Source organism: Aeromonas sp., assembly GCF_051657805.1.
GTDB lineage: Bacteria > Pseudomonadota > Gammaproteobacteria > Enterobacterales > Aeromonadaceae > Aeromonas.
Window position 1 is genome coordinate 288,357 of sequence record NZ_JBOFLJ010000021.1, and the last position, 57,235, is coordinate 345,591.

A 57,235-nucleotide genomic window follows, 5' to 3' on the forward strand; every position below is an offset into this window, starting at 1 on the left:
GGGAAGTCAGCCAGCAGATAGAGCAGCTCAACCAGCAATCTCGCAGCATAGAGTCCATCATCTCCACCATCAGCGGCATCGCGGATCAGACCAACCTGCTGGCCCTCAATGCCGCCATCGAGGCGGCCCGGGCCGGCGAACAGGGGCGCGGCTTCGCGGTGGTGGCGGACGAGGTGCGGCAACTGGCGGCGCGCACCTCCAGCTCCACCAGCGAGATCGTCTCCGTCATCAAGCATAACTCGGACATCACCTCCCGCATCACCGCGACCGTCTCCATCGTCTCGGACAAGGCGGTGGCGGGGCAGGATCAGGCCAACATCATCTCCGGGGTCATCAAGGAGATCATCGAGGACGCCAACTCGGTCTCGGACACCGTCAAGAGCCTCTCCATCTAGGGCGCCAACCCATCAAACAACACGGGGCCCCTGGCCCCGTGTTGTTTTGTCCAATGCCTCGGGTCAATCCTCCCCCGAGAGATAGTGCCTGGCCTCCTCGTCGGCCTGCAGCAGGGCCGCGTCCCACAGCTCGGCGATGCAGAGCCCCTCCTCCCCCACGGCCTCCTCCTCCAGCGCCTCCAGCGCTCTGGCGTCGGTCAGGGTGAAGGGGTGGTGGCCGAGCAGCGCCTGCGCCTTGGCCAATAACCTCATCTCGCTCATAAGCCCGCTCCTCGACAGTGTCTGCCCAGACTGTAGTCCATACAGGGGCGTTCAAGGACCTGCGGTGGCAACCGGCTCCCGGGGGCGCCTCGCCGGCAGCTGGCCCACGGCGATGCCGGTCAGCACGGCGGTGCAGGCAACCCATTGCAGGGAGCTTAGGGTTTCCCCTAGCAGCAGGTAGGCGAGCAGCAGGGTGAATACCGGAATGAGATTCACATAGGCCGCCGCCAGGGTCACCCGTACCTGGGTCACCGACCAGTTGTAGAGCAGGTAAGCCCCTAGGGTCACGAAGGCGCCGAGGAAGACGATGACCGCCATGTCCTGCCAGGCCCAGGTTGCGGGCCAGGGGGAGGAGAAGGCGAAGGGGGCGAAGAAGAGGGTGCCGACGAAGGCCTGCAGCGCGGTGAGCGTCATCACCCCGTAACGGCTGGAGAGCTTCTTGAACACCACGGAATAAGTGGCGGCGCAGAGCATGGCGCCCATCTCCAGGCTGTTGCCAAGCAGGGCATTGGGCGCGAACTCATCCGCCCCCTCCCCCAGCCCCAGCAGGGCGATGCCGAAGATGGCGATGCCAAAGCCCAGCAGCTGACGCCGGCTCACCCGCTCCTTGAGCAGTACGAAGGCCACCAGGGCCACCATCAGGGGCAGGAGGGCGCACACCATGCCCGCCTGACCGGCGCTGGTGTAGCGCAGGGCGTTTACCTCCAGCAGGAAGTAGAGGCAGGGTTCGAGCGCCCCCATCAGGGCCAGCCAGCGCCAGTCCCCCTTCCGATAGTGAAAGTTGCCGAGCTGGCGGTAACAGAGCAGCCAGCAACAGGCGGCCACCAGCATCCGCATGAACAGCACCTGGCCGAAGGACCAGACCTCCAGCACGTGCTTGAGGGCGATAAAGGAGCTGGACCAGAGCAACATCGCCAGGGTCAGGGTAAAAATCGGTAAAGGGCGCACCACTTCCTCCATGAATATTGGCCATTCGAATAATAACCATGCCGCCTTGCGGTTGTTTAAAGGCACCTAAAATCAGATAATACGGCCGCCTTCATACCGGATACCCCATCGTCAATGACTGAGTACCTGCTTTTACTGGTCGGCACCGTGCTGATCAACAACTTCGTGCTGGTGAAGTTTCTCGGCCTCTGCCCCTTCATGGGGGTCTCTGGCAAGCTGGAAACCGCCATCGGCATGGGACTGGCCACCACCTTCGTGATGACGCTGGCCAGCGCCTGCTCCTATCTGATGGAGCACTATATCCTTATCCCGCTGAATATCGCCTATCTGCGCACCCTGGGCTTCATCCTGGTGATCGCCGTGGTGGTGCAGTTCACCGAGATGGTGATCCGCAAGAGCAGCCCGACCCTCTATCGCCTGCTCGGCATCTTCCTGCCCCTCATTACCACCAACTGCGCCGTGCTCGGCGTGGCCCTGCTCAGCATCAACGAGCACCACAACTTCATGCAGAGCATCATTTACGGCTTCGGGGCCGCCTGCGGTTTCTCCCTGGTGTTGATCCTGTTCGCCGCCATGCGTGAGCGCCTGGTCGCCGCCGACGTGCCGGCCCCATTTCGCGGCGTCTCCATCGCCATGGTCACCGCAGGCCTGATGTCGCTTGCCTTCATGGGCTTTACCGGCCTCATCAAGATATAGCGCTATGACTCATATACTCTTTGCCATTCTGGTGCTGGCCCTGCTGGCCCTGGCCTTCGGCATCATCCTGGGCTTCGCCGCCGTCAAGTTTCATGTGGAAGCCGATCCCATCGTCGATCAGCTCGACGCCCTGCTGCCCCAGACCCAGTGCGGCCAGTGCGGCTATCCGGGCTGCAAACCCTATGCAGAGGCGCTGGCGAACGGCGATCAAATCAACAAATGTGTGCCCGGTGGCGATGCCACCATGCGTAAGATTGCCGACCTCATGGGGGTCGAACCCCTGCCCCTTGGGGGGGGGGACGAGGCCGCCGTGCCCGTCAAGAAGGTCGCCTTCATCCACGAGGACATGTGCATTGGTTGCACCAAGTGCATCCAGGCCTGCCCGGTCGACGCCATCCTGGGTGCGACCAAGGCGATGCACACCGTCATCGCCAACGAGTGCACGGGTTGCGATCTCTGCGTCGACCCCTGCCCGACCGACTGTATCGAAATGATCCCGGTTCCGACCACGGTCGATAACTGGAAATGGGATCTGGCCAAGGTCACCATTCCGGTCAAGATAGTGGAGTAACCATGCATTCCTTGCTCGAACGTATCAAAGCCGGCTCCCTCTGGGATTTTCACGGCGGCATCCATCCTCCCGAGAACAAGCACCAGTCCAGCCTGACCCCTGTGGTGCAGGCGGGCCTGCCCCCCCAGCTCATCATACCGGTGCGCCAGCACGCGGGCCCCGCCGGCGATCTGCTGGTCCAGGTGGGTGACAGGGTCAAGAAGGGCCAGCCCCTGACCCGCTATGACAAGGGCCGCATCGTGCCGGTGCACGCCTCCACCTCGGGCACCGTCACCGCCATCGAACCCCATACGGTGGCGCACCCCTCTGGCCTTGACGATCTCTGCGTGCTGCTCACCCCGGATGGGGAAGATGCCTGGGGGCCGCGCGACGGCCGCCCCGATTACTGGAACCTGGAGCGGGGCGAACTGCTCGAACGCATCCAGCAGGCCGGCATCGCGGGCCTCGGCGGCGCCGTCTTCCCGACCCACAGCAAGCTCGACGGCCGCGGCCAGCTCACCGAAATCCTGATCGTCAACGGCCTGGAGTGCGAGCCCTACATCACCACGGATGACAGGTTGATGCAGGAGTATGCGGACGAGATCCTGGACGGTATCCGGGTGCTCAAGCATCTGCTCAAGCCAAAGCTCACCCTGATCGGGGTGGAAGACAACAAGCCCGCCGCCATCGCCGCATTGACCCGTCACGCCACAGACGAGGACGTGCTGGTCAAGTCGGTGCCCACCAAGTACCCGTCCGGCGGTGCCAAGCAGACCATAGAGCTGCTCACCGGTCGTCAGGTGCCCAAGGGCGGGCGCGCGGTGGACATGGGCATCATGGTGCTCAACGTCGCCACCGTCTTCGCCATCAAGCGCGCCATCATCGACGGCGAGCCCCTGATCGAGCGCATCGTCACCCTCACCGGCGATGCCTTCAAGAAACCGGGCAACGCCTGGGTGCGCCTCGGCACCCCGGTACGCTGGCTGCTGCAACGCTTCGAGCTGCAGCCGGAGGCGGATCAGCGGGTCATCATGGGGGGGCCCATGATGGGCTTCACCCTGCCCCACGCCATGGTGCCCGTGGTCAAGGCCACCAACTGCCTGCTCTCCCCGACCCGGGCCGAGCTGCCGCCCCCCGGCCCGGAACAGGCCTGCATCCGTTGCAGCGCCTGCGCCGACGCCTGTCCCGCCAACCTGCTGCCCCAGGAGCTCTACTGGTATAGCCGGGTCAAGGAGTACGACAAGGCCGAGGGGCTCAACCTGTTCGACTGCATCGAGTGCGGCGCCTGCGCCTGGGTCTGCCCGAGCGAGATCCCCCTGGTGCAGTACTACAAGATTGCCAAGGACGACATCCGTGAGACCCGTGCCGAGCACGAGAAGGCCGAGCGCGCCAAACAGCGCTTCGAGGCCAAGCAGGCCCGCTTCGAGCGAGACAAGGCCGCTCGCGAGGCACGCCACGCCGAGGCGGCCGCCCAGCGCCGTCAGGCCATGACCAAGGCGGGCGGTGAAGATCCGGTCGCCGCCGCCCTGGCTCGCCTCAAGGCCAAGCAGGAGGCGGCCGACGGCGCCGCCCCATCGGATTTCCGACCGGACAATGCTGACATGGCCGCGGCCCGGGAGGCGCGCAAACAGGAGGCGCTGGCCCGCCGCGCCGCCAAAGCTGCCGAAGCAGCAGAAGTCGTGACCGTGGAAGCCCAGCAAGACGCCGCCGAGGTCGATCCCAAGAAGGCTGCCATCGCGGCCGCCCTGGCCCGCGCCAAGGCCAAGAAGGCGACCCAGATAGCGGAAACGGAGGCCGAGACGGCAAGCGCTGAGATAGCGCCCGCTGCGGATACACCTGCCACTGACGTCGATCCCAAGAAGGCTGCCATCGCGGCCGCCATCGCCCGCGCCAAGGCCAAGAAGGTGGCCCAGGTAGCGGAAACGGAGGCCGATACGGCAAGCGCTGAGATAGCGCCCGCTGCGGAGACAGCCACCGAGGTCGATCCCAAGAAGGCGGCCATCGCCGCCGCCATCGCCCGCGCCAAGGCCAAGAAGGCGGCCCAGGCGGTGGAGACGGAGGCCGAGACGGTAAGCGCTGAGATAGCGCCCGTAGCGGATGCACCTGCCACTGAAGTCGATCCCAAGAAGGCAGCCATCGCCGCCGCCATCGCCCGTGCCAAGGCCAAGAAAGCGGCACAGGCGGCGGAGACGGAGGCCGAAACAGCCAGCACCGAGATAGCGCCCGCAGCGGATACCCCCACCCCCGAGGTCGATCCCAAGAAGGCGGCCATCGCGGCCGCCATCGCTCGCGCCAAGGCCAAAAAATTGGCGGCCGAAGCTGCCGCTCAGGGCCAGCCCGAGTCAGACCCACTTTCAGACAAGAGCCATTGATCCATGTTCAATATCGCGACTGCGCCCTTTGCCCATAACCGCAAGCAGACCCAGACCCTGATGTTGCTGGTGATCCTGGCCTGCCTGCCCGGCTTCCTGGCGCAAACCTGGTTCTTCGGCTGGGGCACCCTGGTCCAGATCCTGCTCGCGCTGGTGACGGCGCTGGCCTCTGAGGCCCTGGTGCTGAGACTCCGTGGCCGTCCCGTCAAGCCGGCCCTGCTGGACGGCAGCGCGGCCCTCACCGCCGTGCTGATCGGGCTCTCCCTGCCTCCCCTGCTGCCCTGGTGGATGCTGGTGCTGGCCACGGCCTTTGCCATCATCATCGCCAAGCACCTCTATGGCGGTCTCGGCCAGAACCTGTTCAACCCGGCCATGGTGGCCTATGTGCTGCTGCTGGTATCCTTCCCGGTGCAGATGACCAGCTGGTTGCCACCGTCCAGCATCGCCGCCTATGACATCGGCTTCGGGGATGCGGTCTCGGTGATCTTCACCGGCTTCAGCCTCGACGGCTACAGCATGATGCAGCTCAAGCAAGGGGTGGATGGCCTGACCATGGCGACCCCCCTCGACACCTTCAAGACGGGGCTGACCCAGGGGCTCACGGCCACCGAGGTGATGACCCACAAGGTCTTCGAGGGCTGGGGCGGTATCGGCTGGAGCTGGGTCAACCTCGGCTATCTGCTGGGGGGCCTGTTCCTGCTGCAGCAGAAGGTGATCAACTGGCGCATCCCGGTAGCCGTGCTGGGGGCCCTGCTGCTCTCCGCCACTCTGGGCTATCTGGCAACCCCGGACGCCACCGCCACCCCCATGCTGCACCTGTTCAGCGGCGCCACCATGCTGGGGGCCTTCTTCATCGCCACGGATCCGGTGAGCGCCAGCACCACGGCGCGGGGCCGCCTCATCTATGGGGCCATGATAGGGGCCCTGGTCTACCTCATTCGTCGCTTCGGCGGCTACCCGGATGCCTTCGCCTTCGCGGTCTTGCTCGCCAACCTGTGCGTGCCCCTCATCGACAGCCTGACTCGGCCCAAGGTCTACGGAGCGCGCCGCAAATGATCCAACATCTTATCTCTCCAACCCGTGCCCTGGGGGCTTTCTCATGTTAAAGAGCATGCGCAAGAACGGTGTCACCCTGGCCCTGTTCGCCCTCGCCTGCACCGCCATGGTGGTGCTGACCAACGAGCTCACCAAGGATCGCATCGCCCACCAGCAACAGCTCGACAAGCTGCGCATCCTCTCGGCCCTGCTGCCGGAGGGAAGCTATGACAACGATCTGGTGGCCAGCTGCAAGCTGGTCACCAGCCGTGAATACCTCGGCAGCGATCAGCCCATGCCCCTCTACAGCGCGACGCTCAAGGGCGAGCCCTCCGGCTATGCGCTCGAGACCATAGCCCCCGACGGCTACAGCGGCGCCATTCGCATGGTGGTCGGTACCGACGCCAAGGGCGCCGTCAGCGCGGTGCGCGTGCTGGCCCACAAGGAGACCCCGGGCCTCGGGGACAAGATCGAGCTGAAAAAATCCAACTGGATCGACAGCTTCGTCGGCCGTACCCTCAATGCAGACAACGACGCGACCTGGGCGGTGAAGAAGGACGGGGGCGAGTTCGACGCCTTCACCGGTGCCACCATCACGCCCCGCGCCGTGGTCAAGGCGGTGAAGAACCTGCTGCGCCTGCAACAGGAACACCCCGAGATACTGCGGGATGCCCCCTCCTGCGACGCAGCCCCATGATGCCGGAGCCAACCATGCAAGAGACAATGCAAGAGTCCATGGAACAGGTGGACGCGATCGACACGGCTCCCCCGGCCGAGGGTAATGCCCGCCGCGAGGAGCTCAAGGAGCTGATGCTGCAGGGGCTGTGGAAGAACAACCCCTCCCTGGTGCAGGTGTTGGGGCTCTGCCCGACCCTGGCTGTCTCCTCCACCTTCACCAATGCCCTGGGTCTGGGGTTGGCGACCCTGGTGGTGCTGGTGAGTTCCAACCTCGCCGTCTCCCTGGTGCGCAACCTGGTGCCCAAGGATATCCGCATCCCCATCTACGTGATGATCATCGCCGCCCTGGTGACCAGCGTGCAGCTCTTGATGAACGCCTACACCTATGGCCTCTACCAGTCCCTCGGCATCTTCATCGCGCTCATCGTCACCAACTGCGTCATCATAGGCCGGGCCGAGGCCTACGCCTCCAAGAACCCGCCTCTGCTGGCGGCGATCGATGGTTTCATGATGGGGCTCGGCTTCACACTGGTGCTGCTGGTGCTGGGGGGTCTGCGGGAGATCATCGGCATGGGCACCCTGTTCGACGGCGCGGATCTGCTGCTGGGTGACTGGGCCAGGTCCCTGCGCATCGAGCTGTTCCACGCCGATGCCAGCCTGCTGCTGGCCATCCTGCCACCCGGGGGCTTCATCGGGCTGGGGCTGCTCATCGCCGCCAAGAATGCCATCAACGATCGCCTGGGCCGCAAGCAGGCCGCCGACAAGGCCCACTGCGCCGTGCCCGCCCCCGGCGCCCGTGCCACCCAGCTCTAGGGCTTTGCCCGCGCTAGCGTAGAGTGCCAAGACAGACACAGAGAATCGATGAATAACCAAAAACGCAGAGAAATTCTGGAGCGGCTGCGGGAGCACAACCCGCACCCCACCACCGAGCTTCATTTCGACTCGCCCTTCGAGCTACTGATCGCCGTCCTGCTGTCGGCCCAGGCCACCGATGTGAGCGTCAACAAGGCCACCGCCCTGCTCTATCCGGTGGCCAATACCCCGGCCGCCATGCTGGCCCTCGGGGTGGACGGGGTGAAGCAGTACATCAAGACCATAGGCCTGTTCAACACCAAGGCCGAGAACGTCATCAAGACCTGCGCCATCCTGCTGGAGCGCCACGGTGGCGAGGTGCCGGAGGATCGCGAGGCGCTGGAAGCCCTGCCGGGTGTGGGTCGCAAGACCGCCAACGTGGTGCTCAACACCGCCTTCGGCTGGCCCACCATCGCCGTCGACACCCACATCTTCCGGGTATCGAACCGCACCGGCTTCGCGGTAGGCAAGAACGTGGATCAGGTGGAGGAGAAGCTGCTCAAGGTGGTCCCCGCCGAGTTCAAGCTGGATGTGCACCACTGGCTGATCCTGCACGGGCGCTACACCTGCCTGGCGCGCAAGCCCCGCTGCGGCTCCTGCATCATCGAAGACCTGTGCGAGTACAAAGAAAAGGTCTATCCAGAGAGCTAGTTAAAGCGATCTCTGTTAATAGAGCAAAAAATACCTACCATTTACTCTGCGTATTCACATAAAAACAGTGTAAATCACCAACTTGGAGAGGCAAGCAATGAGAATTCTGCATACGATGTTACGCGTCGGCGATCTGCAACGCTCCATCGACTTCTACACCCGGGTGCTCGGCATGAAGCTGCTGCGCAAGAGCGAGAACAGCGAGTACAAGTACACCCTGGCCTTCGTCGGTTACGGCGACGAGAAGGATGAAGCCGTCATCGAGCTGACCTACAACTGGGGCGTCAGCGAGTACGAGCTGGGCTCCGCCTACGGCCACATCGCCCTGGAAGCGGACGACATCTATGGCACCTGTGAGGCCCTGCGTGCCGCCGGCGCCAAGATCACCCGCGAGCCGGGTCCGGTCAAGGGTGGCACTACCGTCATCGCCTTCGTGGAAGATCCCGACGGTTACAAGATTGAACTGATCGCCAAGAAGGATGCGGGTGCAGGCCTCGGCCATAGCGTCTGATCCGACTGCTTGCGAGCAATAAAAAACGGGGCCATTGGCCCCGTTTTTTATCTGCCTTGCTCCCCGGTGCGCCCTGTATCGGGGCACACCGCGTCTAGGCAATCAATCGATGCCAGGCATCAGGCCAGGCGGAAGCGCCCTATGGTCTGACGCAGACCGGCCGCCAACTGGCTCAGCTCCAGGCAGGCGCGGGCGGTATGATCCGCGCCGCTGGCTACCTCGTTGGAGGATTCGTTGATCCGTTCCACGTTGCGGCCAAGCTCATCGGAGACCGCATCCTGCTCACCGCAGGCGCTGGCGATCTGAATGGCCATGTCGGCGATCTGCCCCACCGCCACCTCGATCTGCTGGATGCCGGTGCTGGTCTGCTCGCTCTGGTTCACGCACTGGCGGATCATCTCGCAGCTCTGGCCGGTTACCTCTTTCGCCTGGTTGGCGCGGGCCTGCAGGGTCTCGATGATGGAGACTATCTCGCCGGTAGAGGCCTGGGTGCGGCCCGCCAGGGTACGTACCTCGTCCGCCACCACCGCAAAGCCTCGACCCTGCTCACCGGCCCGGGCGGCCTCGATAGCGGCGTTCAGCGCCAGCAGGTTGGTCTGATCGGCGATGCCGCGAATGACGTCCACCACCACGTTGATCTGGGCGGACTCCCGCTCCAGCTCGGCCACCAGGGAGCCGGCCTGCTCCATCTCCTCGGCCACCCGGGTGATGGCCACCAGGGCCCCTTGCACCTCCTGATTGCCCTGTCTGGCCAGGGCATTGGCGGAGCTGGCGGACTCTGACGCCACCTCGGTATTGCCCGCCACGTCAGCCACTGTGGCCTTCATCTGGGCCATGGCGGTCGCCACCATGGCGATCTCCTGCTGCTGGCTCTGGATCCCTTGCGCCGACTGCTCGGAGACGGCGCTCACCTCCTCGATGGCGGCGCCGAGCTGGGTCACGGCGGCCACCACTTCTTCAATCAAGCCGCGCAGGTTGTCCTGCATCTTGAGGGAGGCCTTGGCCAGCATGCCGAGCTCGTCCTGGCCAATGTGCTGGCGATCCAGCTGATGGGTCAGATCGCCGGCGGCGATGGCATTGGCCTGGGCCACCACGGCGTGCAGTGGCAGGCAGATCTGGCGGGTCAGGAACCAGGTCATGAACCCCATGAACAGCAGCAGGGCACCGATGCTCAGGGTGGCGGAGGTGGTCACCATGTTGACGCTGCCGAGCAGGCTGCCCCGGTTCTCCTGCACGAAGCCGAGGTTCACGTCCACCAGGCCATTGACCGAGCGCTCCAGCTCCGTGTAGGCGGCGTTGGACTGGAACAGCGCCACCTTGGCCTCTGCCATGGCCCCCCGGGCCAGCAAGTTGTCGATCTGGTTGACCTGGCTCAGGTACTGCAGCCAGTGCTGCTTGGCGCGGTTGAACACCTGGCGCTCATTGTCTGCCCCCACCGTCGCCTCGTAGGCGCTCAGTGCACGCTCGACCTTGCCGATGCTCTCCTGAATGCGGCCACGGCGGGCCTGCAGATCCGCCGCGTCGTCGATCATCAGCAGGGCAAACTGGGCGCGGCGCACGTAGGAGACGTCATAGAGCAGGTTCTCCACCGAGATGACGCTGGGCAGGGTGGAATCGGTGAAGTTCAGAACCCGATCCTTGATACCGCGTAGTTCGCTCGCGAGAAAGAGACCGAATATCACATTGATGGCGGCAATGACCGCGAAGACCACGGCAATCTTCTTGCCGATGGAGAGATTTTTATAAGACATCTTGGTTGGTGATCCTCGACTGCTGACAAAGCAGGTGCACTGTGGCGATCACGTCCCTGTAAACGATGGCCCGAAACGTCCTGACGGGAGATAAAAAAGCGCGAGCGACAAGGGAAGCGGTCGTTCGCAGGGGGCGCACCTTATCACAAGACCCCCATGACCCTCATCGCCTTTCGTCGCAGCAGGCCGAATTCACTCGGCCCCTGCGCCCGTCACAGCATCGACCATCTGTCGCCAAACTTGAGCCGATTGTCACAATCGCCCCGCCGCCGTGGACAAAGGGAGCGGCCGGCGATGTAATGGAAGCCTCGTTTCTGCCATCGTCTCAAGGTCTCGTCCATGGATAACGCATCCCCTCTTTCCCTCTCCTGGAGCGCCCAGCTGCGCGATCAGATCCAGGCCCGCCCCCTCACCGCCCTCGGCCTGCTCATCGCTCTGGTAGCCGTCCTGCTGCTCCTGCTGCAGAGCCTCGTCATGCTGCTGGCGGGGGACATCAGCCCGGGCGCCCGCTATGGCCTCATCGGCGGGGTCGCCGGGTTTGCCGCCACGGCCCTGGGGGCCCTGCCAGCCCTGTTCTTGCGCTCGGTGCCCCAGCGGGTGGAAGATGGCATGCTGGGCTTTGCCGCCGGCATGATGCTGGCCGCCAGCGCCTTCTCCCTGTTGCTGCCAGGGCTCGAGGCCGCCGAGGGGATCACGGGGGACAGTTTTCTCGCCGCCGCCGTGGTGGTGACCGGCATGACCCTCGGCGTCTTGCTGATGCTGGGGCTGGATCAGTTCACTCCCCACGAACACGACAAGACGGGCCCCTGCGGTCCCGGCCACGAGAGCTGCTCCCGGGTCTGGTTGTTCGTCTTCGCCATCGCGCTCCACAACCTGCCGGAGGGCATGGCCATCGGGGTCAGCTTCTCTCAAGGTGACATGGCGGTCGGCCTGCCGCTCACCACCGCCATCGCCCTGCAGGATATTCCGGAAGGCTTGGCGGTGGCGCTCGCCATGTGCGCCGCCGGTTTTCGCCCCTCCCTGGCCGTGCTGGTGGCCATCGGCAGCGGCCTGCTCGAACCCCTGGGCGCCCTGCTCGGGGTGGGGCTTGCCAGCGGCATGGCCATCGCCTACCCCATTGGCCTGGGGCTCGCCGCCGGCGCCATGCTATTCGTGGTCTCCCACGAGGTGATCCCGGAGACCCACCGCAATGGTCACCAGACCTATGCCACCCTCGGTTTGATGGCTGGCTTTGCCCTGATGATGACGCTGGATACCGCCCTGGGTTGATAAGGCGCTGATAACTAACCTAATATCTAGCCACCACACAGCCCCCATACCCGGGGGCTATGACTTTCCAGGGAGTGGATGGGATGAGGGTCAGGATGGCCGGGCTGCTGTGCCTGCTGCTGATGGGCAGCGAGGCCGGTGCCACCGAAGAGTACCGCACCGCGGCCCAGCCCGACTCGGCGCCCAAGTATCAGACCCTATCCGATGGGCGGATCGGCGGCATCTGCGTCGACCTGTTTCGGCTGATGGAGCGGGAGCAACCCGCCCTGCGCATCCTGGGGGATCAGGCCTTTCTCCCCCTGCGGCGACTGGAGAAGAAGGTGCTCCACGGCCAGCTGGATTTCATCTGCGGCGTGGGAGACAGCCCGGCGCGGCGCAACAACTTCATCTACATCACCCCCTCCATCTTCACGGTTCGCTATCACCTGGCGGTGCGCCGGGACGATACCGTCGAGATCCGGGGCTGGGAGGATGTGCGGGCGCTGGGTCGGGAAGGCGTCATCCTCATCAATCACGGCAGCGGCGCCATCGCGCGGTTGCAGGCCATCGGCGGCCTGCTCGTCGACAGCGGCGGGATCAACAGTGAGGCCAATTACGACAAGCTGCTGATGAAGCGGGGACGTTTCTTCTATTACCGCTCCCCGGGTTTTGAAGCCGACCTTCGCCAGCACCGGCTGGATGACCAGATCCGTCTGCTCCCCAGAGTGATGGAGGAGACCCCCTTCTACATCTTGTTCCACCGCCAGATCTCCCCCGAGCGGCTCAAGCTGTTTGGCGACACCCTGCAACGGCTCGCCAGCCGGGGGGAACTGGTAGCTCTGGCCGGGCGCTACGATTGATTTTTCCGCAATCACCCCATGGCGCCGCACAATGCTCGGCGCCATCCACAACATTTGTTATCATCCGCGCCAGGCAAGACGGCCCCGGGGCCGTCCATCGTCGTGAAGACACGAGACAAACGAGGTAGATGATGAAAGTAGGTATTATCGGCGCCATGGAGCAGGAAGTCGCCCTGCTGCGCAGTCAGCTCAGCGAACCCCGCACCCTGCAACTGGGTGGCTGTGAGTTCTATCAGGGGCGGCTCGCCGGTAAAGAGGTGATCCTGACCCGCTCCGGCATCGGCAAGGTCGCCGCCAGCGTGGCCACCAGCCTGCTGCTGGAGAAGTTTGCCCCGGATTGCGTCATCAACACCGGCTCCGCCGGCGGCTTCGACCAGGAGCTGCACATCGGCGATGTGGTGATCGCGAGCGAGATGCGCTTCCACGACGTGGACGTGACTGCCTTCGGCTACGAGATGGGTCAGATGGCCCAGCAGCCTGCCGCCTTCCCCTGCGACGAGAAGCTGATCGCGCTGGCCGAGTCCTGCATCGGCGAACAAGGCAAGCACCAGACCAAGGTCGGCCTCATCTGCACCGGCGATCAGTTTATGTGCAAGCCGGAAGCGATTGCGAAAGCCCGCGCCGACTTCCCGCAGATGCTGGCGGTGGAGATGGAAGGGGCCGCCATCGGCCAGGTTTGCCACATGTTCAAGGTACCCTACCTGGTGGTGCGCGCCATGTCTGACATCGCCGGCAAGGAGCAGGTGGAATCCTTCGATGCCTTCATCGAAGTGGCGGGTCAGCACTCCGCCGAGATGATCATCTCGCTGCTCGGCAAGCTGTGATCGACGCATCCCCCTGGGAACCCCTGACCGCCGCGTTGCTCTCGACGACGGCGGCCATTATGCTGGGATCCGCCCTGCTGGAAGCCCTGCTGCCCTGGCCTGCCCGTTACAGGCCTGGGGCCGTGCTACCGCTGCTGGTGCGGCTGGGCCACCGGGTCTATCGCCCCGACGGCTCCCCCCGCCAACAATTCCAGGCCGGCATGCTGGCCCTGCTGGTGGTCTGGCTGCCCTGCGCCGCCGGGCTCTGGGCGGTGCGCAACCTCTCCCTGTCCGAACCCCTGTTCGACCTCTTGTTCCTGCTGCTGATGCTCGAATCCCGCCCCCTGCGCGAACTCGCCAGGGCGACCCGCGCCCTGGCAAGCCAGGAGACCCTGGTGGTGGCCCGGCTGCAGGCCGCCCCCTGGCTCAAGCGCGAGACGGGCGCCTTGTCCGTCATGGGGCTGACCAAGGCGGTGAGCGAGACCTCGGCCCTGCGCCTCGTCGGCCAGTGGGCCGGCCCCCTGCTGGGCTTCGCCCTGGCCGGGGTGCAAGGAGCCCTGCTCTGGCGCCTCGCCCAGCTGATGAACCAGGCCTGGAGCCCGAAACAGAGAGAGTTTGCACACTTCGGCCGCGCCGCAACCGCCCTCTATCAGGGGCTCTGCGCCCCCACCATCCTGCTGCTGGCACTGCCCCTGTGCATGAGCCAGTTGCGGCAGCTTGGCAATCGACTGCGACTGGCCCTGCACTGGCCCTATCCCGCCATGGGCTGCCTGCTCGCCCTGGCGGCCAGAGCCACAAAGGCCCGCCTGGGCGGCCCCCGTTACTACCAGGGGCAGCTGGTACGCTTCCCCGTGCTCGGAGACGGCGCCGAGCCGGATGCCGGGCTGCCGCTACGGCTGCTCAACCGTCTGCAGCTGATCGGCTGGGGATGGATGGGGTTGGCACTCCTGCTCACCACCCTGGAGCTTGCCCGTGCTTAATCGACTCACACTGCGATCCCTGTGCGCCCTGCTGATCCTGATCGGCTGGCCACAGATCGGCTGGAGCCAGCCCCCCCAGCGCATCATCAGCCTCACCCCTCACCTCACCGAGCTGTTGTTCGACATCGGCGCCGGGGATCGCATCGTCGCCACCGACGATGCCTCGGACTTTCCGCCAGAGGTGGAAACCCGGTCCCAGGTGGCCAACTACCGCAGCATCAACCTGGAGGCCCTGCTGGCCCAGAAACCGGATCTGGTGGTGGCCTGGCACTCAGCCCAGTCCCGCATGCTGGCCCCGGTGGCGCAGCTCGGTATCCCCATCTTCTACTCCGAGCCCACCGACTTCGCCTCCCTGGCAGACGAGATGCGCCGCCTCGGCACCCTGCTCGGACTGGAACAAGAGGCCAATGCCAAGGCCGATGCCTATATGGCGCGGCTCAATGCTATCAAGAGCCGCTATGGCAAGCCCAAGCCCGTCTCCGTGTTCTATCAGCTCTGGTACCCGCCGCTGACCAGCGTCAGCGGCTCGGCCTGGCCGGCTCAGGCCATCGAGCTGTGCGGCGCCACCAATGTCGCGGCCGGTGCCAGGACTCCCTACCCCCAGATAGGGCTGGAGCAGGTGATCAAGGCCAACCCGAGCCTCATCCTGGCCGGCAGTCAAGATCCCGCCGTGCTGACCCATTGGCAGCAGTGGTCCATGCTGGACGCCGTCAAACATGGGCAGTTAAGACTCATCAACCCGGATGAGCTGCACCGCTTCACCCCCCGCGCCCTCAACGCGGTGGAGCAGGTGTGCAAGGCGATCGCTCAGGCCAGCACCGTCCACTGACCCTTGCCTCGTTGTGGACACCCGAGCGGCAACGGAAGATGGCACAAAATATGCTTTTAATTTTGTCAGACACACACCTTCATAATGGGACAGCGACATGTTCAACGGAAAAACGATCCTAGTCACCGGCGGCACCGGCTCCTTCGGCAAGAAATTTATCGAGACCGTCCTCTCCCGCTACCAGCCAAGCCGGCTGATCGTCTACTCCCGCGATGAACTCAAGCAGTTCGAGATGCAACAGCGCTTCAACCACCCTTGCATGCGGTACTTCATCGGGGATGTGCGGGATGCTGAGCGCCTCAACATGGCCATGCACGGGGTGGACTTCGTGGTCCATGCCGCCGCCCTCAAGCAGGTGCCGGCTGCCGAATACAACCCCATGGAGTGCATCAAGACCAACGTCGGGGGGGCGGAGAGCGTCATCAAGGCGGCCCTCAGCAACGGGGTCGAGAAGGTGATCGCCCTCTCCACCGACAAGGCGGCCAACCCGGTCAACCTCTATGGCGCCACCAAGCTCTGCTCCGACAAGCTGTTTGTCGCCGCCAATAATATGGCGGGTAACAACCCCACCATCTTCTCCGTCGTCCGTTATGGCAACGTGGTGGGCTCTCGCGGCTCCGTCGTCCCCTTCTTCGACAAATTGATCAGGGAAGGTGCAAGCCACCTGCCCATTACTCATGCGGAGATGACCCGCTTCTGGCTCAACCTGCAGCAAGGGGTCGACTTCGTGCTGACAAACTTCCAGCGCATGAAGGGGGGGGAACTCTTTATTCCCAAGATCCCGTCCGTGCGCATCACGGATCTCGCCAGCGCCATGGCCCCCGATCTGCCTCAGGAGATCATCGGCATTCGTCCCGGTGAGAAGCTGCACGAGGTGATGTGCCCGGCCGACGACTCCTATCACACCTTCGAGTTCAAGGACTATTACGTCATCTCCCCCAGCATCAGTTTCAGCAGTCGCAACAATGACTTTGCGACCAATGCCCTGGGAGAAACCGCTACCCTGGTCGAGCCCGGTTTTGAATACAATTCCCTAAACAATCAGCACTTCCTGTCGATAGACGAGCTACAGAAGATGAATCAGCAGGTGCTAATCGAATGATCCCCTACGGACGCCAATCCATCACAGATGATGATATCGATGCCGTCGTCGCCGTCCTGAAATCGGACTATCTGACACAAGGTCAGATGGTCCCCGCCTTCGAGCAGGGGCTTGCCGATTACTGTCAGGTGCCTCATGTGGTGGCCTGCAACAATGGCACCACGGCCCTGCACCTCGCCTGCGCCGTCCTGGATCTCGGGCCCGGAGACTGGGTCTGGGTCTCCGCCATCAGCTTCGTCGCCTCCGCCAACTGCGCCCGTTACTGCGGCGCCCAGGTGGATTTCATCGACGTGGAGCCCGATACCGGCAATCTGTGCGTGACGGCACTGCGCGCCAAACTGCAAGCCGTCCAGGGCACGGCTGCCCTGCCCAAGGCGCTGGTCGCCGTGCATCTGGCGGGTCAGCCCTGTGATCTGGAGGAGATAGGCGCCCTGTGCCAACAATATGGCGTTCGCCTCATCGAGGATGCCTGCCATGCCCTGGGTTCCCACTATCAGGGAGTGTCCATCGGCAGTTGCGCCCACAGTGACATGACGGTTTTCAGCTTCCATCCAGTGAAACCTATCACCACGGGAGAAGGTGGCGCCGTCACTACCCGGAATGACGAGCTGGCGGCCAAGCTGAGGCTCTATCGCAGTCACGGCATCACCCGGGATCCCGAACTGATGCACAGTCCGAGCCCAGGCGGCTGGTACTACGAGCAACAGGTGCTGGGCTTCAACTATCGCCTGACCGACATCCAGGCCGCGCTGGGTCTGAGTCAGATGCGTCGTTTGCCCCACTTCATCGACCAGCGCCAGCAACTGGCAGCCCGCTATGACGAACTGCTGACCCGGCTACCGGTGCAACCCCTGCGTCAATGTGATGATCGTCACTCCGGCTACCACCTCTACGTGATCCGGGTAGTCGACCGCGACCAGGTATTTGCCCGCCTGCGAGACGCTGGCATCGGGGTGAATGTGCACTACATGCCCATCCCGGTCCAACCCTACTACCGTGAGCTGGGCCATGACCCTGCGGCTTACCCGGGGGCTCAGGCCTATTACCAGCAGGCCATCAGTCTGCCCCTGTTCCCCACGCTGTCGCTGGCGGAGCAGGACAGGGTCATCCAGGCTCTGGAGTCGGCGCTATGCGCCTAGCCCTTGGCACAGTGCAGTTTGGCCTTGATTACGGTATAAGTAACCGGGCAGGCCAAGTCGCGGATGGCGAACTCGACGCCATCCTGGCCCTGGCCCGTCGCCTCAAGATCGATACGCTGGACACGGCCCAGGCCTATGGCAATGCCGAGGCACGACTCGGCAGCCAGCAGACCGCCGACTTCAATCTGGTCAGCAAGCTGGCTCCGGGTATCACGACCGCCGGGGTAGCAACCGCAGTTGAAGAGAGCTTGAACAGGCTCGCTCGCCCCACCTTGGACGGCCTGTTGCTACATCGCAGCCAGGATGCCAGCCCAACGCTGTTCGAACGGATCAAGGATCTGCAACAGCAAGGCAAGGTGGGCAAGACGGGGGTTTCCGTCTACTCACCCCAGGAGCTCGATCTCTGGCTCGAACAGGGCTATCCCCTGCAACTGGTGCAGTTGCCCGCCAACTTGCTGGATCAGCGCTTCCTGCGCTCGGGCTGGCTCGATCGGTTGCAGGATATGGGCTGCGAAATCCACGTACGCTCCCTCTTCCTGCAAGGGCTGCTGCTGATGCAGCCGGCGCTGCGCCCTGACTATTTCAAGACCTTCGCCGGCCCGCTGACGCGGCTGGACAGTGCCCATCCCCACCTCAGCCCCCTTGACAAGGCGCTGTCACTGATTGCGGCCCTGCCCCAGGTCAGCCGCTTCGTGGTGGGGGTCTGCCATGCCCACGAGCTGGCGGCCATAGGCGCAGCCCATGGCCATCTGCATCCCTGGCAAGACGACGAGCTCGCCACCCTGGCCTGTGACGAACCCGACCTCATCAACCCGGCCAAATGGACATCATCATGATCCTCGGGATCCTGCAAGCCAGAGCCAGCTCCAGCCGGCTGCCCGGCAAGGTGCTCAGACCCCTTTTGGGCGAACCCATGCTCGCACGCCAGATTGAACGGCTCACACGAGCCAAGCGGCTGGACCAGCTGATGGTCGCCACCAGCGTTCAGGAAGAAGATGACGCCATCGCCCTGCTCTGTGAGCGGCTCGGAGTGCCCTGTTTTCGTGGTTCTCTGGACGACGTGCTGGCGCGCTTCCACCTGGCCGCCCAACGCTTTTCGCCCACCCATGTCGTCAGGCTCACCGGCGACTGCCCGTTGGCAGATCCCGCCCTCATCGACGAGCTCATCCATTTTCATCTGACCGGCGGCTACGACTACAGCAGCAACTGCTGGAACCCCAGCTACCCGGATGGCCTGGATGCCGAGATCCTGAGCGCCGCCACCCTGGAGCTGCTGGCCGAGCGGGCCCATAGCCAGGTTCAGCGTGAACACGTCACCTACTACATTCGTCAGCACGCAGACCAGTTCAAGGTCGGGAAATTGGCACGCCAGTCGAGCCTGTCTCATCTGCGCTGGACGGTAGATGAGCCCGCTGACTTTGAGCTGGTTGAGCAGATCTACCGCCGCCTCTACCCGGCCAAACCCGCCTTCACCACGGACGATATCCTCGCCTTGCTGGCACGGGAGCCGCAACTGGCGACCCTGAACACCCAACATCAACGCAATGAGGGGCTGGCAAGCTCGCTGGCCAAGGAGAACCACTCATGACCTCACGCTATCAGCATTCACTGGCGCTCTCCGCCCGGGCCGAGCAGAGCATCCCCCTCGGCTCCCAAACCTTCTCCAAGAGCCGCCTCTGCTTCCCCTACGGTGCGGCGCCGCTGTTTATCGAACGGGGAGAAGGGGCAACGGTCTGGGACGTGGATGGCAACCAGTACCTGGACTTTGCCAGCGGCCTGCTGGCCATCAGCCTCGGCTACTGTGACCCCGATGTGAATCAGGCCGTGATGGAACAGCTCAATCTGGGCTCCATCTTCTCCTTGCCCCACAGGTTGGAGAGCGAGGTGGCCGAGCAGCTTATAGAGCTCATTCCCTGCGCCGAGATGGTGCGCTTTGGCAAGAACGGCACAGACGCCACCTCCGCCTGTATTCGCCTCTCCCGCGCCGTCACCGGCCGCGAGCGGGTCGCAGTCTGCGGTTACCACGGCTGGCAGGACTGGTACATAGGCTCTACCACCCGCCACCTGGGGGTGCCAGAGTGCGTGCGCGAGCTCACCCATCGCTTCGATTACAACAATCTGGGTTCCCTACGGACCCAGTTTGAGGCTCACCCGGGTGAATTTGCCGCCGTCATCCTGGAGCCGATGAACGTCGCCTGGCCCACTCCTGAATTTTTGCCCGGCCTGCGCCAGCTGTGCGATGAACACGGCGCCCTGCTCATCTTCGATGAGACCATCACGGGTTTTCGCTTCCACCTGGGCGGTGCCCAAACCCTGTTTGGCGTCACCCCGGATCTCGCCGCCTTCGGCAAGGGGATGGCCAACGGCTTCCCCATCTCCGCCGTGGTGGGGCGCCGACAGCACATGCAGCGCATGGAGGATATCTTCTTCTCTGGCACCTTTGGCGGCGATGCCATCGCCCTGGCGGCCGCCAACGCCGTGATCAAGAAGATGCGCCGGCTGGATGTGCCCACCCGCCTGGCCGAGCGAGGTCAACACCTGCTCAGCGAACTCGATGCCCTGCTCAACACGCTGGATGCGCCGAGCTGGCTGCAGAGCGCTGGCCACCCGAGCTGGAGCTTCCTGCTCATCGGCGACTCGGCCAACCACTCCAGCTGGCTGCTCAAGAGTTACTTCATCCAGGAGCTGTGCAAACGGGGGATCCTGAGCCTCGGCAGTCACAACATCAACCTGGCGCACAGCGAGGCCGATATTGCCCGCCTGCTCGCAGTCTATGCCGAGGTGCTGCCTGCGCTGATCCGCCTGGATGCCGAGGGCGCCATCCATCAGGCCCTGGATGGCGAACCCATCCAACCCGTGTTCAAGGTGCGCTGAGTGCTGCCACTCTGGATCTTCACCGAAGGAGACAAAACTCGGGGGCTCGGCCATCTCAGCCGCTGCAGCGCCTATGCCTTGGCTTGGCAACAGCAGGGGGGCGCAGTCCATTGGATGGTGGACGGAGATGCGCTCGCCAAGGACCGACTCTCAAGGGCGACGGTCTACTGGGGAGCCTGGCAACATCAGCACTTCTCCCCCCGGCCGGCGGTCGCCATCGTCGACTCCTATTCGGCGAGCCTCACAACCTTGGAGAGCATTTCGGCCGGTTTCGAGCGGGTCATTTACCTCGATGACACCGAGCGTCTGCCCTACCCTGCGGGATTGGTGATCCATGCAAGCCCTGGTGCGCTGGGACATCCGCAAGGCGCTGCCTGCTGGCAGTGGGGGCCAGCTTGGCAACCGCTGCGCCCCCCATTCTGGTCTGTGCCTCCCCGCACTGAGGTCTCTGCTCATATCGAGCGCATCCTGATCATCATGGGGGGAACCGATATCCGCGATCTGACCCCGAGGCTGGTGGCCTGGTTGCACAGTCAATATCCCGACATTGAGTTGGAGGTTGTCACCGCCGCGCCGGATCCCCGTCTCTCCCATTGTCATCAGCACCACGGACTCGATGCCGAGCAGATGGTCGGACTCATGTCCTGCAGCGATCTCGCCATCAGCAGCGCCGGCCAGGTTACCTATGAGCTGGCCCGCTGCGGCCTGCCCGGGATCCTGATCGGGGTCGCCGACAATCAGGCCGAACAACTCGCTGGCTGGTGTGGTCCAGACGGTTTTATCCGTGGGGGTTGGTGGCACGAGGAGGCGCTGTTTGCCCAACTGACAAAAGGTATGGCGCTACTCGGCAGCCAGGATGAGCGGGCCAGACGGGCGAGCAGCTTGCAAGCACGGATGCGCGGCAATGGCACCCTGGAGGCCCTTGCATGGCTCAATCAGCCCTAATGCTGCAGCAGTGCTTCAAGCTCGGGGGGCTGACACTCATCCCCTTCGCCGACCTGGACGAACAGCAAGTGATGACCGTCTGGCAGATGCGCAACCACCCGGATGTCGCCCACTGGATGAGTTCGGGGGGGGAAATCCCCTTCGATACGCACCTGACCTTCATGGCGCGCCAGCGGCAGGAGACCCGCAACTTCAACTACCTCTGCCAGGATGCCCTTGGTCCTGCCGGGGTCGTCTCCCTGCACCGGCTAGACTGGCACAATCGCCTCGCCTGGCTCGGCATCTACCGCAACCCCTCGCGACGCGGGGAACGACTGGGAACGCCACTGCTGGCCGCCATCCAGCAACTAGCGTTCGATGTGGCCCGGCTGCACAGCCTCAAGCTGGAAGTGGCCACCGACAACGAGCGGGCTGTCCAGGCCTATCAAAGAGCCGGTTTTCGCCACGAGGGCGCCTGGCGGGAAGCCGTCTATCGCCAGGATCAACAACGTTTTATCGATCTCCTGCTCATGGGGATCACCGAACAGGAGTGGAAACACCCATGACCCAAGCCATGGCTCAGGCCATCAATCCGAAGCGATGTTTCGTCATCGCCGAGCTGTCGGCCAATCACGGCCACTCCCTGGAGACGGCGCTGGCGACCGTACGCGCCGCCAAGGCTTGCGGCGCTGACGCCATCAAGATCCAGACCTATACCGCCAACACCATCACCCTCGACTGCGACAACGAATATTTCCAGATAAAGCAGGGGACCATCTGGGATGGCACCACGCTCCACAAGCTGTATCAGCAGGCCTATACCCCCTGGGAGTGGCATGCCGCCATCCAGGCTGAGGCACAAAAAGAAGGGTTGGTCTTCTTCTCCACCCCCTTCGACTTCAGCGCGGTCGACTTCCTGGAAAGCCTCGAGGTTCCGCTCTACAAGATCGCCTCGTTCGAGATCACCGACATACCGCTGATCGAATATGCTGCCAGCAAGGGCAAGCCGATGATCATCTCCACCGGCATCGCAACCCTCGCCGACATCGACGCGGCCGTGCAGGCCTGTCGGCGCATGGGTAACCAGGACATCACCCTGCTCAAGTGCACCTCCTCCTATCCGGCCCCGGCCGAGGAAGCAAACCTGCTCACCATCCCTAACCTGGCGCAGACCTTCGGGGTCAAGGCCGGGCTGTCGGATCACACCCTGGGCCATGCCGTCGCCATCGCAGCCACCGCCCTCGGCGCCAAAGTGATCGAGAAACACTTCATTTTGGATCGCGCTATCGGTGGGCCTGATGCCTCTTTCTCAATGATACCGAGCGAGTTCGGCTCAATGGTCGAAGGCATACGGCAAGCGGAGGCCGCTCTGGGATGTATTAGTTATGAAATGACAGACAAAACCCTTGCCAATAGAAAATTTGCACGTTCTCTTTTTGTTTGTCAGGATATTTCAACTGGTGAAATTTTAACATCATCAAATATTCGTTCTGTTCGTCCATCAGATGGACTACCGCCAGTTGAACTTCCTCGGGTATTAGGACGTAGAGCCAAAAAATCAATACCTGCTGGTACACCGCTAAGTTGGGAACTATTGATATGATGTTATCATTAGGCAAAAGTGCTGAGATTTAGTATCAAAAATATGCAAACAAAGGCTATTCAGCATTACGAAGAATAGCCTTTTCATACAGAGATATTACCTAAAAAGCGTATGAAAGAATAAATACCCCCACCAAAGCCACGCTTAAAATAGCTTATGTTACATTCTTTTTCAGATGGTATACGCCCTAGGGAGTCTAGCACTCCACTATAAAAACTCTCCCCCATACAAAACGTCTTACACCCTAAGTTTTTCGCATGCAAAATACCACGCCAGATAGGGTAATGAGATAATGGATAATTAAATAAATCTCGATCATACACACCTACTGAATAATAAGCCCGCTCACCTGATGCCGCAAATAGTGACATCCCAACAAGGTTATTATCTAAATAACTAGAAATGAGATAATTTTCTCCTGTTAAAACAAGTTTCATCTGTGCCCGCCACGTTGAATGACTACGAGTACGGCGGCCTGCCACAGTAATATGAAACTGTTCGAAAGCGTCAAAATCCCCTTCAGTTATATTATCCTTATTCAATATGGCGCAATTAAGATTGCGTTCCCCCCACTTTATATTCTGACGAAAAACCTTCCGCATATCTCCTAGCATCGATAAATCACTTGTTATGTTTATTATTTGCTCAGGAAAAATGCGTGGGGTGACCCCCATCTGTAGCAATGTTTTCGCAAAGAAGCTCATTTCACCAGTAGGCTCTTGAAAATCAATGATATCGCCATCTTTCCATAAACTATACAAATGATTTTGAGCTACCTGTTCAGCTCGAAGCTGCTTATCTCCTTGCCCTCGACAGATAATCCTAACTGGCTGGCCATACCAGCTATAGTGGGACACGCCATCACTAATATGGCGAGTAAGCAGACAAAGAACTTCACCACCTGGATAAATCACACCGAATGAAAGGTCAGAAAAATCAAAACCATAATAACCTTTGAAATACTCAATATGCCCTGGCGTTGCTAGGCCACCAAATTCAAGAAGCCGTTTGTAAACATGCTCCTTAAATATTTCGCTAGATAAGGTCTCAATTTTCATTTTTGGGCGCTAATTGCTAAATATTCTATTTTATTGTCATCCTTTGAATAATTTCTCGTAATCACTTCAATCTCCAGAGAGCTAAAGTCTTTATATAAAAATTTTGCAACTGAAGCATCCAGGAATGAAGTCAAGCCATTACCAGACAATGGATATCCAGTAGGTATATCAGTGATGGATATATCATCATACCAGTCCAAGTCAGAACTCAGGTAAACAGAGGAACCCTTTCCAAGGTGATATGAAAATAACCGTCCAGCAGGCTTCAGACAGCGATATATTTCAGCAATGGCTTTTTTATGCTGTAAAAAATTTAAATGCTGCATTGATACAACGTCGACGATAGCATCGAAATAATTATTAGGATATGGAAGTTCTGTCATATCCCCCACATCAAGATGAGCCTGTACATTCCACGATTCAATTACCTGTTTGCAAAGTTCGATACCGATTGGCGACAAATCCAAGCCCCAGACATCAAATCCTTCTCTAGCCAACATCCACATATTGGCTCCACTGCCACAACCCAACTCTAAAATTCGGCACTCACTCCTTTCTTCTTGAGTAAGTGGAAAAAAATTAGCCGCCATGAAACCAATTAAACTCTCATTAGGATATCGCCGTTGTGATGCAATACCTCGTTCCAGATAAAGTTTGTTAAAACTATTGTCATCACAATTTATCATCTAAATATATCCCCTGAGATATTATTGTTAGCTTGCATCTTGAGCATGTAAAATTAAGCTAATAATATAAGGCAATCACTACTAAATAGTTAAAGTAGCTGAAACCATCAGACTTATTTTCTAAATAAATCCACTACGTCATTATCTATCATATCAACACTGTCAAGTGCCATTGGATACATCTCTCTAGCTGTTTTCAAGAAATCCAACCAATAATTTATCGCAGGTTTCATGAGATCAAGCGTCTCATCCTCTCCTTCAAACGAATATAGGATAGAGCTCAACAAGGTGAAAATATAATTCATAGAACCTATCATGAATTGTGTTATATGCATCTGTTGCGTTTTCGCAATCAGATTAAGATAACTAAAATTCAAAAGCATCAGTTGAGTAATTTCGTTTCTAGACGAGAAATCCTGCTGCCACTCATCAAGCATTTTATCGGTGAAATGATTAAAAAACTCTACATCCAATAAAGGATATAAGTCCTGCTTTGATACAGATAGAGGAGCACAAAGGCGATTGATGATGTCATCTAAGATCGTTGATTTATCGACAGATTTTAATAGACCAATCTCGTTGCTAGGGAAGGGTCTTGCTCCCATTATTTTAGCACCATCACTACAGTTAAAGCATTGAACATCACTATTAACTGCTAATACTTGCTCAATAACACGACGGGAAGTGTCAAACATAGCATCACTGATTACAAAACCACCGAAATTACCTTCTCGCTGTAGTTTGCTGTCACCACACACTATGTCAGTCAGTATTTTAGCACTTTCTTCATTATTATAATAGGCACTGAATTTTGAATGATGATGATGTTTATTTTTATATCCATTATCCAAACCAAATAGATAGATTTTTTTAAATCCTATAGATACAGGTGCACTAACGCCTATATTCCCCACCATAGGATTAACTCCACCCAAAGCAGTGAACTTTCTTAGTTCAGGGAAATTATTATGATATAGCAGAACACCAGGTTCAGAACGCTTAAAAAGCAAAGCTGAACGCTCGAATAGCGTAGCGCAATACGGATGAATAACATCCGTACTTAAGAACAAAATGTCCTTCAAATAGCCAGGATCATCCATGCTAACTAAGAAATCATACACGCTTTTGGTGCGTTCCGTTGCGACATAAATATCAGGCTTTATCCCCACCTTATGTAATGCAGTAATTGCACTCCCACAGGCTATTAATATAGCACCATTTTTATTTTTATTTATAGTGGCAATTGACTCATCTAATGATGGTCCATTGCCAATAATAAATACTGGGACTCGCTGATGCTCTACTGATATCTTTATGTTTTCTTTTAAAAATGGTACGCCACGCTCGATATTACTTGCAGTATGAGAGAGAGCAATTAGGTTATCATCATAAAAACCCCATCCCATCACCAAGAGATAATACTCTTGCTGCACTTTATCTATCAATTTTTTAATTCTTTCGTTCTGATATCCCCACATGATGAAGGCATTTGCAATCAGGAAGGAGCCTCGACTATGAATGGCCGAGGCAAAATCTTTCACAATAGTGTCTTCATCCTGCCCTAACAGAATGTGGAGCCCAAGGTTCTCCTGATGTAAATGGGCCAGCAATGGTGCCCAATCGAAACAATACAGAGAGGCATAGAAGAGATCCAGGTCCGGTTCGAACAGAAACAAGGTGCCTATCTTGCACTGCTCATAGAGATAACCGAGGTGATAACCTAACCCGACTCCGAACACCAGGGCACTCGGTACCTCATGGGGCACCCGGGTCAACATCTTTTCTCGCAATGAAATATCATCGAGATAGGCATTGAGCTTGTTGAGATACTCCACATGCATGAAGCCAAGGGGATTGGCCTCCTGGCTGAAGGAGAATTTGGATAATGCCCCCTTCTCCATGAACTCTTTCACCAGAGTTTCGCAGATAAGATAAGGTTCTTTGCCGTAGACGGCGACCTCATCATCTAACCATGACAAATTGGGCTGGCCATTCTCGTTACAGAAGAACCGGAACGGACGCTGAGGTTGGTAAGTTTCATACATATCCGCAATATGGGGGATATATTGGCGAAACGCCGCCATATTCTGTTCGAAGCGTAGCGGTAACGCCACCGCCATGGCCGCTTCCTGCTCGGCTTGTTGTTGAAGTCGCAGTGCCTCTTGTTCGGCCTTGACCAGGGCAGCATCCATATTGACGGACATTAGAACTCCTTGCTGTTCACACGATAAGCTCGCCCAGCCTTGTTGGCTCTCCCAACCTGGGTCAGCTGTTTGAAAATGGTTTGATGATGACTGGTAGCCAGGGCGGTCATGCTGGCTTCTTGAGTGGCAAGTGTATTTGCTAGAGTGGCAACGCCCTGCCGCTGCGCCGGATCCTCCTTGGCTAGCTGTACAAGACTCGCTATCAAGGCAAGTCGTTCATCCATGCAGAGCAGTGCCTCATCATATTGCTGCTGTTGCAGCAACGCCTCCATCTGATGGGCATTTTCCGTCAATGCCTCATCGAGGAAAACGAGTGTGACGCTCACAGCGCCCCCAGCTGTTGTCTCATCTGATAGCCTTGCTGTTTTTCTGCCTCTGGCAGTTGATCCCAACCAGATTTGATGGTCACCATCAGACCCATGACCTCCTCGAGCGGCGCTATATCTCGTGCCAGACTGGCATCCCAGATACGCTCATCCATATACGCGTAGAGTCCATAAAGATCTTCTGCCATGGCCCCCTGACTCATATCGAGAGCATCCTGCAACCCATGCAGCAACCCTTGCGCCTTGGAGATGGCAACCGATTTTGCTTCCATATCGCTGCGCTCGATGGCGCCCTTGGCCTGGGCCAGGCGCTCGAGAAAGCCTTGCATCATAAGCTGAATGACACGATGAGGATCGGCAACCGTCAAATCAGCCGCGATGCTGGTTGCCTTGTATGCCTTCAGATGACGGTTGTACATGATATGAGTCCTCGTAATATCGCGATTAATCAATTCTTATTGTTTATTTGCAGAGACGTCAGGGCGGATGCAGAGTTATTCATCTTGACCAACAGGGCATCCAGGCTGCCGTATTGAGCACGCAAAGACGCCTCATACTTGGCCAATTGCGCCGTGGCAGTCGCCGACTTCTGAGTGAGAGCCCGTAGATCCGAGTTCAACACATCTTCTCGCTGGGACAGCATGCCGCCACTCTTGGTGTACTCCTTCAGACCCTTGTTCAAGGTGGATGCCAAACCATCATCCCCACCAAAGAGCGCCACGACCTGATCGAAATTCTTGTCGATAGCCTCGCTAAACTTCGTCTTGTCCAGAGACAGCTTGCCCTTGTTATCCATCTTCATGCCGATCTCGAAGACGGTGGAATAGGTGCCACTGTTCTTGGAGGGGCTGACCAGCAGGTTACTCATGAAAGAGCTGATGGCACGGGTAGTCGCGTCTCCGGCCAGGGCACCCCCGTCATCCTGCTTTACCCCGCCAACGAAGGAGCTTCGCTTGTCCAGGGCGTTCATCTTGTCTTGCAGGGTGTTGTAGCCATCGACAAACTGCTGGACCAGTTCCTGAATAGAGGTCTTGTCGGTGGTGATATCCACCTTGTTGGACTTTCGCGCTCCTGCCACGCCGCTGTCCTTGTCCGCATCCGAGAGGCGCAGTACGGTTATCTTGAGATCCTGAACGGAGTCGTCAAAGGTATTGGTATCGCTCTTGAGAACGTTGCCATCCACATTGATCTCGGCGCTGCTGGCAGCACGTTTCTGGCTCATCACACTACCGGATGTCCTCGCATCGAAAACCTCGAGCTCAGGGGTGCTACCGGTGATAGTCAGATCCTTGCCATCCCCCGAAATACCGGAGTCAATCATCAGCTTGGCCTTGCCATCCGCCGTGTTGACTATGTTGACACTGAGACCGAAGTTATCCCCGTTGCTGTTGATACTCTTGCGGATGTCTTGCAGGGTATAGCCTGCCTTTACGTCCACCTTGAACGTCTTGTCGCCGGCCTTGAACGTCAGCTGACCATCCTGAGTCACCATGGGAGTGGTAGAACTATCGAAAACCCCCTCCTGACGGCTCGTCTCTGCCAACTTATTGACGGTGATGTTGTATTGGCCGTTGGAGGCGCCAGTCTTGCTCTCCACCTTCAGGATGGGGTCATCTTTGCTTTGGGTGATGTTGATGGCTCGTTTGTTGAAAGCCCCCGGGGCACTCAACTTGTCGAGTATATCGGTGAAGGCCGAGATGGAGGACTTGAGTTGGCCTATGCCAGACAAGGTGATCTGGGTGCTGTTTTGCTTGGTAATGATCGGCTGTTGCAGCTGGGCTTTTTTAGCCTCTACACTAGCCGCTATCACATTTTCAAGCTGGAGCCCTGAACCCGCCCCTGCAGAGGTAATTGCCATCACGTCCTCCTGTCTATCAACTTAGAAAATAGGGTTACACCTGACCATCGAACAGCAGCCCGGAAAGGCTGACCCCACTGCTGCTCGTCTGATCCAGCGATTGTAACCGCTTGCTTATCAACAACATTTCTTCACTTGGGATCTGGCGAATGACCTGTTTGGTATCCGCATCTATCACCTTGATCACGGGTTGATCGAACTCAGGAACCAGGCTGAAATTGATGGTCCATCCTTTCAGCTTGCTCAGGCTGTCCAATCTTTCCTGCAATTCTTGGGCCTCTTTTTCAATCAAGGCCTGCTCTTTACGTAATTCCGAGTCCTTGGCATGCGCGGGCTTCTCCTGCAACACCTTGGCTGTCGATTCGACACCCGTCTGTTCGACCTGAGTTTCTCCTCCAGTGATTGGCGAAGAAACAGACATGGCGGCCCGGGGGCCGCCATGTTGAGTTAGCGTCGAAGTAACAGAAGGCAAGGCTATCGATTCAGTGGCCATCTGCTGCTCCTCATGTCAATGTTTGACGGTTTAACCGCTTAGCCCAACAGCGACAGGGCTGACTGCGGACGCTGGTTGGCCTGGGCCAGGATGCTGGAAGCCGCCTGCTGCAGGATGTTCTGTTTAGTCATGTTGGCGGTCTCGGTCGCAAAATCCGCATCACGGATACGGGAGCGCGCGGCACTCACGTTTTCGGAGATGTTGGCCTGGTTGCGAATGGTCGAGTCCAGACGGTTCTGCACCGCACCCAGCTCGGCACGCTTGCCATCAACAACACCCAGCATGGCATCCGCAGCAGCTAAAACCGCCTGAGCCCCACTTTGGCTACTAATACTGATTCCACCCGCACTACCGCTAGTAAAAATGGTATCCACTGCAATAGCGGTCCCGATGGCGGTACCAACGTTGACAGTGGTTCCTGCTGCCGTAGCAATACCGGAGATACTGAAGCCGCCAGCTTGAGACAAACTAAAACCAATGGTCTGGTTAGCGTCAGCTCCGACTTGGAATACGCCACTGTAGTTACCATCCAGCAATTTGGTACCCGCGAAGGTGGTGTCTTTGGAGATACGGTTGATCTCGGAACCCAGCTGATCCACTTCTTTCTGTAGGGCTTCACGGTCCTTGTCGGAGTTGGAGCCGTTGGCAGACTGCTGAGCCAGGGTACGCATACGCTGCAGCATGCCGGTCACTTCGTCCATGGCCCCTTCGGCGGTCTGCGCCAGGGAGATGCCATCGTTGGCGTTGCGGTTGCCCTGATCCAGACCGTTGACCTGAGAGGTCAGACGGTTGGAGATCTGCAGACCGGCCGCATCATCCTTGGCGCTGTTGATGCGCAGACCGGATGCCAGACGGGTGTACGAGGTATCCAACGACTTGGTGGTGTTCATCAAGTTACGCTGGGCGTTCAGTGATGAAGTGTTGGTATTGATAAACATGGCCATAAAAAATTTCTCCTGATGAACAAGAAACTGCGGGCTCTGCTGGTATGTACACAGTCAGGATCCCACCGTTCAGATGGACAGATTGAACGGTCTGTACCATCTGGCGGATCCGCTGTTTGAACAGACATCGGACCCGCAGTTGCGCAAATGTTGGATTTCCGAACACCCCTCAATTTGCTTCATATCCTGTAACGGCAGCCACAACAGAAGCTTTAGGAAATTTATTGCCGCTCTCATCAGCAAGGAGGCAACTCCCCGCCCCCCCCCTTTAACCACAAAAGGGTCACTTGAATATGGAAAGACGGCTAAGTCATGACCCTTTATCGTCAATAGAAAGTGGTATAAAGAATGCCTGTAGAGATGGATAACCACTATTATGGCGTCCATAAAAAAGCCGACTATGGTCGGCCAAAGAAGAACTTATGCTCAGGAGAATAGCCCCAAGAAAGACAGAGTGAACAGTCTGCCAATCCCTTGGGGCTCGTATCAAAACAAGGGAGTCTCTCTTTCGATAGCACAAGGCGTAAATCCGAACACCCCGTTGTTCCATCTTTCTGACCAAGGAGGTCTGAACAACCGCCCTTTTCTTTTTACTTAACCCAGCAGTGAGAGGGCCGATTGCGGGCGCTGATTAGCCTGGGCCAAGATGCTGGAGGCCGCCTGCTGCAGGATGTTCTGCTTGGTCATGTTGGCGGTCTCGGTCGCAAAATCTGCATCACGGATACGGGAGCGCGCGGCACTGACGTTCTCGGAGATGTTGGACTGGTTACGAATGGTCGAGTCCAGACGGTTCTGGACCGCCCCCAACTCCGCACGCTTGCTATCGACAACCCCCAGCATGGCATCAACAGCTCCCAGCACTTCTTGGGCTTGGGACTGAGTACCTATGTTGATCCCGTTTGCTCCACCGCCAGTGAAAATGGCCGTGACATCAATAGCAGTACCAATGGAGGTACCCATATTGACGCTAGACCCAGCTGCGGCAGCAATCCCCGAGATACTGAAACCACCGCTCTGGGCCAAACTAAAGCCAATGGTTTGGTTAGCATCTGCCCCGACTTGGAAAGTTCCACTATAAGTTCCATCCAGCAATTTAGTTCCGGCAAACGTCGTATCTTTAGAAATTCGGTTAACTTCTGCACCTAGCTGATCCACTTCTTTCTGCAGGGCCTCACGATCCTTGACAGAGTTGGAGCCGTTAGCGGATTGCTGCGCCAGGGTACGCATACGCTGCAGCATGCCTGTTACTTCATCCATGGCCCCTTCGGCGGTTTGCGCCAAGGAGATACCATCGTTGGCGTTGCGGTTGCCTTGATCCAGACCGTTGACCTGAGAAGTCAGACGGTTGGAAATCTGCAGACCGGCCGCATCGTCCTTGGCACTGTTGATGCGCAGACCGGATGCCAGACGGGTGTACGAGGTATCCAACGACTTGGTGGTGTTCATCAAATTACGCTGGGCGTTCAGTGATGAAGTGTTGGTATTGATAAACATGGCCATAAAAGATTTCTCCTGATGAACAAGAAACTGCGGGCTCTGCTGGTATGTACGCAATCAGGCTCCCACCGTTCAGACGGACAGATTGAACGGTCTGTGCCATCTGGCGGATCCGCTGTTTGAACAAACATCGGACCCGCAGTCGCGCAAATGTTGGATTTCCGAACACCCCTCAATTTGCTTCATACTCTGTAACGGCAGCCCCACCAGAAGCTTTAAAGAATTTATTACCGCGCTCATCGACACAGAGGTTGCCGCGGGTTCACCAGGAAATACCGTGCCCCATCTCCCCTATCTCAAACAGAAGCTCCTGCATTAGCATCACATCGCCTCGTAACTGGCACAGTTCATGCTTAGCTTTGTTGGGTGTCGATTTTTCGACGCCCATAAAAAAGGCCGACAATGTCGGCCAAAGAAGAGCTTACGCTCAGGAGAACAACCTCGAGGGTGACAGAGTGAACGATCTGCGTAACACTCGAGGGGTATACCAATAAGAGAATTTCTCTTTCGATAGGACAAGGCGTAAATCCGAACACCCCATTGTTCCATCTTCTTACCAGGGCGGCCTGAACAACCGCCCTTTTCTTTTTCTTGAATTCCCGATTAGTTCTGCAGCAAAGAGAGCGCTGACTGCGGACGCTGATTGGCCTGGGCCAGGATGCTGGAGGCTGCCTGTTGCAGGATATTCTGCTTGGTCATGTTGGCAGTTTCGGTCGCGAAATCTGCATCACGAATACGGGAGCGCGCAGCCGAGACGTTTTCGGAGATGTTGGACTGGTTGCGAATGGTGGAATCCAACCGGTTTTGCACCGCACCCAACTCGGCACGTTTGCTATCAACCACAGTCAACATGGCATCAACTGCTCCCAACACTTCCTGTGCTTGCGACTGAGTACCAATATTGATTCCACTTGCGGCTCCACCTGTAAAGATGGCAGTAACATCAATAGCCGTCCCGATGGCCGTTCCCATATCCACATTTGTCCCCGCAGCTTTTGCAATCCCCGAGATACTAAAGCCCATCGTCTGAGCCAAGCTAAAGCCGATAGTCTGGTTGGCATCGGCACCGACCTGGAAGGTACCGCTAAAGGTACCATCCAACAGCTTGGTGCCCGCGAAGGTGGTCGCGGTGGAGATACGGTTGATCTCGGCGCCCAGCTGATCCACTTCTTTTTGCAGAGCTTCACGATCCTTGGCGGAGTTGGAGCCGTTGGCAGATTGCTGAGCCAAAGTACGCATGCGTTGCAGCATGCCGGTCACTTCGTCCATGGCGCCTTCAGCGGTCTGCGCCAGGGAGATGCCGTCGTTGGCGTTGCGGTTGCCCTGATCCAGACCGTTGACCTGGGAGGTCAGACGGTTGGAGATCTGCAGACCGGCCGCATCGTCCTTGGCGCTGTTGATGCGCAGGCCAGATGCCAGACGAGTGTAGGAGGTATCCAGGGATTTTGTGCTGTTCATCATGTTACGCTGGGCGTTGAGCGATGAAACGTTGGTATTGATATACAGACTCATGATTTTTCTCCTAAGCTATTAAATTTTATCTTTAATTCACTCAGGCTTTATTTTCGTCTGTGCCTGATATGTTTAAGTTAACGGCGCGTTTTGATGATGCTTTAGTGTTTTTTACAGCCTTTGGTGCTGTTATCGCCGCCTGACTTATATATCGGCCCCTCTTGCCGGGTCTTGAGAAAAATGTTGGAATTTTTTTGCCGATGGAGCGCTCCACTCAGGCTCCATCCCCTCTCGGCTCAGGGACCAAGCCAGGCTTGCCACTAGCCCCCCTGGCCACAAGGCCCCGGAAACTTGGCCTGGCTCCCACTTTTGCACGCCAGTATTGCTCGTCCACACGGCTTGCCCCTAAAATCGCCGCCCCATCATTTATCGGACCTGAGTTGTTCCCCATGCAGACGCTAGTTGAGCAGATTGTTTACATCAGCGACATGTTTGGTACCGCAGTATTCGCGTTTTCCGGGGTCCTGGTCGCGGGTCGCCTGCGGATGGATGGCTTCGGCGTCATGGTATTGGCGGCGGTGACCGCCATCGGCGGCGGCACCATCCGCGACATGATCCTGGGCGCCACCCCGGTATTCTGGGTACGCGACCCCCTCTATATCTGGGTGGTCATCGCCACGGCGCTGATCGGCATGTGGATGGTCAAGCTGCCAAGGCGCATGCCCTGGTATGTGTTGCCGGTAGCGGACGCCTTCGGCTTGGCCCTGTTCACCGTGATCGGGGCCCAGAAGGCGCTGAATTTTGGCACCTCGGGACTGATAGCCGTGCTCATGGGCACCATGACAGGGGTCGCCGGCGGCATGATCCGAGACGTCTTGGCCCGGGAGGTGCCCATGGTGCTGCAAAAGGAGATCTATGCCACCGCCTGCATCCTCGGCGGCATCCTCTATACCCTGGCCCTCGAAGTCGATATGGACAGGGTGACCGCCATGCTCATCTGCATGACGGCCGTGTTCGGTCTGCGAGTGGCAGCCATTTACTGGCACCTGTCACTGCCCACCTTCTCGCTGCAACGCAACTGACCCACGCTCCGGCGGGGGAGATCCCGCCCCGGCCGGAGCAAGATTGAACCAAGCCCGCTTTTCTGTTGTCATAAAGGGGTCGTTTCAATCCGGACTATCTCATGCAAAAACTTGGGTTCATGACCACCCTGATACTGATGACGGTGGCGGCAAATGCCGGAGCACAGGCTCTGTTTGGGCGCCTGGCATCGACCCCGGTGCAGCAGTTCAACCAGCAGATCCGCCAGGCCAGCAGCAGCCAGCAGAGCTGGGTCAACGACTATCGTGAAGTGGCGCGGCGCTTTGTGGGCCATGAGAACATGCCAAGCCGCATCCACGCCCAGCAGCTGGACAAGGATCTGGTTCTCTCGGTGGCCCTCGATGGTCACAAGAGCGACATGATCTACATACTGACGCTGTTTCGCAGTGACAACCTCTGGCAGATGCGCCAGGCCCAGATGGGCTGGCGTTGCCTGGGTCAGGAGACCTTCACCCCGGTTCCCTGCCCCGAGTCGACCGTCACCCCCTAAGGCTCGGGAGGCGGCAATAAAAAATCCGGCACATGGCCGGATTTTTTATTGGGAGGGAGTGCTCACTCAGGGGCGATAGACCTTCACATTGTCAAAGCCCTGCTCCTTGAGATAGAGGGCCTGCAGCTTGCTCATCACGCCGCGATCGCAGTAGAGCAGATAGGTTTGCTCCTTGGGCAGATCCCCAAAGGCGGTGGCCAGCTTGAAGAAGGGGATGTGCAATACCTCGCGACCCTCCACCACCAGGGGCTTGTCGTCGTGCTCGTCATTGGAGCGGATATCCAGGATCACTTCGCCGGCGGCCAGCTCCTGAGTCATCTCCACTTCCTGCACCTGGGCCGCTGTCTCCTCGCCGATGCGGCGGATGTCGAGGTAACGGGCCTCGCTCACCACCTTGTCCAGGATGGCGAAGTCGAAGTTGCCCTCCTCCGCCTCGATGCGGGCCAGATCCGCCTTCACGGTCGGCTTCTTGGAGATGACGCCGCAATACTCCGGCATGGTCTCGGCGAACTCCAGAGTGCCGATGCGGCGCGCTTCGCTGATGATGTCCGGCTTGTCCCAGGTGATGAGGGGGCGCAGGATCACCTTGTCGGTCACCCGGTCGATGACGTTGAGGTTGGTCAGGGTCTGGCTGGAGACCTGGCCCACGCACTCGCCGGTCACCAGGGCCGGGATCTGGAACTCGTCTGCCACCTTGGCGGCGGCGCGCATCATCATCCGCTTGAGTACCACCCCCATCTGGCCGTTGTCGATCTTCTCGAGGATCTCTGCCACCACGGGCTCGAAGTCCACCGCAGTGAAACGCACCCGGTGGGAGGAGCCGAAGCGGTTCCAGAGGTGATAGGCTACCTGCTTGACCCCGATCTCGTGGGCGGCGCCGCCGAGGTTGAAGAAGCAGTAGTGCACACGGCAGCCGCGCTTGATGAACTGGAAGGAGGCGACCCCAGAGTCAAAGCCGCCGGAGAGCAGGCTCAGCACATCTTCCTGGGTGGCGATGGGCATGCCGCTCAGCCCCTGATGGATGGCGCTGACGATGAACAGCTCCTCGCCGTCTATCTCCAAGTTGATCTTCACATCCGGGTTCTTCAGGCGAACGCCGGCGCTTTCACAGTGCTGGTTGAGGCCGCCCCCGACGTAGCGCTCCACTTCGAGGGAGGAGAATTCGTGCTTGCCGTGGCGCTTGGCGCGCACGCAGAAGGTCTTCTCCTTGAGCTGCTCGCCCCAGACGCCTTTCACCTGCTCGAAGATATCGTGCAGATCGGTGAACTTGCTCGCCTGCACCTCGAGGAAGGCCTGGATGCCGGGGATGCAGGCCAGCGCCGCTATGGTCTGCTCGCGGAACTGGTCGTTGCGGGAGCTCACGATCAGCTTGTCCCAGTCCATCCGCACCCGGGCGTCGTCGTCGAAGCGTCGCAGGACGTTGCGGATGTTGCCCTGCAGGATCTTGATGAAACGCTGGCGAACCGACTTGCTCTTGATGGTGATTTCCGGGAACAGCTTGATAATGAACTTCATGATAATGACTCGGGTGGCCTCGATTTAAGGGCGCGGATTATATCAGAAGTTTGCGGCCAGCGCCTACAGGCTGAGCACTCCCCCGGATATCCCGCGCATTTCCCCACACAATGTTTGCCGCCGACCGGCCTTGTTGCGTATATTCCCCTGCCTGCGGTCTGGCAACCCCAACAACAAGCAACAGATAGGCACGATGAAGACCTATATCTACTACCCCGGCATGGAAGTGCGGGATGAACTCTGGCTCAAGTTTGCCCTGCTCTATCTGGAGCGGCTCGCCTTCGTCTTCACCGTCAGTGAAAAAAGCGGTCTCACCGCCCTGCTGGAGACCCTGCGCCAGCAGACGGATCTGCTCGCCGAGCGGCCCAGCGCCGACTTCTTCGCCGCCATCACCCCCCAGATCGAAAACCAGATCGCCGGCCTCATCGCCCCAGACTTCGTGCGCCACAAGGTGTTCGGCAACAAGGAGTTGATCACGCGCTGGCGCGCAAGCGCGAACCACGACTGCTTCTGCCCGGCCCAGGCGGGGCTTGAGCGACTACACGGCTTCTGCCTTGCCCACGGCTTTGCGACTCAGGACGAGGGGGGAATTCGGATGGCGCGGCGCTTCGCCAACCTGCTCTCCATGCGCCTCGCCCGTGAGTGGGCGCTCGCCAATGAGGGCGCCCTCATCACGGATCACGACTACCTCGATCGGCTGCTGCACCTGCTCGAATCCCGCTACCACAATCGCGGCGGCCAGGATTGCTTCCACCTCGAGATCCCGTTGCGAGTGCCCACTCACCTCGCCGACATATCCTTTGCCGAGCTTGTCGCCCTGCGCGGGCGCAGCGGCTTTCGTCAGCAGTTGGCCGAGTTCCATCAGGCCCTCGACGCCCTGCTCGCCATGCTCGCCAGCGGCTATGCCGACTCCGCGGTGCTGACCCGCTTCGAGCAGGCCCAGCAAGGTCTCAATCTGCTGCTGGGGCCCGACTCCCGGAGCCTGCCGCTCACCACGCTCGTCAGCACCGGCTTGCCGGCCATGGCGATGATCCACCGTCTGAAGGAGAGCCACCCGGATAGCGCTCTCGTCTTTCACTCCATCAAGAAGAGCCACTTCCACCAGCGCAAGAGTCAGCACTTCTTCACCCGGCTGGGACAGGTCAAGCCCTGAGCCGCTCGGGCTGCTCTCTTTGCCATTCATCAGCCCATGTCATAAACAGGCGTCAATATTTTGTCACGCCGCTGCGGGTTAAAAGAGATGCCCCGCCTGCTCAGGAGGGGTTTTCCAGTCGGAACTCGATGCGATCGCTGTTGCCCGCCTCATCCACCACCACCAGCTGATAGCGTCCCGCCGCGCTCAATACCTGATCCCCGTCCCAGCGCAGCCTCTCGCCGTTCAAGAACCAGTGCGCCTTGCCGATGCCACCGAGCACCCTGGGCTGCAGCCGATAACGCTGGCTGCGGATAAGATTCCCCTCCCCCAGCGCGACGATGCGGATGGGGGCCTGCTGATCCGCCCCCCGGTTTTCCCCCTCGCAGCCGCTGGCCAGCAGCGCCCGGCGCCGCTCCGAAGGCTCGCGCCAGGGCTCGAGGGAGAGGGGCCAGAGCGCCCGCCAGGCAAAGCCATCGGCATCACGGCAGCGGGCCAGGGTCGGCTTGCCCTCCCCGGTCAAGGCCACCTTGCGCAGGGGGGAGGACCAGTCCATGGGATCCGGCAGGGTGGGGGGATCCCGCTCATCCAGCAGCCAGGCATTCTGTTGTTGCATGCAGGCCTCTGGCAGGGTGACGCTCGCTCGTCGCCCGAGCGGCCAGCAGATGTCGGCCTCGCTCACGGTGTTGGGCTGAACCGGCAAGGGGCTGGTATCGCCGAGGCGGGAGTAGACAGAGAGTAGCAGGGGGATGGCCGCGCTCTGGCCGTAGAAGCCCGGCAAGGGGGTGCCATCGGGGCGCCCGAGCCAAACGCCAATGGTCCAGCGCCCGGAGACCCCCAACGCCCAGCTGTCGCGATAGCCGTAGCTGGTGCCCGTCTTCCACGCCAGGCGGTTGACTCGGCCGGTCGCCTCGCTCGTGAAGGGCTGATCCGCCCGCCCCTGGGCGCTCAGGATATGCCAGATGATCCAGGCTGCCCCCGGACTCAGCAGGGGGCGCGACACCGCCTGCTGCCCCGCGAGCCAGACCGGCATCGCCACCTGCCCCTGGCGGCTGAGGGCGCTGTAGAGCGCCACCAGCTGCTCCAGCCGGATACCCGCCGCCCCGAGCGCGATGGCGGGGTTGGGTCTATCCGAGAGCGCCAGCCGCACCCCGGCGTTATCCAGCCGGTTGACGAAGCTGTCCGGCCCCAGCGCCTCCAGCACCTGCACCGCCGGCACGTTGAGGGATTGCTGCAGCGCCTGGGTCAGGGTCACGGGCCCCTGGAAGGCGCCGGTAAAGTTCGCGGGTCTGTAGTCCGACCCCAGACGGGGGGCATCGGCGAGCAGGGAGGCGGAGTGCACCAGGCCCGCGTCCAGCGCCAGGCCATAGATAAAGGGCTTCAGAGTGGATCCCGGCGAGCGAATGGCCTGCACCATGTCGAGGTAACCGTGGCGTTTCAGGTTGCCATACTCGGCGCTGCCCACGTAGGCACGCACCGCCATGGTCTGGTTGTCCACCAGCAGCAGGGCCGCCGAAGTCTGCTCCGGGAAACGGCGGATATAGCTCTCAACCCTGTCCTCCAGCCAGCGCTGCAGACTGCCGTCTATGGTGGTGTGCACCAGGGCCCCCGGCTGGCTGTTGGCGGCGAGGCGGGCAAACAGCGGCGCCTCCATGGGGGTGAAATGGCCGCGGGCCAGCACGGGTTCGATCCGTCCCTGCTCCCAGACGGATGTCGCCCAGGTGCCCTGCTTGACCAGCCGCAGCATCACCTTGTCCCGGGCGGCGCGGGCCCGCTCCGGGTGCCGGTCCGGCCGATAACGGCTGGGAGCCTGGGGCAGCACCGCCAGCAGGGCCGCCTCCGCGTGGGTGAGCTTGGCCGCGCTCTTGCCGAGGTAGGCGAAACTCGCGGCCTGCACCCCTTCCAGGTTGCCGCCAAAGGGGGCCCGGTTGAGGTAGACGGTGAGCAGGGTTCGCTTGTCGTAGTGCCACTCAAGTTGCAGTGCTCGCGCCATCTGGCGCAGCTTGCCCGGCACGCTGCGATGGTAGGGCTCGATGAGCCGCGCCACCTGCATGGTGAGGGTGGAACCGCCGGAGACGGCCCGCCCATAGCGCAGCCACTGCCAGACCCCCCGTGCCATGGCGACGGGATTGACCCCGGGGTGTTGCCAGAAGTGGCGATCCTCGTAACCGAGCAGCGCCTCTATGTAGCGGGGGGAGACCTGAGTCAGGGTGACCGGGTAGCGCCAGACCCCGCTGGTATCGGCGAAGGCCCGCAGGGGCCTGCCCTGGCTGTCGAGCACAACCCGCGCATAGGCGGGATCCAGCGGCGGTGGCGGGAAGGCCCTGTCCAGCACCAGCAATAGCAGGAGCAGGGCTCCCACCCCGGCGACCCAGAGGCGCAACCAGAACGGCAGGCGGCGCAGCCCCAGAAGCAGGGCATGCCAGTGCTGATGCAGCCACCGGCGCCCCTTGTGCCCACAACCGGCGGGACGCACCTCCTCTTGCATGGGGGCCTTACTCAGAGATGGTCACCTCGTGGATGTCCTGCCCCACCGCCCGAAGTTCGGGACGATACATGTCCTCCACCTGGGTCGGCGGCACCTGATAATGACCCGGGGTCACCGCCCGCATCAGATAAACCAGCTGCTGATTGCCCCCCTCGCTCAAGTCCAGAGCGGCCGTGTAGCGGTCATCCCTGAACTCCTGATGCTTGAGGTAGTCGTTCCAGTCGCTCTGCCAGGCAGGCTTGCCTTCTATTTTCAGCTCCTCGAGCTTGATGCTGTTGCCAAGGGCCGGGTTTTCCAGCTCGAAGCCCGCCGGCAACATATCCACCAGCAGGGCGTCGGGCACCGCCTGCTCGCTCGATACGTTCAGCCGTACCACCACCAGATCGCCGACCCGCACCCTGGCGGGATCGAGCTGCTTGCCATCCCCATTGAACCAGCTGCGGGTCACACTCATCCCCTGACTGAGACGCGCGGGCGCCTGCTCTGGGTAGCCGATGAGGGTGCGCTGCACATAGAGGGAGCCCTTGCCGTCGTTACCGATGCCGGTCACCGCCAGCGCCTCGAGGGCACCGAGCTGCTGACTCGTCTGGCCGGCGAGGGGCAACTCCCCGCTCGCGCTCGCCACCCTGGCCTGCCAGTCGACGGCGGGGTCGACCTGGGCCAGACGTAGCAGGGCGAGCCGCTCCTGAGTGCTGAGCCACTGGCGGTGGGCCAGGGTATTGGCCAGCTTGGCACTCAAAGCAGACCAGCTCCCCTCGGCCAACTTATGCTGGCGCAGCAGGGCGAGTTCGAGGGCCCCGTCCCGCAAGGGAGAGCCATAGTCCGCGAGGTAATCATCCCCCCGCTCGGTCGCCAGCGCCCGGGTCAGGGCCTCGGCGCCTCCTTGCTGATCCCCCATGGCGGACAGGGCCAGGGATAGATGCAGCAGGGGCAGGCCGGAGCGGGCGTGATCCGCTTGCTGTTCCCAGATTAGGCGCAGGGTGGAGAGCGGCGCCTTGCCCACTCGCGCCAGCACATAGGCGCTGTAGGCCTGATAGGCCAGCCGGCTGTGCTCGGGGGCACTGCTCCAGCGCTCCCCGTACTGGCTGTCGGTGAGGTAGTTCTGCAGCCGCATGAGGGCCAGGCTCAGCATGGCCTCCGGCACAGCCTCCCCGGCCTCCTTGCGGGTCAGCAGGTAGTCGGCGGCGTAGGCGGTGAGCCACTGCTCCTCGTCGGAGCGGCCGTCCCAGAGCCCGAAGCCACCGCTCGGCAGTTGCAGCCGCTGCAGCCGCTGCATCAGGGTCCGCTGCACCTCGGCCTCGCTCTGCGCCTTGGCGGGCTTGGGCAAGTTTTTGGACCAGGCCTCCCGCTCGGCGGCCGTGGTCAGCTCATAGGGCCAAGCGCGGGACAGAGTCTGCTCCAGGCAGGCGTAGGGGTAGTCGGCCAGGGCCTGCCACTGGGCCGCCGGATCCCAGGGGGGAGTGCCCGAGAGGCTCAGCAACCCCTGCAGATTGGCAGGGGCCAACCCCGCTAGATCCTCCGGGGCGAAGCTCATCTGCTGACCGGGCGCCAGCATCTGATAACGTTGACGGGTCTGGGCCGGCCAGGGGGATCGCAGGGGCAGCGACCAGTCGCGACTCATGGCAAAGCCCTCACCGCTGGCAGCCAGCGCCAGGCGTGCCACTCCGCTCGCACCCGTGACGGTGAGCGGCAGGGTGAGCCAGCGCTCCTCGCCGTTTTTAAGGTCCAGGGTTTTGGGCAGTTCAGCGCCCGCCTGCAGGCCGCCGCTCAGGGTCCAGTTCAGGGAGAGGGATTGATCCTGGCCGCTCATGTTGCGCAGCTGCACCAGGGCGCGGGTCTCGTCCCCGCGAGCGCCGAAGCGCGGCCAGCCTATCTCGGCCACCAGGGGGGAGACCACCTTGACGGCGCGCTCGGCCTGGCCGACCTGCTGCTCGTTCCAGGCCAGGGCCATCAGCGCCAGCTCGCCGTTGAAGTTCGGCAGCTCCAGCGGTATGACCGCCTTGCCGCTCTCATCGAAGTTCACCTCCCCACTCCAGAGCGCAGCCACCTCGACCCGACTCTCCAGAGCTCCCCCCTTCTTGAGCGCCGGCGCATCGCCGCCGTAGTTGAGGCGCGCCAGCTTGCCGTCCTGAGGGGGGATCACCTGACCGTAGTTATCGAACAGGTCCTGGGCGAAGCGCTTGCGACCGAAGAAGATCTCGAACGGGTCGAGGGGTTTATAGTCGCTGATATTGAGCACCCCCCTGTCCACCGCCGCCAGCACCACCCGGCCCCGGCTGTTGGGGGTAGAGCTGGCCGTCACCTCGAGGCGAGTCAGGGGCACCGCCTTGTCCGGCGCACTCAGGGTCAGCGGCAGGCGGCGCGCCTCCCTGTCCAGGGTGAGGGGCACCAGACCGACCGAGCGCAGGCTCTGCATCCGCGCCTGACTCACCGGCAACTCTTCGCTGTCCGGGGCCGCTATCTGGGCCGAGATGTGCAAGTCATGACGCAGCCACTCCGGGCTGATGGGGATCTCGAACTCCCCGCGCCCCGTTTTCGATTCACCGCCTTCGGCTTGCAACTCGATGCGCTGCCACCAGCGCAAGCCATCCCCGTCTTCCACCATCAGCAGACCCTTGCCGGCGCGAGGGGCGACCAGGGTCACCCTGGCCTTGTCACCGGCCTGATAGGCCCGCTTGTCGAGGCTGATGGCAATCTTGTCGGGGCGCGCCTGTTCGCCACCGCCACCCCAGGCGTAGCTGCCGATCTCGAGGCGCAGGCTGGACTCATGACCCTGGCTGTTCTCCACCTCGAGCCGATACCAGCCAGCGGCAAGCGGCAGGCTGAGCGCGGTCGGCCCCTTGCCATCCAGTTGCAGAGTCAGCTCCTGCTCCAGATAGGGCTGGGGATTGTATTCATACTTCCAGCCCTCGCCCCCCGAATAGTGCCAGTAGTAGTCGCGGTATTCGTTGATGAGGCGTACCTTCACCGCCCCCGCCACCGGCTGACCCTGCTCATCCAGATTGAGGATCTGGAACGGCAAGGGTCTGCCCCCCTCCACCCGCTCCGCCACGAAGTCTGCCTTGAGGGCTGGCCACTGGCTCCCCGCCGGCCAACCGTATTGGATATGGCTGCGATTCACCGCCCGGCCACCTGGCTCGGAGAGGGAGACCCGGTACACCACCTGGAGCGGCCCGAGGGGCTTGACGCTGTCGAGCTGATCCGCAAGGGAAAACACACCCTCCCCCTGCTCATTCAGGGTTAGGGAGAGGGGCTCGGGCTCCTTCACCTCTTCCAGCAGCCGCACATCCCCCAGGGTGAACTCCTGCCACTGGCTGAAGGGCATGAGGGCGCGGCTGATGGTCACCTCGGCCTTGGCCTTGGTACCGCTGGCGGGGGCGCCGTAGAGATAATCCCCCTTGAGGGACAGCGAGAGCGCGTCGGTCTCACCGAGCAGTTCCCCATCCGGCCCCTTGCCGAGCTGCAGCTTCAGCCGCTCGGGCAGGAACTCCTCCACCAGGAAGGGCCACTCGAAACGGCTGCCGGCGGCTGTCTTCAGGTTGATGGTCCAGCGACCCAGGGGCGCATCCTGGGGCAATCTCAGGCTGTAGCCCGCCGCCCCCAGGTTGTCCGGCAACAACCGCCGCTGCTCCAGCAGTTGCCCATCCGGTTGCTTCACTTCCAGCTCCACCGCCATGCCGGGCAGCAGCTGACCATCCTGCCCCTTGAGCAGGATCTCGCTGTCGAGCCGCTCGCCGGGGCGGTAGAGGTCCCGGCCACTGAAGAGATAGAGCTGCTGTACCTGCCAGGGCTGGGTGCCGAGGTCGAAGGCGGAGAGATCCAGCGCCGCGCCGTCGAGGCGCAGCACCGCCAGGTGCTGGCCCTGCTCGGCCAGCAGCAGTCTGGCCCCCTGCACCTGCTCGAAGCGGCGGTACCCCTGAGCATCCGTGCTCTGCACCTGCAGCCGGTTGCCCTTCTCATCGAGCAGGGAGAGTTGCACGTCCTTGAGGGGGGAGGCGCTGGCCAGGGAGCTGACGAACACCGCCAACTGATCCGGATAGCGACGGGCGCTCAGACCCATGTCGCTCACCGCGAAATAGGTGGTCTCCTTGCGCCAGTTGTAGTCGCCAAGGGGGGACATCACCGCGAAATAGACGCCGGCCTGTGCCAGTTGCGGCTCCTTCACGTTGATGAGGCGGGTCTCTCGGCGGTTGGGATCGAGCCCCAGGGCGTAGCGACCGCTAAACACCCGCTTGGCCCGCGCACTGACTTGCTCCAGATCCCAGTTGCCCATGCCGGCCCCCGGCTTGTACTCGGCCAGGAAGCGCGGCAGATAGTCCGCATCAATTCTGAAGAAGTCGATATTGACCTCATCCACGTTGACCGCGCTGATGGGCAGACGCAGCTCCTGGCGCAGGGGCAGCACCATGCCGCTGGCGGTGAAGGAGGCCCCGGCCTCCAGCGGCCGGGTCTTGAGGGTCCAGTGCTGGGCCTTGGGCCCCAGCCCCTCCTTGAGGGTCACCTCATAGGATTGATTGGGCTCGACACTCGGGAAATAGAGGGTGCGGCCATCCTCGGCCAGGATCCACTCCCCCTTCACCTGCTTGCCCCCTTCCGTCACCCCAAGCCAGCTCTGCCAGCTGCGCCTTGGGGCCAGTGCGCCGGAGAAGACCAGCGCCAGCGCCGGTGCGTCCCGATACTGACGGGCACTGGCCTGACTCACCTCGGTCGGCGCCCCCGCCTCCTGCACGGTGGCGACGGGTTCGCTCCCGGCCTGCTTGATCGGGGTGTCGGGACCGCAGCCAGCCAGCAGCAGGCCGGCCAACAGCCAGACGGCCCCGCGTTGCAGCAGAGAGGGGACAGGAGGCACAGGGTTGAGCGCGAAGAGGTGCATAGGTTTCATCCCGGATGGAATCGCCGCCGACGCGGCACAATGGCCAATAGAGTAAAGGATCCCGACCCATTAATACAAAATCATGACACCAGAATGAGTCTCTATATAAATGTGGGCCCGCAGTCGCTCCCGCTGCATTTCATTCGCCGGGCAATATAATTCATTCGAAACTCAGGCTGGGTTGGCGATCATATATGCAGCAAATTCTTTCTGTTTTCTGAACCCAGGCTAAACTGGAAACAATAGTCCACTTGTGTGGTACGGGGGGACTATTTATCCTCTACCATCGCCAAATCTGCTCAATCAATCAACTACATATCAAATAGTTAGCTCGTTTCTTTACAAGCCCATCGCCTGTGCCATAAATGAAGCACGGGCATGTTGCAATACCAAGGCGCACCCCAATTCTTGAACTCAGGTTCATTTATTACTGCGCAAGTTAATTCCTGCTGGCCCGGCGTTAATGTCGGGCCAGCATCGTTGTGCGCTCATCACCTGCTGGAGTCATACCAGAATGGAAAATAACGATCTCGCCATAGTCGAAAAAAGAGTGGTGACCCGATTCCTGGATATGTTTATCAAGTTCGGGCTTATCCTGGGTCTGGCCTCCTTCTGCTTTACCGTCTTCTCCCCCTTCATGAACATGATGCTGTGGGGTCTTATCCTGGCGGTCACGCTCTATCCGCTCCACCAACGCTTCGCCGCCCGGCTCGGCGGCAAGCAGGGGCGTGCCTCCACCCTGCTGGTGCTGCTGGGAATAGTGCTGATCGTCGCCCCCACCATCGCCATGGTCAGCTCCCTGGGTGACAGCGTCAGCGCTCTGGTCAACAAGGTGGAAAGCAATACCCTGACCATACCGGCTCCCTCCGACAGCATCGCGGCCATCCCGCTGGTGGGCGAGAAGCTGCACGCCTTCTGGCTGAAGGCCTCGGTGGACTTGCCTAGCCTCATCAAGAGCTACCAACCCCAGCTCGGCGATCTCGCCAAGCAGGTCGTCGGCATGCTGGCCAGCATGGGGGGCGGTCTGCTGGGCTTTGTCGCCTCCTTTATCGTCGCCGGCATCATCATGGCCTGGGGGGCGCCCGGTGCGGTCAGTGCCACTCGCATCGCCATTCGCTTCACCGATGAGAACAAGGGCATAGCCCTCACCAAGCTGTGTACCAGCACCATCAGGGCGGTCGCCCAGGGGGTCATCGGCGTGGCCTTCATCCAGGCGCTGCTGGCGGGCATCATCATGTCCCTCGCGGGGATCCCGGCGGTGGGCATCTTCTTCGTGCTGGCGCTGATCCTCGGCATCGCCCAGGTGCCCGTCATCCTGGTCACCGGGCCCGTGATTGCCTACATGTGGATGGCCGGGGATCACGGCACCGTCGTCAACATCATCTACACGGTGCTGCTGGTCATCGCCGGCATGGCGGACAACGTGCTCAAGCCGCTGCTGCTGGGACGCGGGGTGGATGCCCCCATGCCGGTGGTGCTGCTCGGTGCCCTCGGCGGCATGGCCACCAACGGCATCCTCGGCATGTTTATCGGCGCCACCCTGCTCTCCATCGGTTATCGCATCTTCATGGCCTGGGTCAACGAAGGTCAGCCCGGCGCGAAGCAATAACCCATGGTCGTCGTCCATCACGCCATGCGCCCCCTGTTTGCAGGGGGCGCATGCCTGTTTCTGAGTGCCTGCACCCTGCTTGGCCCCGACTATCAGACGCCCCGGGTCACCGAGATGGCGTCCTGGCACAGCGCCAGCCAGGGCCAAGCGGCAGCCAACGCGGCTGACTACCGGCGATGGTGGGAGCAGCTGCACGATCCCGTGCTCAGCGCCCTGGTCGAGGAGGCCCTTCGCAACAACCCGGATGTCCGCATCGCGGGCCTGCGGATCCTGGAAGCCCAGGCCCAGCTCGGCATCGCCGAGAGCCTGCTCGGCCCGCAGGCCACGGTCGGCACCGGGGAGTTCCTGCAGGCTGGCCAGAGCCGCGATGGCCACAGCACCTCGGGAAGCAACTATGGCGCCGGCTTCAACCTAGGCTGGGAGCTCGATTTCTGGGGCAAGTTCAGGCGCGGGGTCGAATCGGCGGATGCCAACTACTTCGCCACCCTGGCGCAATACGACGATATCCAGGTGCTGATGATTGCCCAGGTGGCCCAGCTCTACGTGAGCATCAGGACCGTCGAGGCTCGTCTCCAAATCGCCCATGAGAACGCCCGCCTCCAGCGCCGCAGCCTGGAGATCACCGAGCGGCTGTTCAAGAGCGGCAACAGCGCCGAGCTGGATGTGCAGCAGGCCAGGACCCAGTATCTGGGCACCCTCTCCGGCATCCCCCAGCTTCAGACCAGCTTGCGCCAGAGCCAGAACGCCCTCTCCACCCTGCTGGCCCGCACGCCTGGCCCCCTGCCTGAGATGGGCGCGGGCACGGGGCAGATCCCCCAGGGCACCCTGGCCCTGGTCGCCGAAATGCCCGCCGACTTGCTGCGCCGTCGCCCCGATGTACGGGTCGCCGAGCGGCAGCTGGCCGCCCAGTCCGCCCTCATCGGGGTGGCCGAGAGCGAGCTCTACCCCTCCATCACCCTGCTCGGCACGCTGGGGGTCAGCGCCACCGCTGGCAGCAGCGGCACCTACTCCTGGGCGGTGGGTCCGTCTCTCAGCTGGAACCTGCTGGATCAGGGGCGGCTCGGCAACCAGGTGCTGGTGCAGGACGCCCGCTTCCAGCAGCTCCATGAGCGCTACCGCGATACCCTGTTCAAGGCCGCCCGGGAGGTGGACGACGCCGCCATCGCCTACGCCAACGGTCAGGACGAGATCGCCCTGCTGACCCAGACGGGGGCGGCGGCGCGCCGCTCCCTGGACATCGCCAACACCCAGTACCGGGAAGGCATGGCCGACTTCCAGCGGGTGCTCGACTCCCAGCGTGCCCTGTTCAGCCAGCAGGAGCGGCTGGTCAACAGCCGGGGGGCCCGCATGCGCGATCTCATCACCCTCTACAAGGCCCTGGGTGGCGGCTGGGAGCAGGGGCGCTCCCGCCCTCTGGTGACTCCCGCCGTCGAGGCCCAGTTGCGCCAGCGCGCCGACTGGGCCCCCTTGCTCGACAAGGTTCAGCCCCAACCCAATCCCTCCTCCCAGAAGGTAAGTACCCATGACTGACAAGGCCCCTCCCCCCGGCAAGGCCAGCCGCAACGCCACCCTGGGGCTGCTGGGACTCATCGCCGCACTGCTCGGCTGGTATCTGCTGGCCGACCGGCTGACCCCCTACAGCTCCCAGGCCCGCGTGCAGGCCTTCGTGGTCCCGATCGCCGCCGAAGTGGCCGGCCAGATCCAGCGAGTCCATGTGCGCGACAACCAGGACGTGGCGGCCGGCGATCCCCTGTTCGAGATCGATCCCGAGCCCTATGACATCGCCCTGGCCAAGGCGCGCTCCGACTACCAGACGGTGTTGAGCGGCGTCAAGGCGGGCAACGAGGGGGTCAAGGCGGCGGAGGCGGCCCTGATGGCCATGCGCGCCGCCTATGACAACGCCGCCAAGGATGCGGCCCGCCAGGAGCGGCTCTATCGGGAGGATCCAGGGGCCATCTCGGTGCGACGCCTAGAGGTCGCCCAGGCCAGCCGGGAGACCGCCAAGAGCCAGGTGGCAGCCGCCGAGGCCGACGTGCGCCGTGCCATCGAGGCCGCCGGCGCCAGCGGGGACGACAACTCCCAGCTCCTCAGCGCCCGCTCGGCGGTGCACAAGGCGGAGCTGGATAGAGCCAACACCCGGGTGGTGGCGCCAGGGCGGGGCCTCATCACGGATCTCAGCACGGACGCCGGCCAGTTTATCGGGGCCGGAGCCCCGGCCATGACCCTGATCGCCATCCACGACGTCTGGATCTCGGCGGATCTGACGGAAAACAACCTCGGCAACGTCCAGCCCGGCGACAGGGTGGCCATCCTGCTGGACAGCCTGCCCGGTCGCCTGTTTGAGGGGGAGGTGCGCAGCATCGGCTACGGGGTGAGCGACGGCAAGAGCCAGCCCGCTGGCACCCTGCCAACCGTGGACAACAACCGGGACTGGCTGCGCCAGGCCCAGCGCTTCCCGGTCAAGATCGCCTTCAAGGAGGGCGATCTGCCGCCGGCCGAGGGGCTGAGGGTCGGCGGTCAGGCCGACGTCATGGTCTATGCGGGCGACAGCGGCCCGATGAACCTGCTGGGGGCGCTCTACATCCGGTTGATGAGCCTCTGCTCCTTCCTCTACTAGGTGGCCTATGCATAACGCCGACAGGGCAGTCCTTCGCATCGGCACCGGCATCGCGCTGGCGGCGGGGATCTGCTACGGACTCGCCCTGCCCATGCCCCACCTCGGGCTCATCATGGCCTGGGTGGTGCTGTGCCGCCCCGGCGAGCCGCTGGGTTTGACCAAGGGGCTGGCGGGGGGCCTGCTGTTGATGGCCATGATGATGGGGGGCGTACTGCTGGTCCCTCTGCTGACCCACTACGCCCTGGCGACCGTGCTGCTCGTCAGCCTGCTGCTCTACCTGCTGATGCTGCAGGGGATGGCGGGCAAGGGGGCGGCCTCCATGCTGCTCATCATGGCCATCACGGTGATCCCGGTGGCCGGTCTCATCGAACAGCGGCTGGCCATCGCCATCGCCCAGATGATGGCGGTGGGGATCCTGGTGGGGACCCTGGTCAATGCCCTGGCCCACCGCCTGTTTCCCCCCAGGCCGTCGGCACAGGCCGCGAGGCCGAGGCCCACCCCCCCGGAGCATCCAGGACGGCTGGCCCTGCGCGCCGTCATCATAGTGCTGCCGGTCTGGCTGCTGGCCCTCGGCAACCCTGCCTTCTACATCCCGGCCGTGATGAAGACGGTGACCCTCGGCCAGCAGAGCAGCGCCCTCAATGCCAGAGCGGCGGGCAAGGAGCTGCTGTTCTCGACCCTGATGGGGGCCCTGCTCGCCTTCGTGCTCTGGATGGGACTCGGCATCTGGCCCTCCCTGCTGATGCTGATGTCGATGCTGGCCCTGATGACCCTCTGGCTGGCGCGGCGGCTGCTTGGATTGGTGCCGACCCGCTTCCCCCCCTCGTTCTGGAGCAACGCCTGGATCACCGCGCTCATTCTGTTCGGCCCGGCCATCGAGGACAGCGCGGCGGGCAAGGATGTCTGGCTCGCGGCGGCGATGCGCTGCGGCCTCTATCTGTTGGTGGCTGGCTATGGCTGGTTCTGTATCTGGCTGTTCGAGCAGGGATGGTCGGTCGGCCGCCCCTTGGCAGATCAACCCATTGGAGAGTGATATGTTCACGATCTTTCTGGTCGGGATCCCGGTGATCCTGGCCAACATGCTGCTGCAGTCCCTGGTGTCGGTTTGGTGTATCCGCTTCTATCTCAAGCGTTTCGGCGAGCGGGAGGGGATCCTCGCCGGGGTGCTAGCGCTCTTTGGCATCATCACCCTGGTGATGCTGGGCAACCTGGCCCAGATCGCCATCTGGGGGGCCCTCTTCCTCTGGCTCGGAGAGTTCTCCACCCTGCAGGAGGCCGTCTATCACTCCGGGGTCAACTTCGCCACCCTGGGCTATGGCGACATCGTCATGAGCCCGCAGTGGAAACTGCTGGGCCCGCTGGAGGCGGTCAACGGCGCCCTGATGATAGGCCTCTCCGGCGCCTGCATGCTGGCGGTGCTGCAGCACCATGTCCGCAAGCAATTTCCCAGATAGCGCGAAGTGGCAGGGACGCCCCTCTCCCCCTGATTTGCAACCCCGCCAGGGCGCAGAGTGCGCCCTGCATCACGCCAACAAAATGTTGTTTGGCACGGTTTTGCAGTATTCTTGCCATCCGACAGTTTCCCAACAGGACAGTGCCCGTTCATGTCGTCTACCGCGCTCAGTCACCTCCCCTCGGCCAGCCAGGCGCCGCTGTTCTTTCGCCTGGACACCCGCAGCCAGCGGCTGGTGGCCCTGACCGATGTGATGCAGACGCCCCTTCACTGGCTCGATGAGCCCAGAGAGGACTGGCCAACCCAGTTGCCCGAGGCCTTGCGCCTGCCCATCGAACAGCGGCTCGCCAGCGGCCAGGGCGGCAGACTCTTGCTTCGTTTTGCGGATCTTCAGTGGAACATTTCCCTGTCCCATGAACAGGATGCCTTCTGGCTCATCTGTCTGCAGACCCAGCGCCAGGACAGTGTGGCGAGCCTCGCCCTGCAGTTGCCACGCCTGAGCCAGATGGCAAGCCAACAGCAATATGCCCCCATGCTGGAGAGCCTCAAGGAGTGCCTCGGCGCCGATCGCCTCATCCTCTGGCATTACCAGGCCAACGGCCCCCTCGGCAGCGAGCAGCTGACCCCTGTCTTTACCCTGGGGGTGGATACCCTGGCCCCCATCCGGGGGGACAGTCGCTACATCCGTGCCCTGCGCACCCGTGGCGCCCTGAGCTTCTCCGAGGCCGCCCACCAGCCCATGCTGGGGCAGCATTACTATCTGGGGGAGGCCCACGTCAGCTCTCGCCTGGATGGCGCCCTGCTGGAGCAGGAGAAGCTCATCGGCGTCCTCAGCCTCGAATACCAGGAATCGACCCTGATAGGCGAAGAGGCGCTGCAACTGGTGCGCCACTGCGCCCAGCTGCTCGGCCACTGGCAACCCGAGCCGGTGACGGCGGATACTCCCCTCCTCACCCCGCCAGCGGATATCGCCCTCAAGACGGGCCACGACTATTGCCGGGCCCTGCTCCACTGGGCCATGGGCATCAGCGGCGCCCGCATCGGCTGGCTCGCCGAGTTCCAGCCCCGCGGCCAGGATCTCTGGATCATTCCGCGCTGCACCCTGGACGGGGAGACCTTCTCCACCGTCAAACCCCTGCGGCTGGAGGCCGGCCCCGGGCTCGAGATCTTCCGCCACGGCCAATCCCTCTACATCGACGATCTGCCCCTGCGCTACCCGCAGGCCGAGCAGCTCAACGCCCTCAAGGCCAAGGGTTACATCGGCATCCCCCTCTCGACTCAGCCCGGCGTGCCCTTCGGCCAGCTCACCCTGCTGCTCGATGAGCCCATCGCGGATCCCACCCCCGTCCTCGATATTCTGAGCGGCCAGCGGGAGCGGGCCGCCGTCGAGCTGCAGCGCCTCGCCACCGACCAGGCCCTGCGCCTGGCCGAGGTGGCCTTCAATACCCACGATGGCCTGCTGGTGATGGATCAGGACGGCATCATCCTCAAGGTCAACGACTCCTTCACCCGTGTCACCGGGTTCGAAGGGGACGAGATGCTGGGCCTGCACATCACCAGGCTGCGGCCGACCTATTATGGGGACAGCCTGAAAGCGGATGTCACCACAGCCGTCAACAACGAGGGCTTCTGGCTGGGGGAGGAGCAGTGCCTGCACAAGAGCGGGCACCTCTTCCCGGTGCGGCTCATGGTGACCGGGGTCAAGGAGGAGGGAGAGATCAGCCACTTCGTCTGCAGCTTCCACGACATCAGCAGGGAGAAGGAGACGGCTCACCACATCGAGCGCCTGGCCTATTACGACGATCTCTGCGATCTCTACAACAGGCGCAGCCTGAACGACATCATGCAGCGCATCCTGCAACATCCGACGGGGCAATGGGGCGCCCTGCTGCTGCTGGATCTGGACAACTTCAAGTCCGTCAACGACTCCCTCGGCCACGCCTGCGGCGATCTGCTGCTCCAGGCCGTGGTGGTCAGACTCAAGTCCCTGCCCCAGGAGAATCTGGTGCTGGCCCGCACCTCGGGGGATGAATTCGCCCTGCTGTTCACCGCGCTCGGCCAAGGCTATGTGACCGCCAAGATCCTGGCGGAGCACTTCGCCCGGGAGCTGATGGGCATGTTCCGCAACCCCTTCGATGTGGGGGACCACAAGCTGCACTGCAGCGCCTCCGTGGGGATCAGCCTCTTCTGCGATGAAGACAAGGATCACCTCGTCCTGATGCAGCAGGCCGACACCGCGGCCCACATGGCCAAACGGGCCGGCCAGGGCAACTATGTCTTCTTCAGCGAGGCCATGGCGGAGAAGGAGAAGAGCAAGCTGGCCCTGAACAATCAGCTGAGGGACGCCCTTCGCAACAACGAGCTGGTGCTGCACTACCAGCCCCAGTACAGAGTCGACAATGGCAGCCTCTCCGGGGTCGAGGCCCTGGTACGCTGGCAGAAGAGCGATGGCACCATGGTGCCGCCCGGCGACTTCATCCCCGTTGCCGAGGAGACCACCCTCATCCAGGAGATTGGCTATTGGGTGATGAAGACCGCATGCGCCCAGTACAGCTTCTGGCTCAACAGCGGCCTCGCCATTCCTCACCTGTCGGTCAACGTCAGCGCCCGCCAGTTCCACACCACAGGCTTCGTGCAGCAGGTAGAGTACATATTGCGCGACACCGGCGTGCCCCCCTGCCGCCTGCTGCTGGAGGTGACCGAATCAGTGGTGCTGGAGAACCGGCTGGAGAGCATAGCCAGGATCCGCCAGCTCAAGGAACTGGGCATCCTCATCTCCATCGATGACTTCGGCACCGGCTACTCTTCTCTCGCCTATTTGCGCGATCTGCCCGCCGATGAGGTCAAACTGGATAGGAGCTTCATCCAGACACTGGTTCACAGCGAACAGGACAGGGCCATCGTCAAGGCCATCCTGGATCTGGCCCGGGTGTTTCGCTTCACGGTGACCGCCGAAGGGGTGGAAGATCAGGAGCAGCTCGATGTGCTAAAACAGCTGGGATGCCAGCACTATCAAGGCTTCCTGACCAGTCGGCCCCTGCCGGTCAAGGCGCTGGAGAGCCTGCTTGGCGCCAGGCCCATGGGCTAAACATGTAGGATTTATAGGGCTTTTTGTAATAAAATAACGACCTGCTCGCCCCCAGCACGAATTATTGGAGTCGTCTATGTCAGTCACTAACCGGATCCCTGCCGTTGAAACCTCAGCCCCTGCCGGCAGCAAGGGCACCCAGCGGATCCCTGCCGTCACCACCGGTGACGCCAGCAGCACCGACGTTATTGGCCGTATCCATTCCGTTGAAACCTGCGGCACCGTCGATGGCCCCGGCATCCGCTTCATCGTGTTCATGCAAGGCTGCCTGATGCGCTGCAAGTATTGCCATAACCGGGACACCTGGGACACCCAGGGTGGTCGCGAGGTGACGGTGCCCGAGCTGATGAAGGATCTCACCAGCTACCGCCACTTCATGAATGCCTCGGGCGGCGGCGTCACCGCCTCCGGCGGGGAAGCCATGCTGCAGCAGGAGTTCATCGCCGATCTGTTCAGCGCCTGCAAGGCGCAGGGGATCCATACCTGCCTCGACACCAACGGTTTCGTGCGCCACTACGACGAACTGCTCGATCGGGTGCTGGACAACACGGACCTGGTGCTGCTCGACATCAAGCAGATAAACGACGAGAAGCATATCCCCCTCACCCACGTCAGCAACAAGTACACCCTGGAGTTCGCCCGCTATCTGGCGGCCAGGGGTCAGACCATGTGGATCCGCTACGTGGTGGTCCCCACCTGGTCCGACGATGACGAGAGTGCCGAGGGCCTCGGCCAGTTCATCGCCGAGCTGGGGGATTGCGTGGAGAAGGTGGAGCTGCTGCCCTATCACGAGCTCGGCAAACACAAGTGGGACGTACTGGGCGATCACTACGACCTCACCGGGATCAAGCCTCCCAGCAAGGAGACCATGGACAGGGTCCAGGCCATCCTTGGCAAGTACCACCCCAACGTCAAATATTGATGGCAAAGGGCTGACCCTCTCGGGTCGGCCCTTTTTCTTCAGCCGCACCACTCCCTTTTCGTGACAGGCCAAGGACGCTGCCATGACCGACGGACAAGTCGCCGCTCTCCTGCTCTGGCTGGTACTGCTCGCCTTCAGCCTGAACGGCCCCTTGCTGCGCACCCTCCATGCCAACCCCCTCTATCAGCACCTCTGCCTCGGGGGCGCCATCGCCCTGGTGCCGCTGTGGATCTTGCGAGCCGGTCTGCACGAGGGGCTGGAGATCCATTTTCTCGGCCTCACCAGCCTGACCCTGCTGCTGGGCTGGCGCCTCGCCCTGCTGGCCCCCAGCCTCACCCTGCTGATCCTCGGCTACTTCGGCGTCACGGATCTGGCGGACTTCGGCTGGCAGGCGCTGATCGGCATCGCCCTGCCGGTCGCCACCAGCTGGCTGCTGTTTCTGGCGAGCTGGGCCTGGCTGCCCCGCCATCTATTCGTTTACCTGTTCGTGGCCGCCTTCCTCGGCGGGGCGATCGCCATCTCGGTCAAGATCCTCGCCAGCGCCCTCTGGATGGGGCTGGATGGCCGCTACAGCTGGCAGACCATCGGCAACGACTATCTCTCCATCTGGCCGCTGCTGCTCTTCCCCGAGGCACTGCTCAACGGCATGGCCATGACCCTCCTCGCCGTCTATCGCCCCCACTGGGTCAACACCTTCTTCGACCGGGAATATCTGGGGCGCTGATGCCGGATCGGGGAGGAATAAACAACAAAGCCCGCAATCGCGGGCTTTGTTGTTTCTGGCATGTCTGCTTGTTCACACGCTGCGGGGGCGCAGGTGGGCGTGCCAGCGAGCTTCCCATTTCTTGAACAGCCAGACGATGACGAAGGTCAGCAACATGTAGAGCAGGCCCGCAGTCAGGAAGGCCTCGAACGGGCTGTAGTAGCGGGAGTTGATGATCCGCGCCGCGCCGGTCAAGTCGACTATGGTGACTATCCCCGCCACCGCCGAGCCCTGCAGCATGAAGATCACCTCGTTGCTGTAGGCGGGCAGCGCACGACGGAAGGAGTTTGGCAAGATGATCCGCGTGAGAGTCTGCCAGCGGGTCATGCCGAAGGCGCTGGCGGCCTCTATCTGCCCCTTGGGCATGTTCATCACGGCGCCGCGCACGATTTCGGCGGTGTAGGCACCGGTGTTCAGGGTGAACGCCAGCAGGGCGCAGAACCAGGCCTGGGCAAACAGATCCCAGGCGGCACTGTTTCTCAGCCCCTCCCACTGGGCGGCGCCGTAATAGATGATGAACAGCTGCACCAGCAGCGGGGTGCCGCGAAAGAAGTAGATATAGGCCCAGATCGGCCCCTTGATCAGCCAGTTGCGGCTGTTACGCAAGATGCCAAGCGGCACCGCCAGCGCCAGCCCGAGAGCGAGGGAGGCGGCCACCAGCAGCACCGTGGTGTAGAGCCCCTGCCAATAGGTGGGCCACTCTTTGAGGATGATTGAGAAGTCCATGGCTTACCTCGTTTTGATGGCGTAGTGACGTTCGGCCCACTTGAGCGCCGAGGTGGAGACGGCGGTGAAGACCAGGAAGATCAGCGCCACAGCCATGTAGAAGGTGAAGGGCAGCTGGGTCGACCCCGCCGCCAGGGACGCCTTGCGCACCATGTCATCGAGTCCGATGATGGAGACCAGGGCCGTGGTCTTGAGCAGCACCAGCCAGTTGTTGCCAAACCCCGGCAGGGCGTGACGCATCATCTGGGGGAAGAGGATCCGCACAAAGACCTGGCGGGCCCGCATGCCGAAGGCGCGAGCGGCCTCCAGCTCCCCCTTGTCCACCGCCAGAATGGCGCCGCGGAAGGTTTCGGTCATGTAGGCCCCGAAGATGAAGCCTATGGTGGCGACCCCGGCCGCGAACGGGCTGATGTCGATGTAATCCGGCAGCAGTGAGACCCACTCCTGGTTCGGATTGCTCGCCAGCAGGTAGTTGTTGTAGGTCTCGTTGACCCAGGTGCAGAAGTTATTGATGAGCACCTGGCCGCCGAAGAACAGCAGCATCATCAGCACCAGATCCGGAATGCCGCGAATGAGGGTGGTATAGCCCGCGGCGACACCCCGCGCCCAGCGGTAGGGGGAGAGTTTTGCCAGCGCCCCCAGCATGCCGAGCAGCAGTGCCAGCAGCAGGGAGGCGAGCGCCACCTCCAGGGTGACCCAGGCCCCCTCCAGCAGGGAGGCCTCGTATCCTTTCAAGTCAAACATATGCGGCTCCATCGCCATTGAGTGGACTCAATAAGCAGCTTCATATCCTTGTCAGATCCATGTCATGCCGCCCGTCACGCTGTTGCCGACGGACATGCACTTTCAAATCAACCAGATACAGCTTCGTTGCAATC

Annotated in this window: 51 protein-coding genes (1 of these 51 running past the window's edge); 33 read left to right on the forward strand and 18 right to left on the reverse strand. The window is 61.2% G+C overall.

The window, feature by feature from the left end:
- On the forward strand, positions 1–395 hold the 3' portion of the coding sequence (locus tag ACRCYW_RS08535; RefSeq protein WP_438549765.1) for a methyl-accepting chemotaxis protein. Its footprint begins 4 nt before the window's first position; the window shows 395 of its 399 coding nt (coding positions 5–399); the start codon falls outside the window, past its left edge; its stop codon occupies positions 393–395.
- Between the two features lie 63 nt (positions 396–458).
- Here ACRCYW_RS08535 and ACRCYW_RS08540 read toward each other — a convergent pair whose 3' ends face one another.
- Together ACRCYW_RS08540 and ACRCYW_RS08545 are read right to left on the reverse strand one after the other, a co-directional pair.
- Positions 459–656 carry a hypothetical protein gene (locus ACRCYW_RS08540; RefSeq protein WP_438549680.1) on the reverse strand — a complete coding sequence of 66 codons (198 nt, stop codon included), beginning with the start codon at positions 654–656 and terminating at the stop codon, positions 459–461.
- 51 nt (positions 657–707) lie between these two features.
- Positions 708–1,604 carry a DMT family transporter gene (locus ACRCYW_RS08545; protein WP_438549681.1) on the reverse strand — a complete coding sequence of 299 codons (897 nt, stop codon included), beginning with the start codon at positions 1,602–1,604 and terminating at the stop codon, positions 708–710.
- A 114-nt stretch (positions 1,605–1,718) separates the two neighbouring features.
- Between ACRCYW_RS08545 and rsxA the strand changes: the two genes are divergently transcribed.
- The 8 genes from rsxA (at position 1,719) to gloA (ending at position 8,949) form a co-directional block, all read left to right on the forward strand.
- Positions 1,719–2,300 carry an electron transport complex subunit RsxA gene (gene rsxA, locus ACRCYW_RS08550; RefSeq protein WP_349921806.1) on the forward strand — a complete coding sequence of 194 codons (582 nt, stop codon included), beginning with the start codon at positions 1,719–1,721 and terminating at the stop codon, positions 2,298–2,300.
- A gap of 4 nt (positions 2,301–2,304) precedes the next feature.
- Positions 2,305–2,871, forward strand: a complete 567-nt coding sequence (rsxB, locus tag ACRCYW_RS08555) for an electron transport complex subunit RsxB (protein WP_438549682.1) — start codon at positions 2,305–2,307, stop codon at positions 2,869–2,871.
- A gap of 2 nt (positions 2,872–2,873) precedes the next feature.
- Positions 2,874–5,222, forward strand: a complete 2,349-nt coding sequence (gene rsxC, locus ACRCYW_RS08560; RefSeq protein WP_438549683.1) for an electron transport complex subunit RsxC — start codon at positions 2,874–2,876, stop codon at positions 5,220–5,222.
- A gap of 3 nt (positions 5,223–5,225) precedes the next feature.
- Entirely contained in the window at positions 5,226–6,278 is a 1,053-nt protein-coding gene (gene rsxD / locus ACRCYW_RS08565) for an electron transport complex subunit RsxD (protein ID WP_438549684.1), read from the forward strand.
- A gap of 43 nt (positions 6,279–6,321) precedes the next feature.
- The gene (gene rsxG / locus ACRCYW_RS08570; RefSeq protein WP_438549685.1) at positions 6,322–6,954 is read left to right on the forward strand and encodes an electron transport complex subunit RsxG; all 633 of its coding nucleotides are present in this window, start codon (positions 6,322–6,324) and stop codon (positions 6,952–6,954) included.
- A 38-nt stretch (positions 6,955–6,992) separates the two neighbouring features.
- Entirely contained in the window at positions 6,993–7,748 is a 756-nt protein-coding gene (locus ACRCYW_RS08575) for an electron transport complex subunit E (protein ID WP_438549766.1), read from the forward strand.
- Between the two features lie 48 nt (positions 7,749–7,796).
- Positions 7,797–8,438: an endonuclease III gene (gene nth / locus ACRCYW_RS08580; protein ID WP_438549686.1), complete on the forward strand. Its 642-nt coding sequence runs from the start codon at positions 7,797–7,799 to the stop codon at positions 8,436–8,438.
- Positions 8,439–8,535: 97 nt separating this feature from the next.
- Positions 8,536–8,949 (forward strand): lactoylglutathione lyase, encoded by a 414-nt coding sequence (gene gloA, locus ACRCYW_RS08585; protein WP_438549687.1) that lies wholly within the window; start codon positions 8,536–8,538, stop codon positions 8,947–8,949.
- 119 nt (positions 8,950–9,068) lie between these two features.
- Here the strand turns inward: gloA and ACRCYW_RS08590 are convergent, their stop codons facing one another.
- Positions 9,069–10,700 carry a methyl-accepting chemotaxis protein gene (locus ACRCYW_RS08590; RefSeq protein WP_438549688.1) on the reverse strand — a complete coding sequence of 544 codons (1,632 nt, stop codon included), beginning with the start codon at positions 10,698–10,700 and terminating at the stop codon, positions 9,069–9,071.
- Positions 10,701–11,039: 339 nt separating this feature from the next.
- Between ACRCYW_RS08590 and ACRCYW_RS08595 the strand changes: the two genes are divergently transcribed.
- The 13 genes from ACRCYW_RS08595 to pseI all read left to right on the forward strand — a co-directional run bounded on the left by ACRCYW_RS08595 (position 11,040) and on the right by pseI (position 23,062).
- Positions 11,040–11,969, forward strand: a complete 930-nt coding sequence (locus ACRCYW_RS08595; protein ID WP_438549689.1) for a ZIP family metal transporter — start codon at positions 11,040–11,042, stop codon at positions 11,967–11,969.
- An 83-nt stretch (positions 11,970–12,052) separates the two neighbouring features.
- Positions 12,053–12,808 carry a substrate-binding periplasmic protein gene (locus tag ACRCYW_RS08600; protein WP_438549690.1) on the forward strand — a complete coding sequence of 252 codons (756 nt, stop codon included), beginning with the start codon at positions 12,053–12,055 and terminating at the stop codon, positions 12,806–12,808.
- Between the two features lie 131 nt (positions 12,809–12,939).
- On the forward strand, positions 12,940–13,632 hold the full coding sequence (gene mtnN, locus ACRCYW_RS08605; protein ID WP_438549691.1) for a 5'-methylthioadenosine/S-adenosylhomocysteine nucleosidase: 693 nt from the start codon (positions 12,940–12,942) through the stop codon (positions 13,630–13,632).
- A gap of 59 nt (positions 13,633–13,691) precedes the next feature.
- Positions 13,692–14,591, forward strand: coding sequence for a cobalamin biosynthesis protein CobD/CbiB (locus ACRCYW_RS08610; protein WP_438549767.1), 900 nt, complete (start codon positions 13,692–13,694; stop codon positions 14,589–14,591).
- Positions 14,592–14,610: 19 nt separating this feature from the next.
- Entirely contained in the window at positions 14,611–15,420 is an 810-nt protein-coding gene (locus ACRCYW_RS08615) for a cobalamin-binding protein (RefSeq protein WP_438549768.1), read from the forward strand.
- Between the two features lie 97 nt (positions 15,421–15,517).
- On the forward strand, positions 15,518–16,522 hold the full coding sequence (pseB, locus tag ACRCYW_RS08620; RefSeq protein ID WP_438549692.1) for a UDP-N-acetylglucosamine 4,6-dehydratase (inverting): 1,005 nt from the start codon (positions 15,518–15,520) through the stop codon (positions 16,520–16,522).
- On the forward strand, positions 16,519–17,661 hold the full coding sequence (gene pseC / locus ACRCYW_RS08625; protein WP_438549693.1) for a UDP-4-amino-4,6-dideoxy-N-acetyl-beta-L-altrosamine transaminase: 1,143 nt from the start codon (positions 16,519–16,521) through the stop codon (positions 17,659–17,661). Before pseB ends, pseC begins: the two co-directional genes overlap by 4 nt.
- Positions 17,652–18,497, forward strand: coding sequence for an aldo/keto reductase (locus ACRCYW_RS08630; RefSeq protein WP_438549694.1), 846 nt, complete (start codon positions 17,652–17,654; stop codon positions 18,495–18,497). Before pseC ends, ACRCYW_RS08630 begins: the two co-directional genes overlap by 10 nt.
- Complete coding sequence (locus ACRCYW_RS08635; RefSeq protein WP_438549695.1) at positions 18,494–19,249, forward strand: cytidylyltransferase domain-containing protein; 756 nt, start codon at positions 18,494–18,496, stop codon at positions 19,247–19,249. The genes ACRCYW_RS08630 and ACRCYW_RS08635 overlap by 4 nt, the downstream gene beginning before the upstream one ends.
- Positions 19,246–20,535 carry an aminotransferase class III-fold pyridoxal phosphate-dependent enzyme gene (locus ACRCYW_RS08640; protein ID WP_438549696.1) on the forward strand — a complete coding sequence of 430 codons (1,290 nt, stop codon included), beginning with the start codon at positions 19,246–19,248 and terminating at the stop codon, positions 20,533–20,535. The genes ACRCYW_RS08635 and ACRCYW_RS08640 overlap by 4 nt, the downstream gene beginning before the upstream one ends.
- A complete protein-coding gene (locus ACRCYW_RS08645) occupies positions 20,536–21,480 on the forward strand; it encodes a hypothetical protein (RefSeq protein ID WP_438549697.1) in 945 nt (314 codons plus the stop codon).
- On the forward strand, positions 21,462–22,025 hold the full coding sequence (gene pseH, locus ACRCYW_RS08650; RefSeq protein ID WP_438549698.1) for a UDP-4-amino-4,6-dideoxy-N-acetyl-beta-L-altrosamine N-acetyltransferase: 564 nt from the start codon (positions 21,462–21,464) through the stop codon (positions 22,023–22,025). The genes ACRCYW_RS08645 and pseH overlap by 19 nt, the downstream gene beginning before the upstream one ends.
- Positions 22,022–23,062, forward strand: coding sequence for a pseudaminic acid synthase (pseI, locus tag ACRCYW_RS08655; RefSeq protein WP_438549699.1), 1,041 nt, complete (start codon positions 22,022–22,024; stop codon positions 23,060–23,062). Before pseH ends, pseI begins: the two co-directional genes overlap by 4 nt.
- Before the next feature lie 83 nt (positions 23,063–23,145).
- On the opposite strand, the gene ACRCYW_RS08660 is transcribed toward pseI, so the two are convergent.
- The 10 genes from ACRCYW_RS08660 to ACRCYW_RS08705 all read right to left on the reverse strand — a co-directional run bounded on the left by ACRCYW_RS08660 (position 23,146) and on the right by ACRCYW_RS08705 (position 33,640).
- The gene (locus tag ACRCYW_RS08660) at positions 23,146–24,120 is read right to left on the reverse strand and encodes a hypothetical protein (RefSeq protein ID WP_438549700.1); all 975 of its coding nucleotides are present in this window, start codon (positions 24,118–24,120) and stop codon (positions 23,146–23,148) included.
- Positions 24,117–24,806 (reverse strand): class I SAM-dependent methyltransferase, encoded by a 690-nt coding sequence (locus ACRCYW_RS08665; protein WP_438549701.1) that lies wholly within the window; start codon positions 24,804–24,806, stop codon positions 24,117–24,119. The genes ACRCYW_RS08660 and ACRCYW_RS08665 overlap by 4 nt, the downstream gene beginning before the upstream one ends.
- Positions 24,807–24,919: 113 nt before the next feature.
- Complete coding sequence (locus ACRCYW_RS08670; protein WP_438549702.1) at positions 24,920–27,010, reverse strand: motility associated factor glycosyltransferase family protein; 2,091 nt, start codon at positions 27,008–27,010, stop codon at positions 24,920–24,922.
- Positions 27,010–27,336 carry a hypothetical protein gene (locus ACRCYW_RS08675; RefSeq protein WP_438549703.1) on the reverse strand — a complete coding sequence of 109 codons (327 nt, stop codon included), beginning with the start codon at positions 27,334–27,336 and terminating at the stop codon, positions 27,010–27,012. Before ACRCYW_RS08675 ends, ACRCYW_RS08670 begins: the two co-directional genes overlap by 1 nt.
- Positions 27,333–27,755 carry a flagellar export chaperone FliS gene (fliS, locus tag ACRCYW_RS08680; RefSeq protein WP_438549704.1) on the reverse strand — a complete coding sequence of 141 codons (423 nt, stop codon included), beginning with the start codon at positions 27,753–27,755 and terminating at the stop codon, positions 27,333–27,335. Before fliS ends, ACRCYW_RS08675 begins: the two co-directional genes overlap by 4 nt.
- A gap of 29 nt (positions 27,756–27,784) precedes the next feature.
- The gene (fliD, locus tag ACRCYW_RS08685) at positions 27,785–29,197 is read right to left on the reverse strand and encodes a flagellar filament capping protein FliD (RefSeq protein ID WP_438549705.1); all 1,413 of its coding nucleotides are present in this window, start codon (positions 29,195–29,197) and stop codon (positions 27,785–27,787) included.
- Between the two features lie 31 nt (positions 29,198–29,228).
- A complete protein-coding gene (locus tag ACRCYW_RS08690) occupies positions 29,229–29,687 on the reverse strand; it encodes a flagellar protein FlaG (protein WP_438549706.1) in 459 nt (152 codons plus the stop codon).
- Between the two features lie 38 nt (positions 29,688–29,725).
- The gene (locus tag ACRCYW_RS08695; protein WP_438549707.1) at positions 29,726–30,631 is read right to left on the reverse strand and encodes a flagellin N-terminal helical domain-containing protein; all 906 of its coding nucleotides are present in this window, start codon (positions 30,629–30,631) and stop codon (positions 29,726–29,728) included.
- 594 nt (positions 30,632–31,225) lie between these two features.
- Complete coding sequence (locus ACRCYW_RS08700; RefSeq protein WP_438549708.1) at positions 31,226–32,131, reverse strand: flagellin N-terminal helical domain-containing protein; 906 nt, start codon at positions 32,129–32,131, stop codon at positions 31,226–31,228.
- A gap of 600 nt (positions 32,132–32,731) precedes the next feature.
- Positions 32,732–33,640, reverse strand: a complete 909-nt coding sequence (locus tag ACRCYW_RS08705; protein WP_438549709.1) for a flagellin N-terminal helical domain-containing protein — start codon at positions 33,638–33,640, stop codon at positions 32,732–32,734.
- Between the two features lie 389 nt (positions 33,641–34,029).
- On the opposite strand from ACRCYW_RS08705, the gene ACRCYW_RS08710 reads away from it, so the two are divergent.
- The gene (locus ACRCYW_RS08710) at positions 34,030–34,662 is read left to right on the forward strand and encodes a trimeric intracellular cation channel family protein (protein WP_438549710.1); all 633 of its coding nucleotides are present in this window, start codon (positions 34,030–34,032) and stop codon (positions 34,660–34,662) included.
- Between the two features lie 101 nt (positions 34,663–34,763).
- A complete protein-coding gene (locus ACRCYW_RS08715) occupies positions 34,764–35,171 on the forward strand; it encodes a hypothetical protein (protein WP_438549711.1) in 408 nt (135 codons plus the stop codon).
- A 66-nt stretch (positions 35,172–35,237) separates the two neighbouring features.
- Here the strand turns inward: ACRCYW_RS08715 and thiI are convergent, their stop codons facing one another.
- Positions 35,238–36,686 carry a tRNA uracil 4-sulfurtransferase ThiI gene (thiI, locus tag ACRCYW_RS08720; RefSeq protein WP_438549712.1) on the reverse strand — a complete coding sequence of 483 codons (1,449 nt, stop codon included), beginning with the start codon at positions 36,684–36,686 and terminating at the stop codon, positions 35,238–35,240.
- 193 nt (positions 36,687–36,879) lie between these two features.
- Between thiI and ACRCYW_RS08725 the strand changes: the two genes are divergently transcribed.
- Positions 36,880–37,839, forward strand: coding sequence for a hypothetical protein (locus ACRCYW_RS08725; protein WP_438549713.1), 960 nt, complete (start codon positions 36,880–36,882; stop codon positions 37,837–37,839).
- A 100-nt stretch (positions 37,840–37,939) separates the two neighbouring features.
- On the opposite strand, the gene pbpC is transcribed toward ACRCYW_RS08725, so the two are convergent.
- Positions 37,940–40,306 (reverse strand): penicillin-binding protein 1C, encoded by a 2,367-nt coding sequence (gene pbpC, locus ACRCYW_RS08730; RefSeq protein ID WP_438549714.1) that lies wholly within the window; start codon positions 40,304–40,306, stop codon positions 37,940–37,942.
- A 7-nt stretch (positions 40,307–40,313) separates the two neighbouring features.
- Complete coding sequence (locus ACRCYW_RS08735) at positions 40,314–45,179, reverse strand: alpha-2-macroglobulin family protein (RefSeq protein ID WP_438549715.1); 4,866 nt, start codon at positions 45,177–45,179, stop codon at positions 40,314–40,316.
- A 514-nt stretch (positions 45,180–45,693) separates the two neighbouring features.
- Between ACRCYW_RS08735 and ACRCYW_RS08740 the strand changes: the two genes are divergently transcribed.
- The 8 genes from ACRCYW_RS08740 to ACRCYW_RS08775 all read left to right on the forward strand — a co-directional run bounded on the left by ACRCYW_RS08740 (position 45,694) and on the right by ACRCYW_RS08775 (position 55,592).
- Positions 45,694–46,788: an AI-2E family transporter gene (locus ACRCYW_RS08740; RefSeq protein WP_438549716.1), complete on the forward strand. Its 1,095-nt coding sequence runs from the start codon at positions 45,694–45,696 to the stop codon at positions 46,786–46,788.
- Positions 46,789–46,791: 3 nt separating this feature from the next.
- On the forward strand, positions 46,792–48,318 hold the full coding sequence (locus tag ACRCYW_RS08745) for an efflux transporter outer membrane subunit (RefSeq protein WP_438549717.1): 1,527 nt from the start codon (positions 46,792–46,794) through the stop codon (positions 48,316–48,318).
- On the forward strand, positions 48,311–49,405 hold the full coding sequence (locus ACRCYW_RS08750) for an HlyD family secretion protein (protein ID WP_438549718.1): 1,095 nt from the start codon (positions 48,311–48,313) through the stop codon (positions 49,403–49,405). The genes ACRCYW_RS08745 and ACRCYW_RS08750 overlap by 8 nt, the downstream gene beginning before the upstream one ends.
- Before the next feature lie 7 nt (positions 49,406–49,412).
- A complete protein-coding gene (locus ACRCYW_RS08755) occupies positions 49,413–50,438 on the forward strand; it encodes a hypothetical protein (RefSeq protein ID WP_438549719.1) in 1,026 nt (341 codons plus the stop codon).
- A gap of 1 nt (position 50,439) precedes the next feature.
- A complete protein-coding gene (locus ACRCYW_RS08760) occupies positions 50,440–50,859 on the forward strand; it encodes an ion channel (protein ID WP_438549720.1) in 420 nt (139 codons plus the stop codon).
- 150 nt (positions 50,860–51,009) lie between these two features.
- A complete protein-coding gene (locus ACRCYW_RS08765) occupies positions 51,010–53,946 on the forward strand; it encodes a sensor domain-containing phosphodiesterase (protein WP_438549721.1) in 2,937 nt (978 codons plus the stop codon).
- 76 nt (positions 53,947–54,022) lie between these two features.
- Complete coding sequence (pflA, locus tag ACRCYW_RS08770) at positions 54,023–54,868, forward strand: pyruvate formate lyase 1-activating protein (protein WP_438549722.1); 846 nt, start codon at positions 54,023–54,025, stop codon at positions 54,866–54,868.
- A gap of 82 nt (positions 54,869–54,950) precedes the next feature.
- Entirely contained in the window at positions 54,951–55,592 is a 642-nt protein-coding gene (locus ACRCYW_RS08775) for an energy-coupling factor ABC transporter permease (RefSeq protein ID WP_438549723.1), read from the forward strand.
- 72 nt (positions 55,593–55,664) lie between these two features.
- Here the strand turns inward: ACRCYW_RS08775 and ACRCYW_RS08780 are convergent, their stop codons facing one another.
- Positions 55,665–56,357, reverse strand: a complete 693-nt coding sequence (locus ACRCYW_RS08780; RefSeq protein WP_438549724.1) for an ABC transporter permease — start codon at positions 56,355–56,357, stop codon at positions 55,665–55,667.
- 3 nt (positions 56,358–56,360) lie between these two features.
- A complete protein-coding gene (locus ACRCYW_RS08785; protein ID WP_438549725.1) occupies positions 56,361–57,101 on the reverse strand; it encodes an ABC transporter permease in 741 nt (246 codons plus the stop codon).
- Positions 57,102–57,235 lie beyond the last annotated feature (134 nt).

Excerpts from the sequence above, each read along its gene's own strand:
- ACRCYW_RS08540 (WP_438549680.1), bottom strand. The coding sequence starts at position 656 with ATGAGCGAGATGAGGTTATTGGCCAAGGCGCAGGCGCTGCTCGGCCAC.
- rsxA (WP_349921806.1), top strand. The coding sequence starts at position 1,719 with ATGACTGAGTACCTGCTTTTACTGGTCGGCACCGTGCTGATCAACAAC.
- rsxB (WP_438549682.1), top strand. The coding sequence starts at position 2,305 with ATGACTCATATACTCTTTGCCATTCTGGTGCTGGCCCTGCTGGCCCTG.
- rsxC (WP_438549683.1), top strand. The coding sequence starts at position 2,874 with ATGCATTCCTTGCTCGAACGTATCAAAGCCGGCTCCCTCTGGGATTTT.
- rsxD (WP_438549684.1), top strand. The coding sequence starts at position 5,226 with ATGTTCAATATCGCGACTGCGCCCTTTGCCCATAACCGCAAGCAGACC.
- rsxG (WP_438549685.1), top strand. The coding sequence starts at position 6,322 with ATGTTAAAGAGCATGCGCAAGAACGGTGTCACCCTGGCCCTGTTCGCC.
- ACRCYW_RS08575 (WP_438549766.1), top strand. The coding sequence starts at position 6,993 with ATGGAACAGGTGGACGCGATCGACACGGCTCCCCCGGCCGAGGGTAAT.
- nth (WP_438549686.1), top strand. The coding sequence starts at position 7,797 with ATGAATAACCAAAAACGCAGAGAAATTCTGGAGCGGCTGCGGGAGCAC.
- gloA (WP_438549687.1), top strand. The coding sequence starts at position 8,536 with ATGAGAATTCTGCATACGATGTTACGCGTCGGCGATCTGCAACGCTCC.
- ACRCYW_RS08590 (WP_438549688.1), bottom strand. The coding sequence starts at position 10,700 with ATGTCTTATAAAAATCTCTCCATCGGCAAGAAGATTGCCGTGGTCTTC.
- ACRCYW_RS08595 (WP_438549689.1), top strand. The coding sequence starts at position 11,040 with ATGGATAACGCATCCCCTCTTTCCCTCTCCTGGAGCGCCCAGCTGCGC.
- ACRCYW_RS08600 (WP_438549690.1), top strand. The coding sequence starts at position 12,053 with ATGAGGGTCAGGATGGCCGGGCTGCTGTGCCTGCTGCTGATGGGCAGC.
- mtnN (WP_438549691.1), top strand. The coding sequence starts at position 12,940 with ATGAAAGTAGGTATTATCGGCGCCATGGAGCAGGAAGTCGCCCTGCTG.
- ACRCYW_RS08610 (WP_438549767.1), top strand. The coding sequence starts at position 13,692 with ATGCTGGGATCCGCCCTGCTGGAAGCCCTGCTGCCCTGGCCTGCCCGT.
- pseB (WP_438549692.1), top strand. The coding sequence starts at position 15,518 with ATGTTCAACGGAAAAACGATCCTAGTCACCGGCGGCACCGGCTCCTTC.
- pseC (WP_438549693.1), top strand. The coding sequence starts at position 16,519 with ATGATCCCCTACGGACGCCAATCCATCACAGATGATGATATCGATGCC.
- ACRCYW_RS08630 (WP_438549694.1), top strand. The coding sequence starts at position 17,652 with ATGCGCCTAGCCCTTGGCACAGTGCAGTTTGGCCTTGATTACGGTATA.
- ACRCYW_RS08635 (WP_438549695.1), top strand. The coding sequence starts at position 18,494 with ATGATCCTCGGGATCCTGCAAGCCAGAGCCAGCTCCAGCCGGCTGCCC.
- ACRCYW_RS08640 (WP_438549696.1), top strand. The coding sequence starts at position 19,246 with ATGACCTCACGCTATCAGCATTCACTGGCGCTCTCCGCCCGGGCCGAG.
- pseH (WP_438549698.1), top strand. The coding sequence starts at position 21,462 with ATGGCTCAATCAGCCCTAATGCTGCAGCAGTGCTTCAAGCTCGGGGGG.
- pseI (WP_438549699.1), top strand. The coding sequence starts at position 22,022 with ATGACCCAAGCCATGGCTCAGGCCATCAATCCGAAGCGATGTTTCGTC.
- ACRCYW_RS08660 (WP_438549700.1), bottom strand. The coding sequence starts at position 24,120 with ATGAAAATTGAGACCTTATCTAGCGAAATATTTAAGGAGCATGTTTAC.
- ACRCYW_RS08665 (WP_438549701.1), bottom strand. The coding sequence starts at position 24,806 with ATGATAAATTGTGATGACAATAGTTTTAACAAACTTTATCTGGAACGA.
- ACRCYW_RS08670 (WP_438549702.1), bottom strand. The coding sequence starts at position 27,010 with ATGTCCGTCAATATGGATGCTGCCCTGGTCAAGGCCGAACAAGAGGCA.
- fliS (WP_438549704.1), bottom strand. The coding sequence starts at position 27,755 with ATGTACAACCGTCATCTGAAGGCATACAAGGCAACCAGCATCGCGGCT.
- ACRCYW_RS08690 (WP_438549706.1), bottom strand. The coding sequence starts at position 29,687 with ATGGCCACTGAATCGATAGCCTTGCCTTCTGTTACTTCGACGCTAACT.
- ACRCYW_RS08695 (WP_438549707.1), bottom strand. The coding sequence starts at position 30,631 with ATGGCCATGTTTATCAATACCAACACTTCATCACTGAACGCCCAGCGT.
- ACRCYW_RS08700 (WP_438549708.1), bottom strand. The coding sequence starts at position 32,131 with ATGGCCATGTTTATCAATACCAACACTTCATCACTGAACGCCCAGCGT.
- ACRCYW_RS08705 (WP_438549709.1), bottom strand. The coding sequence starts at position 33,640 with ATGAGTCTGTATATCAATACCAACGTTTCATCGCTCAACGCCCAGCGT.
- ACRCYW_RS08710 (WP_438549710.1), top strand. The coding sequence starts at position 34,030 with ATGCAGACGCTAGTTGAGCAGATTGTTTACATCAGCGACATGTTTGGT.
- ACRCYW_RS08715 (WP_438549711.1), top strand. The coding sequence starts at position 34,764 with ATGCAAAAACTTGGGTTCATGACCACCCTGATACTGATGACGGTGGCG.
- thiI (WP_438549712.1), bottom strand. The coding sequence starts at position 36,686 with ATGAAGTTCATTATCAAGCTGTTCCCGGAAATCACCATCAAGAGCAAG.
- ACRCYW_RS08725 (WP_438549713.1), top strand. The coding sequence starts at position 36,880 with ATGAAGACCTATATCTACTACCCCGGCATGGAAGTGCGGGATGAACTC.
- pbpC (WP_438549714.1), bottom strand. The coding sequence starts at position 40,306 with ATGCAAGAGGAGGTGCGTCCCGCCGGTTGTGGGCACAAGGGGCGCCGG.
- ACRCYW_RS08735 (WP_438549715.1), bottom strand. The coding sequence starts at position 45,179 with ATGCACCTCTTCGCGCTCAACCCTGTGCCTCCTGTCCCCTCTCTGCTG.
- ACRCYW_RS08740 (WP_438549716.1), top strand. The coding sequence starts at position 45,694 with ATGGAAAATAACGATCTCGCCATAGTCGAAAAAAGAGTGGTGACCCGA.
- ACRCYW_RS08745 (WP_438549717.1), top strand. The coding sequence starts at position 46,792 with ATGGTCGTCGTCCATCACGCCATGCGCCCCCTGTTTGCAGGGGGCGCA.
- ACRCYW_RS08750 (WP_438549718.1), top strand. The coding sequence starts at position 48,311 with ATGACTGACAAGGCCCCTCCCCCCGGCAAGGCCAGCCGCAACGCCACC.
- ACRCYW_RS08755 (WP_438549719.1), top strand. The coding sequence starts at position 49,413 with ATGCATAACGCCGACAGGGCAGTCCTTCGCATCGGCACCGGCATCGCG.
- ACRCYW_RS08760 (WP_438549720.1), top strand. The coding sequence starts at position 50,440 with ATGTTCACGATCTTTCTGGTCGGGATCCCGGTGATCCTGGCCAACATG.
- ACRCYW_RS08765 (WP_438549721.1), top strand. The coding sequence starts at position 51,010 with ATGTCGTCTACCGCGCTCAGTCACCTCCCCTCGGCCAGCCAGGCGCCG.
- pflA (WP_438549722.1), top strand. The coding sequence starts at position 54,023 with ATGTCAGTCACTAACCGGATCCCTGCCGTTGAAACCTCAGCCCCTGCC.
- ACRCYW_RS08775 (WP_438549723.1), top strand. The coding sequence starts at position 54,951 with ATGACCGACGGACAAGTCGCCGCTCTCCTGCTCTGGCTGGTACTGCTC.
- ACRCYW_RS08780 (WP_438549724.1), bottom strand. The coding sequence starts at position 56,357 with ATGGACTTCTCAATCATCCTCAAAGAGTGGCCCACCTATTGGCAGGGG.
- ACRCYW_RS08785 (WP_438549725.1), bottom strand. The coding sequence starts at position 57,101 with ATGTTTGACTTGAAAGGATACGAGGCCTCCCTGCTGGAGGGGGCCTGG.